Below are 57,671 nucleotides of genomic sequence, written 5' to 3' on the forward strand. Positions count from 1 at the left end.
ACTTTATCTGGGAATACAAAAATGGTTATTGCGATATCACAACAGAAGTCATCAAGGAATTAAACTCAAAAAGCCATTGGAAATGTATAAATTAGCAGCATAAAAACAATTAAGAAACAACTAATTGTGGTCTAAAGAAATGAGGGTAGAATAAGGCGAGAACATTTTTTCCTCTGATAGAAGAATTATTTGGAAGCATAAAGTTAAAGAAGGACATTTTCCAAATACTGGTCTGACTAAAATAAAGTCTATTACTGAATCTTTTCGTAAAAAAAGTGGAAAATGGAAAAAATTTAGAACTTCAATTTCTTCGGGATATAATGGTAACATAACTGATTACTATTCGTGTGCACCTGGAGGCACACTATCAAGTAATAAACAAAAAAATAGAAAAAGGTTAAAGAAAATTGAAACATCATTACCATTTGGGTTTAAACAAAATAGTTTTTTTAGCACTCATAGTCAAGACAGTAATATATTTAATAAAGATATTTTCCAGTAAATAATAATAAAAATTCCTCTTAATATTAAGAGGAATTTTTAAATTGTGTAATACTAAAAACCAATTTTTAAAATATAATATGAAAAAGTTAACATTATTAACTACATCTTTATCAATGTTCGTTGGAACGATATTCAGCGGACAAATTCAAACCGAAAAATATTGGAAGTTTGGGCTTAAAGGTGGTTTAAATCAGTCAAATATTAGAGCATTAGATAATATGGGTGATAAATCTGGATATATTGGGACTGAACTATATGGAGGTTTTGTATCTGAATATCATTTTGATGATTCAAACGCTATACAAGGTTCAACCATTGTTTCATATACGCAAGCTGTTACTATTATAGAAATACCGATATATTACAAATATAAGTTGAAAAAGGACTTTTCTATATTCGCAGGACCAAAACTAAACTATATTCCGGATCCACAAGGAAATTCTTTTTATTTTTTTCCCAATCGCTTAGGAATTTCTGCAGATATTGGTGTAGATTATCAAATCTTAAATAATTTTTTTGTTGAGGGAAGTTTTTCAAAAGGATTTACTGAACAAATAAACCAAAATGCGTTAGAATATTACAATGGAAAAAGAGATGTATTAAGACTTGGCCTTGTCTACTTTCTTAAATAATAGGCATAAAAATATGATAAAAATCTTTTTTTAATCCAATTGCAGAATTGGATAGTTTCCTTATATTTGCACCAAGAAAAATTGAAGCTATGGCAAACGAAATAAAAGGAAAAGTTTCTCAGATTATTGGACCAGTAATTGACGTTATTTTCTCTAGAGTAGAAGATTTACCAAACATCTATGATGCATTGGTAGTAACCAAAGAAAGTGGTGATAAAATTACTTTAGAAGTAGCGCAACATATTGGCGAAGATTCTGTAAGATGTATCGCAATGGATGCTACAGATGGACTACAAAGAGGTGCAAGTGTTGTAGGATACGGACTCCCAATCACAATGCCAGTTGGCGAAGATGTTTATGGAAGATTGTTCAACGTTGTTGGAGATGCTATTGATGGCTTGCCACAAGTATCGAAAGAAGGAGGATTGCCAATACACAGAGATGCACCTGCTTTTGATCAATTAACAACATCTGCGGAAGTACTTTTCACAGGAATTAAAGTTATCGATTTGGTAGAACCTTATTCTAAAGGTGGTAAAATTGGTTTATTTGGTGGAGCGGGAGTTGGTAAAACAGTTTTGATCCAGGAATTAATTAATAATATAGCAAAAGGACATGGTGGACTTTCCGTATTTGCGGGAGTTGGAGAAAGAACAAGAGAAGGAAATGACCTTTTGAGAGAGATGCTAGAATCTGGCATTATAAAATATGGTGATGAATTCATGCATTCTATGGAAAATGGAGGATGGGATTTATCTAAAATTGATTTAGAGGCAATGAAAGAATCGAAAGCAACTTTCGTATTCGGACAGATGAATGAGCCACCTGGAGCAAGAGCAAGAGTAGCACTTTCTGGTCTTACGATTGCAGAAAATTTCCGTGATGGAGATGGAGCAGGACAAGGTAGAGATATTTTATTCTTCGTAGATAATATCTTTAGATTTACACAGGCTGGTTCTGAGGTATCTGCACTTTTGGGTAGAATGCCATCTGCAGTAGGTTATCAACCAACTTTGGCATCAGAAATGGGTGCGATGCAAGAAAGAATTACTTCTACAAAAAATGGATCTATTACATCTGTACAAGCGGTTTACGTACCTGCGGATGATTTAACCGATCCTGCACCAGCAACAACCTTTGCTCACTTAGATGCAACAACGGTATTGGATAGAAAAATTGCTTCATTAGGAATTTATCCAGCGGTAGATCCTTTGGCTTCTACTTCTAGAATTTTGACCCCTGAAATTTTGGGTGATGAGCATTATGATTGTGCACAAAGAGTGAAAGAAATTTTACAAAAATACAAAGCATTACAAGATATTATCGCGATTCTTGGGATGGAAGAACTTTCTGAAGAAGATAAATTATCTGTTTATAGAGCAAGAAAAGTACAACGTTTCTTATCTCAACCGTTCCACGTTGCAGAGCAATTTACAGGTTTGAAAGGATCTTTGGTAGATATAAAAGATACCATCAAAGGATTTAATATGATCATGGATGGAGAGTTAGATCACCTTCCAGAAGCAGCTTTCAACTTGAAAGGAACTATAGAAGAAGCTATAGCAGCAGGTGAAAAAATGGCAGCAGAAAACGCTTAAAAAAGAATATAGACGGATAGATGATAGACTTTTAGACTTTTTAAGAAGTTACAACCTATTATCTATCCATCTTTTATCTATTATCTAAAAAAAAATGAATATAAAAATTTTAACTCCAGAACACGTTATTTTTGAAGGCGAAGTGAAATCAGTTTTGCTTCCTGGTAAAAATGGAGATTTTCAGATAATGAAAGATCACGCTGCTATTGTAGCATCTTTGGTTGGTGGAGATATTAAATTGTACACCAATTCTATCGATGAGCAATTTTCTAAAAATTTCAAAAAAGAAAGTGAAAAAGAAAGTGTTTTTTCTTTCAAAGTAAAAAGCGGAGTTATAGAATTTGCAGGCAATAAAGGAATTATCCTTGCTGAGTAAATTTTAAATTTTCAAAATATATAATTCCCAGACTTTTGTTTGGGATTTTTTTTTGGTAAATAAGTTAAATTCCAAATTTTAGACAAAATTTATCAAAGACGAACTTCCTGTTCTTAATTCCTTTACCAAATTTATTAGTAAAATCACAAACTCAAAATCACCCCATTTTCCTTCAAAGATTGCATCGGTTTAGAAAACCAAAATAATTCAAAATTTTCAAACTGATTTTCAAAATCGGTTTTCAACTGTTGAAGTGTGAGTTTATTTGAATTTTGTAAAGTGTTTGTTTTAAAGCTTTTAATTAGCCAATTTGCTCTTTCTACTTCTAGTTCAATTTCTACAATGTTTGTATTTAGATGAAAAATTAATTTAGATAAATTGATTGAATTTCCTTTTTTTGTTTTAGTGAAATTCTCGCAGATAGGATTTTTAGCAACAAAAAGAATTTTAGAATTTCCTTTGAATTTAAAATCTTCCTCTTCCAAAAGACAATCATGTATATAATCAGGATGTATGCTGGTTTTTGGCGTTTTAAAATCAAACCAATCTTGCAAGCGCAACTCAAAATGAACTCCGTGCATGTAATTAAACAAAGATTTTTTTAATCCATCACTAAATTTATTGTGATCTATACCTGTTTTGTCTATAAAATCTATATCGTTATGCGCGAATTGTATGTCTTGAAGGATTGGCGTCACCCCAAATTCTTCAGGATTTTTTCCAACTGGCGAATGTGCCGTCATTGCAAATTGATGCCAAAAACCACTTTGCAAAATTCCCATTTCAAAAAGTTGACGCACCATTTCTAAAGAATCTACAGTCTCTTGGATTGTTTGAGTAGGGTAGCCATACATCAAATAAGCATGCACCATAATTCCTGCTTCCGTTAAATTTCGGGTCACTTTGGCAACTTGTTCTACGGAAACTCCTTTGTCAATTAGTTTTAAAAGCCGATCGCTTGCCACTTCCAATCCACCAGAAACGGCGATGCAACCAGATAATTTTAGCAAAACACATAAATCTTTGCTGAAACTTTTTTCAAATCGAATATTCGTCCACCAAGAAACTACTAAATTTCTACGTAGAATTTCTAAGGCAACTTCTCGCATCAATGCTGGTGGTGCTGCCTCATCTACAAAATGAAATCCAGATTCTCCAGTTTGAGCCATCAATTCTTCCATTCTATCTACCAAAATCTTGGCAGAAATGGGCTCGTATAATCGGATATAATCCAAAGAAATATCGCAAAAAGTACATTTTCCCCAATAGCAACCATGCGCCATCGTGAGTTTGTTCCATCTACCATCACTCCACAAACTGTGCATGGGATTGGCAATTTCTATAACGGAAATATAATTATTTAAAAGTAAATCTGTATAATCTGGTGTTCCAATTTCTGCCTGTTTGTAATCCTGTTTTGTTGAATTATTTTTATAAATAACTTCTCCATTTTCAAGAATAAATGTGCGTTTTAAAATCCTGTCCTTCGTACAACTCTCCAAAGTTGGAGAATTTAATATAGCAATACAAATTAATTCTAAAGGCAGTTCCCCATCATCTAATGTGATGAAATCAAAAAATTCGAAGACTCTACTATCTTTTAATTCTCGCAGTTCTGTGTTCGGAAAACCTCCTCCCATTGCAATTTTTATGTGGGGATAGTTTAATTTAATAAATTGAGCACATTTAAAAGCAGCATACAAATTCCCTGGAAATGGTACGGAAAAACAAACTAATTTTGGTTGAACTGCGTCAAGTTTTTCATTTAAAATTTTTAAAGTAAATTCATCGATGAAACTTTGCTCATTATTTAGTTTAGTATATAATTCATCAAAAGAATTGGCACTTTGTCCTATTCTTTCCGCGTAACGGCTAAAACCGAAATCTGCATCTACGTTTTCTACAATATAATCTGATATATCTTCTAAATAAAGGGTTGCAAGATGCTTTGCTTTGTCTTGTAAACCCATATTTCCGAAGGCATATTCTATATCGTCCAAATTATTGAACCGAGATGCTTCTGGCAAAAAATTCATACTAGAAATTTGCCTTGCTAAGGTAGGATTTCGGTTTTGAAGAAATAAAATAACTTGATCTATAGTTTTTATATAATCATATTTTAAAGCAAATATCCGTTGAGAATTTTCTGAAACATTTTGTAAATTAATTTCTTTTTCAAAAATTTTTTCTAGACCAGTTTTAGAAAAAATTTTTAAAATAACTTCTATCCCCAAATCCATTTGAAAACTCGAAATATTTTTCGTGTTTAGAAATCCTTTTATATAAGCAGTTGCCGGATAAGGTGTGTTGAGCTGCGTGAAAGGTGGAGTAATAAGAAGGGTATCTTTCAAGAAATATTTTTTGTAAAATTATTTATTTTAAATGAAAAAACCGCTGAAAATTCAACGGTTTAAATTTATTTTAGAGATTAATTTAGCTTTCTTTGTAAACCAAATTCATTTCTTCTTCCATTTTTTTGTAGTGTCCGCTAGAAAGTTTTTCACTAATAGCATCAAATGCCTCCAAAGTTTCATCAATTTCTGCGTCTGTATGCGATGCTGTAGGTATTAATCTTAGCAAGATATTTCCTTTTGGTATTACAGGATAGATAACTACAGATGTGAAAATACCGTAATTTTCTCTTAAATCTTTCACTAAAAGTGTAGCTTCTACGGTTGTTCCTTTCATAAAAACTGGAGTTACACAAGTATTGGTGTTTCCCAAATTATAACCTCTTGCTTTCAATCCGTTTTGTAATTTACCAACGTTTTCCCACAATTTTGCTTTTATTTCTGGCCTTGTTCTTAAAAGTTCTAATCTTTTTCTTCCACCAATTACCATTGGCATCGTGAGAGATTTAGCATAAATTTGAGAACGAAGATTGTATTTTAAAATTCTTATAATATCTGCATCTCCTGCTATGAAAGCACCAAAACCTGCCATAGATTTTGCAAACGTAGAGAAATAAACATCTATTTTGTCTTGGCAACCTTGCTCTTCTCCAGCTCCAGCTCCAGTTTTACCTAGAGTTCCGAAACCATGCGCATCATCTACAAGTAAACGGAAATTATACTTATCTTTTAAATCGGTAATTTCTTTCACTTTTCCTTGCATTCCACTCATCCCGAAAACACCTTCCGTGATTACTAAAATTCCACCGCCACTTGCTTCTGCAACTTTCGTAGCTCTTATCAAGTTTTTTTCTAGACTTTCTAAATCATTATGACGGTACATAAAGCTTTTTCCCACGTGCAAACGTACACCATCTACAATACATGCGTGAGCATCAGAATCATATACGATGACATCGTGACGACTTGTTAGTGCATCCACAGTGGAAACCATTCCTTGGTATCCAAAATTCAATAAATATGCAGCTTCCATCTTTACGAAATCTGCTAATTCTTTTTCTAATAGTTGATGTTGATCTGTTTCTCCAGACATTGCTCTTGCTCCCATTGGATAGAACATACCATATTCTGCAGCAGCTTTTGCATCTGCTTCCAAAACTTCTGGGTGATTACACAAACCTAAGTAATCATTTGCACTCCAAAAAATTACTTCTTTACCTTGAAAAATCATTCTTGGTCCAATTTTACCTTCCAATTTTGGAAAAACAAAGTAACCTTCTGCATAATCTGCGAATTGACCTAATGGGCCAGGATTTTTTCTTAATCTGTCGAATATATCTACCATATTTCTGAAATCGTTTTAAGATGTAAAGTTAAGGAAAAAATCAATAATAAAAAACCCTTTTCAAATTTTGAAAAGGGTAGTATGTTAAAAATCATAAGGTTATTACTTTATGTGCTCAGTTTTAAAAACTTCATCATAGTTATGTACCAGATTATTGGTAAAACCTTGCTCTTTCATCCATTCATCACTGTATACTTTCGTGATATATCTAGAACCATGATCTGGAAATATTAAAACAACTAAATCTGTATCGTTAAATGGATTTTCTGCTGCATATTGTACAAGACCTTGTACTACAGCTCCAGTTGTGTAACCACCCATTATTGCTTCTTTCAAAGCAATTTCTCTGGTTTTGTAGGCTGCCAATTCATCATTTACACGTACAAATTCATCAATTTGATCAAAAAGAAGCGCTTTTGGAATTAAATTTTTGCCCATTCCTTCTATCTGATATGGATGAATGTCTGATTTATCTATCTCGCCAGTCTCATGGAAAGTTTTGAGTATAGAACCATCTGCATCTACTCCGATTACTTTTATATCAGGGTTTTTCTCTTTCAAAAATTTTGCAGAACCACTTAAAGTTCCACCTGTTCCTGTACAAGCAAATAAGTGCGTCACCTTTCCTTCGGTTTGTTTCCAAATTTCTGGTCCTGTAGTTTGGTAGTGCGCTTCTATATTTAATTCATTAAAATACTGATTGATGTATATAGAATTTGGAGTTTCTTCTGCCAATCTTTTTGCAACTTCATAGTAAGATCTTGGATCTTCCGCAGGTACATTTGCAGGGCAAATATAAACTACTGCTCCTAAAGCTTTCAAATAGGCTATTTTTTCAGCCTTAGTTTTATCGCTTACGGATAAAATACATTTGTAACCTTTGATGATACTCACCATCGCGATAGAGTATCCAGTATTACCAGAAGTTGTTTCTATTATCGTTGCGCCAGGTTTCAACAATCCCATCCGTTCTGCTTGCTCTATAATGTGCAAAGCAATTCTATCTTTTGTAGAATGTCCTGGATTAAAAGATTCTAATTTTGCAAGTATGGTTGCTGGTATATCTTTGGTAACTTCGTTGAGTCTTACCATTGGACTTTCTCCAATTAATCCCAGGATGTTATCAAATACGTTATTCATTTGTGTCATTTCTCTCTAAAAATTCCGTTTGCAAAAATACAAAAAAAAAAATTTATAATTATAATTATAAAGTAAAACTTCGTTGTGTATTAGCTTTCAGTTGTTTATACGAAATAAAGAGTGGTTTGGTTGTAATTAACGTTAATATTTAAAATTTGTTAAATTGCCATAAGAATCAACTAAAATCATTATTTTCGCACAATTGATTTAAATTTATGAAAAATTGGACATTTAAAAGATGGAATACCGTCTTAGGTTGGGGAGTTTTTGCAATTGCATTCATTACTTACCTTTCTACCATAGAACCAAATTTTAGCTTTTGGGACTGTGGGGAATACATATCTTCTGCTGTAAAACTGGAAGTTACCCATGCTCCAGGAGCAGCACTTTTTCAATTGGTAGGTGCAGTTGCTGCGATGTTTGCCTTTGGAGATGGCGGAAATTATTCTATCGTTATCAATGGAATGTCTGCACTTTTTAGTGCGCTTACTATTTTATTTTTATTTTGGACAATTACGCATTTAGTAAGACGGCTTTTAAATAAGGAATTCGAAGATGTTAGTTTAAATCAGGAAATTGCAATTTTATTTTCTGGTGTTATTGGTGCATTAGCTTTCACATTTTCAGATACTTTTTGGTTTTCTGCGGTAGAAGGGGAAGTTTATTCTATGACGTCTATGTTTATAGCAATGATTGTTTGGCTCATAACAAAATGGGAAAATGAATATCATGCAATAGATAATGAACGTTGGATTATCCTAATATTCTTCGTTATTGGTCTTTCTGTGGGTGTTCACATGATGTGCATGTTGGCAATTCCGGCGGTTTGTTTTATTTATTATGCAAGAAATTACGAATTTTCTTGGAAAAGTTTTATTCTGGCAAATTTTTTCACATTAATAATTTTAGCAATCGTTTTTAAAGGAATATTTCCTTTTATAATGACACTATTTGGAAAATTAGAAATTCTAGCGGTAAATGAATTGGGAATGCCTTTCCATTCTGGGACTATTATCGCCTTTGTTTTGTTGGTTTCAATTTGTGTTTTAATCATTAAATATGCTCAAAAATACAAGAAAAATTTATTTATCACGATGGCATTGTCCGTTGTTTATATGTTAATAGGATTCTCTTGTTGGATGGTAATTCCTATTCGAGCCAACGCAAATCCACCGATGAACTTGAACAATCCAGATAATGCAATCGGCATGAAAGATTATTATAATCGTGTTCAATATGGAGATTGGCCAACAAGCTACGGGCAAAATTATACAGCATACTTAGATGCAAACGGAATTCAGAAAAATGAAGATGGTAGTTTTAAAACAAATAAAACAGACGATGTTTACGAAAAAGATGAAAAATCTGGATTGTACAGAAAAGTAGGCGAAAGATTTGATTATGTTTACGCACCAGAACATGTAGGTTTTATGCCAAGAATGTTTAATGAAGATAAGGATGTAATGCAGAATTACATTTCTATGTATGGAGCGCCAGATTTTAGTTTCAATTATGAGAATAAAGATATAGCTGAAAGTCCAGAAGCGATGAAAATTTTTGATGAATTGCGTGCAAAATATGAAGACAAAACGATAAAAGCGAGCGATTATCTTCAAGTTCGAGAATATAATTTATTAAAGGTTCAAAAACCAAGTTTATCTCAAAACCTAGATTATTTCTTTAGTTTTCAAAATGGGTATTATTTTGTAAGATATCTAATGTGGAATTTTGTTGGTCGTCAAAATGATTTGGAGGGTCACATGGAAAATACCAACGGAAATTGGATTTCTGGTTTTTCTTTTATAGATGATGCAATGTATGGAAATCAGGATAAAATGCCTGCAAAATTTAAAAACGAAAGTACTGTTGCCTTCTTTTTCTTACCATTATTGCTGGGAATTTTTGGTTTCTTTTTCCAACTAAATAAAGATTTCGGTAGATTTTACGCAATTTTATCCTTGTTTATATTAACCAGTATTGGTATTGTATTTTACACCGGTGTAAAGCCTTTTGAACCACGAGAAAGAGATTACGCAATGGTTGGTTCTTTCTATGTATTCGCCATCTGGATTGGAATTGGAGCAGCTGCAATCTTCATGTTTCTACAACAAAAAGTAAAATCAAGAGTTGCAAGTATTATCACTGGAATTGTACTTCTGGGAATTCCATTGATGATGGGTTTTCAAAATTATAATGCGCATGATAGAAGCAATCATTACACAGCACATGATTATGCACATTCTATGTTGGCTTCTTTGCCAAAGGATAATATTTTGTTTGTATATGGAGACAATGATACCTATCCTGTTTGGGCAATGCAAGAGACAGAAAATTTTCGAGATGATGTGAAAGTTGTGAATTTTACGTTACTTTCTACACCTTGGAATATAGATCAGGTGAAACGCCGAACCTATAATGCACCAGGAATTCCTTCTAGTTTGGTTCACGAAGATTACAGAGAAGGTAGCAATGATCAAATTGTGATTTTTGATACAGAAACTTTAGGTAGAATTATTAAAAATTATACAGAACAAGGTTATCCTGCATCTACATTCGCACCATTTACGAAATATCTTACCCAAGATTCTATGACCGTGCAAGAAGCAATGAAATTCATTAGAACAAAATCACCTGAAAAAGATGAAATGGTGAAGATTTTATTTGGAGAAGATCGTTACGAAAAATTTAATTTTTTACCAGTTTCTAAATTTACAATTCCTGTAAATAAAGCAAACGCTATAAAATCTGGAACTGTAAAACCTGCTGATGCAGATAAAATGGAAGACAATTTGACCATCAATTATACCAGTGGAACAATGTATAAGAACAATTTGATGCTATTGGATATTCTTGCAAATTTTGATTGGAAAAGAACGATCAATTTTTCTTCGGGTGGAGTTTATGATGATGAAAATTTATTCTATCTTCAAAATTATCTACAATTTGATGGTTTTAGTTATCGTTTAGTTCCTATTAAAACAGAACAAAGAGCAGATGGAGAAATGGGTAGAGTAGATGCCGACGAACTGTACAAAGTTGTGAAAAACTTTAAATGGGGGAATTTTAAAAATTTAAAAAATCATTTTGATGAAACTGCAACATCAAATATAATGAGCTACAGAAATACAACAGGTAGAGCAGCAGAAGCACTTTCTTTGGCAGGAAAAAAACAACAAGCTATAGAAATTTTAGATCTTGCATCCAAAGAAATTCCTGTAGAGAAGTACAATGATGCCAGATCTTTAAGCAGTATTGTGTACGCCTACATCGTTTCTGGCCAAGAGCAAAAAGGATTGAAATTAGCAGAAGAATTGAAGAAAGGAATATTTGAGGAGTATGATTATTATGCAACCTTATCAGATGCAGATCAAAGATATGCAAGAAGGCAAATGGGAGCAAAACCAATGGAATACTCTCTTGTGGTTGCTGCAGTATCAGACAGTTATAAAAAAATTGGCCAATCAAATAAAGGTTATGCTTATCTCGTAAAATCTTTGTCTGTGATTGATAAAAGATTAAATAATTTCTTAGGAGATCTAAAAGCAATGGGAAAAGAAAAAGCACGTAATGAAACGGATAAAGTTCAAATTATTACGCCTTTCTACACCTATTTATTTGATGTGATGAAACCCTATGATTCCACTTACGCAGACGAAAAGGAGGCACAAATAACGAAAGCAATAATGGAGGCAAATAATTAATTTTAGCTTTCAATAACAAAAAAACCACGAAATTTTTCGTGGTTTTTTTGTATAAATTAAAAAATTTAGAAATTTAGAAATAGTTTCTACTAATTTTATAAAAAAAGAAAATTAAATATTCTTAATTTTGCCACGTAAATATAATTTATGCGAGATTTATTACCCTATTATCTACAAACCAGACTCTTTACAATCAATCTATGCGCACCGCTGCAGTTAGAAGATTATATACCACAACCTGTAGATTTTGCAAGTCCACCAAAGTGGCATTTAGCTCATTCTACATGGTTCTTTGAAGAAATGATTCTAAAAAAATTCTATCCAGAATATCAAATTTTTCATCCGGATTTTTCTTTTTTATTTAATAGCTATTATCAAACAATTGGCAAAAGAGCGGTAAGAAATCAACGTGGTTTGATCACGAGACCAAGTGTGGAAGAAGTGTATAAATATAGAAAATATGTGGATGCTAAAATAGAAGAATTGCTTACTGACGAAGATAACTTGGAAATCCGAGAGCTTATAATTCTAGGGATCAATCACGAGCAACAACATCAAGAATTACTAATTACAGATCTTAAACATACATTTTCTTTTAATCCAATAAATCCTGTTTATAAAGAAAATTTTGACTTAATTAATCAAGATAATGAGGAAACAGGCTGGCTAGAAATAGAAAAAGGATTGTATCAAATAGGTTTTGAAGGGGAAGGTTTTCATTTTGATAATGAAGTAGGTAGACATCAAGTATATTTAAATGATTTTCAAATCTCGAAAGCATTGGTTACTAATGGAGAATATATTGAATTTATTGAGGCGGGAGGTTATCAAAATTTTAAATTTTGGCTAGACGAAGGTTGGAGTTGGGTAGAAGAAAATAAAATTGATGCACCTTTATATTGGGAAAATATAGATGGAGTTTGGCATCAATACACTTTGGGCGGATTAAAAATTGTAGAAAAAGATAAAATTCTTGCACACATTTCTTTTTATGAAGCTCAAGCTTTTGCAAATTGGAAAGGTTGCAGATTGCCCACAGAATTTGAATGGGAAGCAGCATCTGCAAAATTTAAATGGGGAAAAAGATGGGAGTGGACTTATTCTGCATACCTTCCTTATCCAAAATTTGAAATTGCAGAAGGCGCAGTTGGAGAATACAATGGCAAATTTATGATCAGCCAAATGGTTTTGAGAGGAGCTTCTACAGCTACACCAAAAGGACATGAAAGATCAACATACAGAAACTTTTTCCATCCAAAATATAGATGGCAATTAACAGGAATAAGATTAGCAAAATAAAATATGGAATATAATGCACAGTTTCTAGAAGACACACAAAACGGACTAAGCGATAGTCCAAAAAGATTGCCTTCTAGATATTTTTATGATAAAATTGGTGATAAAATTTTTCAAGAAATAATGGCGATGCCAGAATATTATCTTACAAATAGTGAAACAGAAATTTTCAAAATTCAAGCAAAAGAGATTATAAATTCTTGGAAAATTGACAAAGACATTCCTTTTGAATTGATAGAATTAGGAGCTGGAGATGGCACGAAAACTATATTTCTTTTGGAAGAATTGCTACATCAAAATTATAACTTCAGTTATTTACCGATTGATATTTCTCAAAACGTTTTGGACGATTTGGTGAATAATTTATCTGAGAAACTACCAGATTTAAAAATTGAACCAAAACAAGGTGATTATTTTATGATTTTGGATGAGCTTTCCCAAGATGATAAGCAAAAGATTGTTCTATTTATTGGTTCAAATTTGGGTAACTTAGAAGATAAAATTGCTGCAGAATTTTTGAAGAATGTGACTGCAAGTTTTAGAAATAAAGATAAATTGCTTCTTGGTGTAGATTTAAAAAAAGATTTTAAAACAATTTTGCAAGCTTATAATGATGAGAGCAAAATTACAGCAAGATTTAATCTTAATCTCTTGCAAAGAATGAACAATGAATTAGGCGCAAATTTTATTGTTGAAAATTTTCTGCACGATCCAGAATATGACGAAGAAGAAGGTGCTGCAAAAAGTTACTTGAAAAGTCTAACCAATCAAAGTGTTCATTTTTCCATTAATGATAAAGTATTCCATTTTGAAAAAGATGAAAAGATTCTAATGGAAATTTCTAGGAAATATGATGACGATGTTTTAAATAATCTTTTAATAGATTCAGGAGTTCAAATTAAAGCGAAGTTTGTAGATTCTCGAAGCTATTTTGCAGATTACATTTTAGAAAAGAAGTAAGGTGAAAAAAGGAATTTTAGGTCTGGGAAATGCTTCCACAATTTTTTATATTGATGAAATAAATTCTCAGTACAACAAAATGAATGGTGGTTTTTCTACCTGTCCTTTTCTTTTATATCAAACAAACTTTGACGAAATTAATCCATATTTGCCTAATCAATTCGATATTTTAATTCCAAAAATTGAGAATTATTTTTCAGAAATTAAATCTTTAGGTATTCAAAAACTACTGATTCCAAATATAACTTTGCACGAGACGATTGATAAAATTTCAAGTGATGTGGAAATTATTCATGCAGTAGATTTCACAATAAAGAAATTGAAGAAATATGAAATTGATGAAATCGTAATTTTCGGAACTATTTTCACTATGAATTCACTATATTTAAAAAAGAAATTTGGTGAAGTAGGTATTGCATTTAATCTTCCTAGTAAAGAGCATCAAATTTCTATAGACGATTTTAGGAAAAAAGTGTACGAAAAGAGAGAAACTCCGGAAGAAGTTTCTCAATTTCAAAATTTATGCTATCTTTATTCGCAACATAGCCATGTGATTTTGGCGTGTACTGAATTATCTATTCATGCGGAGAAATCTCCTCATATACTAGATATGGCTCAAATTCAAATTGAAGAATTTTTAAAATAAATAAATGAAAACAATCTTAAAATTACTAGTAACTGCGGGAGTTGCGTTTGGTTTAACGAAAATTTTGACAGGCGTTCATATAGACAATTTTATGACCGCAATTGTATTCGCATTGGTGTTAGGTTTGCTCAATTTTTTTGTAAAACCAGTTCTAAAAATTATTGGTTTGCCATTTACAATTATTACTTTAGGATTATTTACTTTTGTGATAAATGCTGCTATCATACTTATTGCAGCCCATTTTATAGATGAAATGTCTGTAGATGGCTTCTTTTGGGCGTTAATTTTTAGTATCGCATTATCTTTAATATCATCTTTAATTAATGGTATTTTTCTTTCAGACGACAAAGATTAACATTCCATTTTTTATAAAAAACTTGCATCAAAAGTAAAAGGTAAGAGAGATCTTATAGATTTTACCTTGCAAATTTCGTCGTCCATATTTGCGAAATATATTTCTATTTCCGAACTCTGTTTGTTTTCGTATTCAGAAATTACTTGTCTACAAGCTCCACAAGGTGGAGTTGGTACGGCTTTATTTAGATTTTCAAGAGAAGCACCAAGTACAAATAATTTTAGAATCTTCACATCTGGAAAATTTGCAGATGCATAAAATATAGCCGTTCTTTCTGCGCAAATTCCTGATGGATAAGCTGCATTTTCTTGATTGTTTCCGGAGATAATTTCTCCATTTTCTAACAAAATTGCGCATCCTACCAAAAATTTTGAATAAGGCGCATAAGCTTTCAGACGCGAAGATTTTGCAAGATTAAACAATGTTTTTTCAATCTCGGAAAGATTGTTAGAATTTTCAAAATAGTCGTAATCTATACTGATGTTTTTGGTCATAATTTCTGCTTAATACTAAGTAAAGATAAATGTTTTCATCAAATTATCAAAATTGAATTTATGCTAAAAAATAATTATGTTTAATATTTTAAAATCATTTCTATTCATTTATCTTTGTGATAGCAATACCTCTGTCATTATATATAGAAGAAACATTGATAGAGTTTAAATGACAATAACATTTATTTAAGTAAATTAAAAATTTAAAAATGAAAGATAGTATTTTATATTCCCCTATAAAATTTAGAAATTTAGAGCTTAAAAACCGTTGGGTAATGTCGCCAATGTGTATGTATTCTGCAACAGAAGGATTTCCAAATGATTTTCATTTTGTTCACTATGGGAGTAGAGCGCAAGGTGGAACAGGATTGATAATAGTAGAAGCAAGTGGTGTAGTTCCTGAAGGTAGAATTACCAATAAATGCACCGGAATTTGGAATGATGAGCAAGCCAAATTTTTCTCAAAAATAAATAAATTTATACACGATAATTCGGAATCCAAAACTGGAATTCAACTATCTCATGCAGGTAGAAAATCGTCTACTTGGAAAAGTGAACAATTATCATTAGAAAATGGAGGTTGGGAAACTTTTTCTGCATCTAATATACCTTATAATGAAGAGGAAAGATCGCCGACTGCTTTATCTATTTTAGAAATTAAAAATTTAGTTCAAGAATTTAAAAATTCAGCGAAAAGATCTATTGATGCAGGCTTTGATTTAATTGAAATACATGCGGCACATGGCTATTTAATACATCAATTTCTTTCTCCGCTTTCTAATGTAAGAACCGATGAATACGGTGGAAGTTTTGAAAATAGAATACGTTTTCTAGTGGAGATTGTAGATGCTATTAATGAAGTTTTAGACGAAAATCATCCACTTTTTGTTAGGATTTCTGCCACAGAATATTCTGAAAATGGTTGGGATTTGGAAGAGAGTGTAGCTTTGTCTCAAATTTTGAAAACTAAAAACGTAGATTTGGTAGATGTTTCTAGTGGCGGAAACATTCACGGTGCAAAAATTTCTGTTTTTGATGGGTATCAAGTTCCATTTTCTGCAAAGATAAAATCAGAATCTAGCATCAATACTGGAGCCGTAGGTTTAATTACAAATGCTGAACAAGCAGAAGAAATTTTGCAGAAAAACGAAGCAGATCTTATTTTTGTAGCAAGAGAATTACTAAGAAATCCATATCTTGCGATTGAAGCTGCTTTTGAAAACGAAGCATCATGCTTTTTTCCGAAACAATACTCTCGTGCAAAAATTTAATTTAAAATTTAACTAAAATGGTTCTGGAAGAATATATGTTACCTTGTCTAAGCAAATCATTATTTGGTATAGAATGCTTTGGTTGCGGTATGCAACGTTCCGTAGTAATGGTTTTCCAAGGTAGATTTTTAGATGCTTGGAAACTTTTTCCAGCAGTTTATCCTTTTTTTTTCTTTGCAGCATTTTTGGCAATAGATTATTTTGATAAATCTAAAAGTTATGGCAAAATGATTATTATTTCTGCAGTCATAATGTCTTTTACGATGGTCATTTCCTATTTTTTTCGTCATCCATTGTTTTAAATTATTATATTTGCTGTAGAAAAATAAAAAACTATGAACGAACAAAATTTTCAACCACTTGGGCAAAAATTGCCGAATGCAACAGCAAGTTTGGTACTTGGTATACTAGGAATTTTAGGAACCTGCTGCTACGTTGTTCCTGGATTAATAATGGGAATCATCGGCTTGATATTAGCAGGAATGGATACCAAAAAATACAAAGCAAATCCAGCAATGTATGATAACTATAGCACTGTGAAGACTGGAAAAATTCTTTCCATTATTGCAATTGTTATTTCATTTATTTTCATTGCCTTCGTCGTTTGGATGTTCGCTTACATTGGTTGGGAAAATATGCAAAATGAAGAATTAATGAATCAAAGAATAGAGGAATTATTTGGACAATAAAATAATAACTGATAATTAAAAAGACCGCAAATTTTGCGGTCTTTTTCTTTTAATAAATTTAAATGCTATCTTTTTGGAGGAAAGTTCAACATTATTTTTTCTATAATTGCAGGTATTTGTTTTTGTTTTGCTTTTGGTGCATCCACGGAAATTCCACTTCCTACACCTTGCCAAACTAATTTCTGTGTTCTCGCATCTATCAAATCTAAGATCAACGCACCTTGGTTGTAATTAGAAGACCATGTTCTCTGCATTCCCATTCCCCAGCCAAATGATCCTCCCCAACCAAATCCGCCACCAAAATTTCCACCTTGGTTGATGTCTGTTATTTTCTTATGATTCGCTTTCACATTCACGATTAAATCGGGAGTATCGCTCACAGTTAAGCCTTTCATTTGTAGTTGTTTAGAAACCTCGTTCAACACTCTATCTTGGTCCAGATCATTCAACTTCAAATCATCAACTCTTAGTTTGTAGGTTTTGTACATATTAAAATTGGTAGATTCGGCATAATCTGTTCTTACATTAAAAGGACTGCAAGAAGATAATCCTAAAGCAGCACATATTAAAATCGGGAAAATATACTTTGTACTCATATTGTTATTTTTATGTTAAAAATTATTTTTTATAAATTTTACTCCGGACTATTAACTTCCGACTTCGGAATTTTCTTGAAAGAATCCGTATTTTTATCGTATCCAAAGGGACAATGTTTGCATCCACTTTTGCAGCAATAACCACGTTTTAAATGATATTTTTCTGTGAAAACCTTATAGCCTTGCTCATTATAATAGAAATCTACATTTTCTTGTAATAATATTTTTTCCATTAATTGTTTTTTAATAAACTTTTCTACTTTTGTAAAATGATAATTGTGTGCCAAACTCTTCTGAAAAATACAAAAATTAATGGAATTACACTATTTCCTTTTATAATTTTAAGTAATAAGTTGGATAAAGATAATAAAGTATTATTAAATCATGAAAAAATTCACATTCGTCAGCAATTGGAATTGCTGATTATTTTCTTTTATATTTGGTACGTTGTTGAGTATTTCTACCATTTTGTAAAATTAAAAAATGGAAATTTAGCATATAGATCTATTTCTTTCGAAAAAGAAGCTTATGCAAATGAAAATAATTTTGATTATTTAGATCGTAGAAATTTATGGACTTTTTGGAAATATATTTAAAATTTTACTAATCGCGATAATCTGCCTTGTGTCTTTAATAACTAAAAATGAGTTTTAAAGTTTCTTATCAATAATAAAATGATGCGTTAATCTTTACTTTTTAAGAAAAAAATACTTTTTCAAGTCCAAGCGCAAAGTCTTGGAATTAAAAACGAGTATCTACAATTATAAATTTATTTTAAATAAAATGAAATTTCCCCAAAATTCTGCTCCACTTATTCATTTATATTCCAGGAATGGAGTACAAGTCCATATGAAAAGAGAAGATCTTGTACATCCAGAAATTTCTGGAAACAAATTTTGGAAACTTTTTTATACTATTCAAAATTATCAAAATGAAAAGAAGGAAAAACCATTGATAATAACTTTTGGCGGAGCTTTTTCTAATCATATTGCAGCCGTTGCAAAAGTTGGACAATTAGAAAATATTCCAACTTTAGGAATTATAAGAGGAGATGAATTAGAAAAAAATTGGCAAAAAAATCCAACATTGAAATTAGCCCATGAAAATGGCATGAATTTTCGTTTTGTAAATCGTGAAACTTATAGAAATAAAGAAAGTTTAAGTGAAAAATTACTTGCAGAATTTCCACAATCTTGCATCATTCCAGAAGGTGGAACCAATGATTTTGCGGTAAAAGGAATTCAACACATGTTGAATTTTGAAACCGAACAATTTGATTATCTTTGCAGTGCAGTAGGAACTGGTGGAACATTGGCAGGAATTTCAAAGTTTTGCAAAGAAAATCAGCAAGTTTTAGGATTTTCTGTGGTGAAAGATTTAGAGCAAAAAAAATTGATCTCACAACTTTCTGGTAAGCGTAATTTTGAATTAGTAGATGCAACATTTGGAGGATATGGAAAAATAAATGAAGATTTAATTTATTTTATCAATAGCTTTAAAAAAGAATTTAAAATTCAGTTAGACGCCATTTACACAGGAAAAATGATGCAAAAATTGCAAATGATGATCGACGAAAATTATTTTCCTCAGAACACAAAAATTGTAGCTTTTCATACGGGAGGTTTGCAAGGAAATTTTGGCGTAAATCTGCAATTGACAAAGAAAAAGAAAGTATTACTAAACTTAGAGCACTAAATTCGTAATCTGTATTACGCGATATGTAGGCAAAAGTGAACGAAGATTACGTAATAAAATTTAAATAAAAAAATAAATATCTTCATATGAATAGATTTTTTATAATCGCCGGTTTGATTATTATTTCAAATTTTAAAGCACAAGGTTGGAAAACAGACGAGCAATATATCCAAAAATTTGCGCCTTATGCTGTGGAAGAAATGGAAAAATATAAAATTCCAGCTTCTATCACGCTTGCGCAAGGTTTGCTAGAAACTGCAGGTGGACAAAGTAGATTGGCGCAAGAAGGAAACAATCATTTTGGAATTAAATGCAAAGAAGATTGGACAGGCAAGACCATGAAACATACGGATGATGCTCCAAATGAATGTTTTCGAGTATATGATGATCCGAAAGATTCTTACGAAGATCATTCGAAATTTTTAGCTTTTCGTAAATTTTACGTGAAGCTTTTTACTTTAGAAATGAAAGACTACAAAAGTTGGGCACATGGATTGAAAAAGGCTGGATATGCTACAAATCCTAGATATGCTTACATCTTGATAGATAAAATTGAAAAAAATAATTTGCAAGAGTTTGATAACGCCAACTCTAAAGAAGTGATGTACACCATTTTGAAAATGTACCCAGCTTTGAAAGAAGATAAACTTTTCATGGCGAAAGTGATGCAAGAAAAAGCTGTACCAGAACCAAAAACAATAAAAGTACCGTATAAACCAACATCTTATAAAAAACAACAAGAGACGGTAGAAAAAATAAGAACAAAATCTAAATACGAAGTTTTAGCTACAATTTTGGTGAAAAATCATCCTAATGATCAGCTTAAATATTTTGTTGTGCCAGATGATTTGGAATTGAAATTGATTTCTCAGAAATTTGGAATTAGCGAAAAACGATTGGAAAAATACAATGAATTAGACGGTTCTGATTTGAAAAAAAATGAAATCATCTTTCTAGAATCTAAAAATTCTAAAGGAAATGTAGCAATTTACACGGCAGAAGTTGGTGAAAATATGCACGATATTTCTCAGAAATTTGGAATAAAATTGTCCTCGCTTTTATCTAAAAATAGAATGAGTGAAAGTGAAAATCCGAAAGTTGGTCAATTAATTTATTTACAGGATAAGAAACCAAGATAAATGTAAGTTTTTTGCTTTTATTTTTAGGTCTTAGAAATTTTCTTGGTAAAAAAATAATTTCGTAAAACAGCAAAAATCTTCTAGCCCCGATTGTAACGGCATCCTTTTCTGCTGTTCAAAAATTTTTCTACTTCAAAATTGCTTTCTAGCAGAAAAGATATAGTGGAAAGCGGGATTAAGCTTCAAAAAAAAATCATCAAAATTTGAAAAATTAAAAATATATAATGAAATACGAGAGAAGTTCGGCTTTGTTTGAAGAGGCCAAAAAATATATTCCAGGAGGCGTAAATTCACCAGTGAGAGCTTTTAAATCTGTTGGTGGAACTCCAATTTTTGTAAAATCTGCGAAAGGAGCTTACTTGCATGATGAGGACGGAAATTCTTATGTGGAATATATCAATTCTTGGGGACCTGCGATTCTCGGCCATACACATCCAGAAGTTTTGGAAGCGATAAAACTGCAAGCTGAAAAAGGATTTTCTTTTGGCACGCCCACAGAATTGGAATCTGAAATGGCGAAATTTATCATCGATAATGTACCAAATGTAGATCAAATCAGGATGGTTTCTTCGGGTACAGAAGCTTGTATGAGTGCTATTCGCGTTGCGAGAGGTTTTACCAAAAGGGAAAAAATCATCAAATTTGAAGGTTGTTATCATGGTCATTCGGATTCATTTTTGATAAAGGCAGGAAGTGGTGCCGCAACATTTGGTACGCCAAGTTCTGCAGGAGTTACGCAAGGAACTGCGAAAGATACCTTGAATGCAAAGTATAATGATATAGAAGACGTTGTAGAATTATTTGCTAAAAATGAGGGTGAAATTGCTGCCGTAATTATAGAGCCAGTTGCAGGAAATATGGGTTGCGTGTTGCCAGAAAATAATTTTCTACAAAAATTGAGAAAATTGTGCACAGAAAATGGTGCGGTTCTTATTTTTGATGAAGTGATGACGGGTTTTCGTCTTGCTTTTGGTGGTGCACAAGAAATGTATGGAGTAGATGCAGATATGGTTACATATGGTAAAATAATTGGTGGCGGATTGCCTGTTGGCGCTTTTGGTGGAAAGCAGGAAATTATGGATTGTTTGGCACCCAATGGAGATGTATATCAAGCTGGAACTTTGAGTGGAAATCCTTTGGCGATGCGTGCTGGTTTATCGACTTTGCAACTCATAAAAAAAGATGAAAATTTCTACAAAAATTTAGAAAAAAATACAGAAACTCTGGATTTCGAAATTGCTAAGATTTTGAATGAGAAAGATATAGTGCATAGAATTAATAGAAAAGGCTCCATGATGAGTATCTTTTTTCATACGAATGCAGTTTCTAATTTTGATGAAGCAGCAAAAGCCAACCATCCTTTATTCAATAATTTTTTTCATCACTGTTTACGAAATGGTGTTTATTTGCCACCAAGTGGATATGAAAGTTGGTTTATTTCTCAAGATATTAAGGAAATTGAGATTGAGAAAACTTTGGAAGTTGTGAAGAAATTTGAGTATTCTAATAAATAAAATAGAGTAGAAAAGAAATTAAAGTTAAAAATTGTGACAAAACAAAAATCCTTCGAAAATAAATTCGAAGGATTTTTCATTATAAATAAAAAATTATTGAAAAATTAAAATTAATTATAATGTTGTTAAATCTAAACCATTAACTGTAGACCAATTTCCACCTGGGATAGAAACTTTGGTAACTGTAGCAGTTTGAGAAATTGTTTTTGGTGCTGTAGATGTAAATCCTACATAATACCAAGCTAAATCGTTATCAGAATTTACCGTTCTGATTGGTGAAACTGTTACTTTCCCTCCTAAAACCTGAGACACATCTGTTGGAGAGTCTTGAATTACAATTGGATAAGCACTTTTGCCACCTGTATTTTTGTAACCTTCTATATATACATTGCTAAATTTTCCACTACCATGTTTTTTAAATTGTATTGCAGAAATTTCTGTAGAACCTGCAACTTCTGGATTTGTACCGGCTGCTCTAATCAAAGTAATTCCAACAACTTTTGGTGCATTAGCAGAAGCATTATTAGAGGATTCAATTTCCATTCCAAAATTACCTGTTCCTGTTTGATATGCGAACCAATTGCTATTATCTTGTCCGTACCAACCATCTTGCCAGTCAAAAGAATCATCAAAATTTCCGTAAGAAATGAAGTTTTTTGCACTTACAGTTCCTCCAAAAAATTCTACACCATCATCTGTTCCTTTGTAAGATACGATATTTTCTAAGATAGTTCCTGCTCCTACGGCATAAAATGTTAATCCATTAAATTCTGAACTTCCATCTCCAATTTTTTTACCACCATATTCTACTCTTATGTAGCGAAAAATACCAGAGTTAGAGCCGATATCAGATCCACCGTATATTTGGTTCAATCCATCTTCAGATGTTGCAGTAGTTCCGCCACCATTTGCAAGAATTGGTGCATCTCCGTATACTGTAATACCACACCAACCTCCAGGAATTTTGTCTGCAGTAGTAAATACAATTGGTTTTGAAGCTGTACCGTCTAATGCTGCTTTAGATCCTTTTAGAAATATTAAACCACTTGTAGTAGTAGTGCTTGCTGTAAAAGTTGCACCTGGCTCTATAGTTAATTTTACTCCGTCTGCAATTTTCACAAGACCTACCAAATTGTAGTTTCCTTCTTTTATCAATAAATCTTTGGTGATTGTACCAGATAGAGTGCCACTGCCGCTTAATTCATTTCCTACAATAGTAGTTCCAGATTGAGAAGTTGGAGAATCCGAATCTTCACGTATTTCTATGCTACAAGATTGTAAAGCAAAGGCGAAAATTGCCGATAATGAAAGTAATTTTAAAGTTCTTGTTTTCATTTTAATAATTTTTTTGATTTAATTAAATTGTAATTTATATAGATATTTATGTTTTATATTAAAAAGTGTATGCTACACTAAAATTGAAAGAAGTTCCACGTTTATAATCTTCCATTAGCAAAGTATTTGATAGGATATCCACCTTACTATTTTCACCTAATTCTAATCTGTAAGTAGAATCTAGAATATTTAATATTCCCAATTTTGCAGTTACATTTTTAGAAATTTCTGTTTGTAGAACAAGATCTAATTGATGGAAAGGTAATTCTATCACATTGTCCAAATTCCCAAAACCTACACCGTATATTTTTTTACCAGAAACATTATAAACTAAAGATGCTGTACTTTTCAATCTGCTTGCATTTTTAAATTCATACTTCAAATCTGCATTCACAATCCAAGGAGCTGCACCTTGTAGTGTTCTTTTGTCGTTAAAGTTTGTCTCGTTTATCTGATCAATAGAGCGTTCTACATCAGAATATAATACAGTTGCATTGGCGCCTAAAGAAAAATTGCTTAAACTTTCTGAAATTCTATCTAAGCCAACATTTACTTCTGCTTCTGCACCAAATAAGGTTGCCGATTTAGCATTAAAAAATGTAATTACCGTTCCAGTAGAATTTCCAGATGCGATGTAACTTCTTTCTATTGCTTTATCTATTTTTTTACCAAATATATTTAAAGCGATAAGTTCATTATTTTTCGGAAAGTATTCAATCTTCAAATCTACATTGTAGTTTTGGCTATTGTCTATATTTGGATTTCCTACAATATTGTTGTTATCTGGACTGATATATTCTATCGGCAAAGTTTCGATTAATATAGGTCTGGTAATAGTTTTACTTCCTGCAAATCTTAAATTCAATTTAGAATTAAGAGATTTTTTCACCGCTAAAGATGGAAGGAAATAGGTTCTGTTTTTTTCAATATTTCTAAAGCTGCCATTAATATCATCAGAAATAGATTTGTACCTGATAATCGACATATCATTCTCTGCACGCAAACCTGCAAGTACATCCCAAGAATTATCTGGTTTGTAGTTGATGCTTGTGTATCCTGCATTTACAAATTGATATAAAAAGTTCTTATAATTTGGTTGGTCACTTTCTTGAAATGTGAATAAACCAGCATTGTTTTGTTGTTGCAAAAGTGCATCTGGTTGATCTATATTTAAAGTATATGGCGAAGAATTTTGCGTTCTAGAGAAAACAAATCTATAAGACATGTCTCTTTTGTCTGCAAAACCATTGTAGCCAGCTTTTACAGTAATAGGATAGTAATTATCATCTTCATTCTTTTTGCCCAAAGAAAGTTGGTATTCCGCATTTCCAGAGAAATAATTATCACCTTTTAAATCTAGGTATTGACGGATGAAATTGTTTCCACCATAGCTGAAAAGTATCGTGTTGTCGCCATTTGGAACTCCGTAGATTGTTTTTCTATCTGGTTGTGAAAAATAATTGTTCACCCAACTTCCACCTGCTTTTAATAATTGTCTTTCACCAATTTTTTGGCTTACCAATACTTGTATATCTGTCAAGCGAGAAATATCTTGCTGATTGGTGCGAAAAAACTGAATATTATCTTGCAAATTATCCTTAAAACCTAAATTATCTTGAATTTGATTTTCAGAATTTTGTAGAAAAGAACCAATAATATCTACTTTGGTGCTTTTATTTTTAAAATTTAGACCAAGAAGCGCATTAGATTGCAAATTATAATTGTATTCTGTTTTTCTCAATTTATTTTTATACTGCCCACCATTATCAAAAAGGTTGTCATTTCCTTCTCTGTATTGGTACTCGCTGCTTTGGTTTAAATTAAAAAGAAAACCAAATTTATCATTATTCTCTGCACGGAAAGTCCTTGCAACCGTTAAACCTATCGCTGTATTTGGCAAAGATTTTACGCTATTTACATTCCAAGTATCTTGGAAAGATGAGAATGGTATTGTAGTAGAACTTGGTCGGAAACCTTTGATTTCAGCAGGCAGTTGTCTGTCTTCACTATTTAAACCAACGTAACCTTCCATGGTGTAAGCGTTTTCGTTAATTTTAAAATTATTTCGAAAACTGCTTAGCGTATTTACTCCTACAGAAAATTCTATTTTTGTGATGTCTTTTTCTGGTACCAAAGTTTGGATATCAAAAGTTGCACCAGCAAAATCTCCAAACAAATCTGGTTGATATGTTTTGTAAATATCTAGTTTGCTCACAATATCTGTAGGAAATTGATTGAGCGCTATAATTTTTTGGAAAGGATTGTTGGATGGGGTTGCCAAACCATTTAAAAGTAGATTGTTGTATCTTTCTTCCAAACCTCTCACAAATAAACCTCTAGATTCTACAGTATTTATACCTGTAATTTTCGTAAGTCCTTGTTCTAAATTTGAAATCCCTTTACGAGATATTTCTTCAGATCCAATAGATTGTTTTTGAATGATGGCTTTCTTTTGATCTAGCAGAATAGCAGTTTCTGTAGATTTATTTCTGCTGCCTTGTATCAAAACACCTTCTACATTCTGTTCTTTTCTTATGGTATCTTTTTGCGTATTCTGTGCAAATACTACCGTTGTAGCACCAAATAAAAATAAAACGCCTATACTTAATTTCCTTAGTTTCATTGCTTATTATATCTGAATATTTATAAGTGCAAAGAAATAGACTTCAAGATTAAAATAGATTGATACAAGTTTAACAATGTATGAACGTTGTTTGAACAAATCCGTACCAATGTTACATTAAGGTTAATAATCTTAAATTTGTAAAAAGACCATCATTTTTTTGTAATTTTGATAGTTGAAACTAAAACATGGGAAACAAGAAAATTTTGCTGATAGATGATGAACAAGATATCTTGGAGATTCTTTCTTATAATTTGAAAAAAGAAGGATATGATGTGTATACTGCTATCAATGGTACGCAAGGAATTAATATGGCAATAGAAATAGAACCAGATTTAATACTTTTAGATGTCATGATGCCAGAGAAAGATGGCATAGAAACTTGCCAAGAATTAAGACAAATAAAAAAATTGCAAAAAACCTTAATCGTGTTTTTATCTGCAAGAAGCGAAGAATTTTCTCAATTAGCTGGTTTTGATGCAGGCGCGAATGATTATGTCGTAAAACTCATCAAACCAAAAATTTTAATTTCCAAAGTAAATGCACTCTTCCAATTAACGGCGCAAGTGTATGATGATGCTAAAAAAATAGTAATTGGTAATTTAACAATAGATAAGGATAACTTCAAAGTTTTGCAAAATGGAAAAAGTTTTCTTTTGCCCAAAAAAGAATTTGATTTGCTATTTTTACTAGCTTCAAACACAGAAAAAGTTTTCAAAAGAGAGGAGATTTTAGAAAAAGTTTGGGGAAATGATGTTGTAGTTGGAGAGCGAACCATAGATGTTCACATCCGAAGATTACGCGAAAAATTGGGAATACAATCCATTCAAACGCTAAAAGGAATTGGCTACAAATTAATTTCTCAATAATTCTCATCCTTAAATTTTTTATTATTGAAATCTAAAAAATTAACTTTCGCCGCTGCATTTTTCCTAACATTGGTGATGATGTTGGTTGTGTTTACTTTTAGATGGGTTTCGAATTCAATTATATTTTCTGATCAAGATTATTGGTTGACAGTCACTTTTTCTATCAGCATTTTATTTGTCATTAATTATATCGTTCTCAATTTTTTGTTAAATTATTACGGCAATAAACAAATCAACGAAATTTCTACCATTCTTCCTTTTGAACTTTATGAAAATGACAATGAAACTTTAACTTTCAAATCTTTTAATGAAAAAGTTTCCGAATTAAGTGAAAAAAGAGCATCCGAAATGGATACAATGCGAGAAATGGAGACCTACCGAAAAGAATATGTTGGCAATGTATCTCATGAATTAAAAACGCCATTATTTTCTATTCAAGGTTATGTAGAAACATTGATAGAAGGTGGAGTAGAAGATTTAAGTATCAGAGATAAATATTTGGACAGAATTGATAAATCTGTAGAAAGATTATTAAATATTGTGAAAGATTTAGACATGATTAACCAATATGAAGCTGGAGAAATTAATCTGAATATTTCTAATTTTGATATCAATCTGCTTATCAAGGAAATAAAAGAAATGCTAGAATTTGAAGCCGAACAGAGAAATACAATTGTGAAATTGCAGACCACGCAAACGCAAACATTTGTAGAGGCAGATAAGCAGAAAATAGCACAGGTTCTTATTAATTTAATCTCCAATGCAATATACTACAGCAATAGAGAAAAGGCCCAAATTACCATTACAACAAGTATTCTTCGCAACAAAGTCTTTGTAGAAGTGAAAGATAATGGAATGGGAATAAAACAGGAAATTTTGCCGAGAATATTCGAAAGATTTTACAGAGTAGAATCTAGTAGAAGCAGAAGAGAAGGTGGTTCTGGTTTAGGACTTGCCATCGTAAAACATATTTTGGAAGCACACAACCAAAACATTTCTGTGGAAAGTGTCTATTTAGAAGGAGCGAAATTCAGCTTTATGCTAGATAAATCCGTTAATTATTCATAAACTTTCTAAATTTTGAAAAAAAAGTGATAAAATTTTTTTTCAATTTTTCAATTATTCTATATTTGCAAAAGCAAACAATAATCAAATTTTTAAAAATTCAATTTTAAATGGTTTTCAAAATCAGAATAATTTTAGACTCAAAAGAAGATGTTTTCCGAGATGTGGAAATTAAAGGAAAACAAACACTTTGGAATCTACACAACGGAATAAAAAGCGCTTTCAGCTTAAGTGGAGAAGAACTTTCAACTTTTAATCTTTTAGAACCAGATGGTACGATTGTAAAATCTGTGCCTCTAGAAGATATGAGCGATGAAGGAGATGGCGAAATAATGAGCGACATCTACATTAGCGAAGCCTTTGAAAATGTAGGAGATAAAGCTCAATTTCAATACGGTTTTATAGATTTATGGGAGTTTTTCTGCGAATTGATAGAAATAAAAGACGATAAAAATGGAATAAACTATCCAATCACCATTTATCGATTTGGTAGTGTACCCATGAAAGCTCCAGGAAAACCAGCTGCTGGAAAAAAGAAACCTTCGATAATCGCGATAGACGACGATTTTGGAATGGATGAATTTACAGATGGCTACGATGATGAAGAAGACGATTTTGATGATGAAGAAGACTTCGCAGATGATTTTCCAGAAGAGGAAATATAAAATAATTTCAAACCCTGATTTTTTCAGGGTTTTTTTGTACTTTGTCATTGATTTTAAATCTAACATAAAATAGTAATGAACTGGAAACATACCACAAATATCTACGAAGTTAATATTCGTCAATATACTATTGAAGGTACTTTCAAGGCTTTTCAAGCACATCTTCCGAGGTTGAAAAAAATGGGTATAGAAACCATTTGGTTAATGCCGATCACCCCAATTGCCGAAAAAAATAAAAAAGGAACCTTAGGAAGTCCATACGCTTGCAAAGATTACAAAAGCATTAATCCAGAATTTGGGACTTTAGAGGATTTTAAAAATTTAGTAAATGAAATTCATCAATTAGATTTAAAAATAATCATAGACTGGGTTGCAAATCACACCGGTTGGGATCATATCTGGACAAAAACGCACCCAGAATATTATAAAATAGATCCTAAAACAAAAGATTTTCAAATCGCTTCTGGAATGGACGATATTATTGAATTGGATTTTAACAATTCAGCATTGCGAAATTCCATGATTAAAGCGATGAAATTCTGGGTGAAAGAATTCAATATAGATGGTTTTCGCTGTGATTTGGCAACTTGGGTAAAAGTTGATTTCTGGCAAGAAGCTAGACCAAAATTGGAAGAAATTAAGCCGCTTTTTTTCATTGGTGAGTATGATGAATTGGAAAATCCGGAATACGGAAATGTTTTTGATGCCAGTTACTCTTGGAAATGGATGCACAAAACCGAAGATTACTGCAAACAGAATTTGGCGCTGCAAGATTTGAGACATTTGCTAATACAATATTCCGCAATTGGAGACCAATCTATGCGAGCTTGGTTCACGAGCAATCACGACGAAAATTCTTGGAACGGTACAGAATATGAAAAATATGGGGAAATAGCGCTTCCATTAGCGGTTTTTTCTGCAACTTGGAATGGGATTCCATTGTTGTATTCTGGACAAGAATTGCCAAATAATAAGCGTTTAGAGTTTTTTGAAAAAAATGCTATAGAATGGAAAGCTTCCTTTAAATTAGAAAATTTTTATACAATTTTATTCAATTTAAAATCAAAAAATACCGCATTAAAGGGCGGAGATCAAGAAACTAAAACTTACTTTGTGAGTACTTCTGCAGATGATAAAATTCTAGCCTACTTGCGAAAAAATGGAAACGATGAAGTTTTGGTTTTGTTGAATTTTTCTAAAGAAGAGGTGGATTTTAGAATTAATGATGAAATGGTTTCTGGAAAATTCACAGAGATATTTAGCAAAAGTAAAATAGATTCTGACAAAGAGAAGGATTTCAATTTGAAAATTGGTGGATATTTAGTTTTTGAAAAAGAGCAATCAATTTAATAGGAATTGCTTATTTACCATATTTTAAAATATAATTCTTCAAGGGCTTTTGCCGACATCTATTAATTTAACCAATGAAAAAATCTGAAATTTTAAATATTGTACACGAAAAATTAGATTTAAAAATTAAAACTTTAGAAAATCTAATTGCAGAAACGCGTGCTTCCAACAACGAAACTAAATCTTCGATGGGAGATAAGTACGAAACTACGCGTGAAATGGTGCAACAAGAAATAAATAATCTTCAAGTTCAATTGAATGAAAATTTGCGTGCTAAAACTGTTTTAAAAAATGTGTCTACTGATTTACAAACGAAAGTAAAATTGGGTTCTTTGGTAGAAACAGAAAATGGTTTCTTTTACATTGCTATTTCTTTGGGTGATATACTATTTAATGGCAAAAAAATCTATCTAATTTCAGAGGAAAGTCCCTTGGCAAAAGCGATGATTGGCTTTAAATCTGGCGAAATATATGTTTTAAATAATGTGAAGCAGAAAATTTTAAAAATTTGGTAAAATGAAAGTAAACTTGACGCGATAAAAAAAATCTTTTTCTTCCTTTTTTTTCTACATATTTTTTCAAATGCAACAGCACAAAAAATTACTAAGCTAGTTGCAAACGTGAAAGGAAATTCGATTGATTATATTGAAATACATACAGAAGATTATTTATTTGTATTAAGTGGAAACGGTCAGATTTCTTCTATTTCTACCCCTATATTAAATGGGAATTTAGATTATTTTAATGATCCGCATTATCAAAAAGAAAAATTTGGACAATTGCAAAGTATCGACAATCAACAGATAGATTATTGGCTTACTGCTAATGAAGCAGATGCAAGATTTGGTAAAGTAAAGAGAATTGGCAACATTGATGTTGATTATTGGAACAGTTTAAATTACGAAAGAGATAAATTTGGTTAAGTAAAAACCATTGGAAACATTCCAATAGATTATTGGGAAAAGTTTGGAACCGACAGCAATGTCAATGGAAAAATAAAAAGTATTGGGAATATTTTCTTAGAATATTATCTAAATGAACCTTTGAATAGTGGTAAAACTGGTAAATTAAAAACTTTTGGACCAATAGAATTTGATTATTGGAATGATTCTTTTAATCAGCAAGGTAGATTTGGAAAATTAAAATCAATTACGGGAAATAGCGAAAAATTACTTGTGCAATTTAGAGATTTCACTATTTTTCAAAATGGCAAAGTAATATCCTATTAAATTTATTATTTTTACAAACAATATCATTTTTCAAATCATTAATTACAATTTTAATGCAAAATTATTTAGATCTTTTAAAACATATAAAACAAAACGGAACCGATAAAACCGATAGAACCGGAACCGGAACTCGCAGCGTTTTTGGCTATCAACTGCGCTATGATCTTTCCGAAGGTTTCCCGATGGTTACTACCAAAAAAGTGCATTTAAAATCTATTATTTATGAACTGCTTTGGTTTTTAAAAGGTGATACAAACGTAAAATATTTGCAAGATAATGAAGTGAAAATCTGGAACGAATGGGCAGATGAAAATGGAGATTTAGGACCAGTTTACGGTGCGCAATGGCGAAGTTGGGAAGGAGCAAATGGAAAAATGGTGGATCAAATTTCTGAAGTAATAGATCAAATTAAAAAAAATCCAGATTCTCGTAGACTCATCGTTTCTGCTTGGAATGTTGCAGAAATTCCAAACATGGCTTTAGCACCTTGTCACGCTTTATTTCAGTTTTACGTTGCAGATGGAAAATTGTCTTTGCAATTGTATCAAAGAAGTGCAGACGTGTTTCTCGGCGTTCCGTTTAATATTGCTAGTTATGCGCTTTTATTAATGATGGTTGCGCAAGTTTGCGATTTAGAAGTTGGAGATTATGTACATTCTTTTGGCGATGTTCATATTTATAACAATCATTTTGAGCAAGTCAACAAACAACTATCTCGAACGCCAAAATCCTTACCAACCATGAAATTGAATCCAGAAATAAAAGATATTTTCGATTTTGATTTTTCAGATTTTACTTTAGAAAATTACGAACCTTATCCTGGAATTAAAGCGCCAGTTGCAATTTAGAAAATTCATTAAATTATATATATTAATGAAGAATAAAATAAAAAAACCAAGTAAATTAAAGATTGATGGTCATCTAGACATCACCGTTCATAATAGAAAAATAAAATATTAAGGAAAAAAAATTACACAGAATCAAGTATTAATACACGGAGATTCAAAAGGGTTAAAATCTTTCTCTAAACTTTTGTTAAAATTATCAAAATTGAATCAGGAGAGTATTGAAGATAATATTTTACCAATTGGTGCAAGAGAACATCTTCATTTAATTCCAAACTTAGAAATATCAAAAAGTTCTGTAGAAGTGATTTTAGGAAGACTTGATGCAAAAGGAACTGGTAATTTTTATGAAGATTATAATCCAAAAAATAATAAAAAATGAAATCACTAAAAATAAACCTCGAAGAAAATACCGATTTCGGTAAATTAATGGAAGTTTTATACCAAATAAAAGGTATTAAATCAGTAGAAATATTAGATGAAGACAATTCTGAAAGTGATCTAAAAAAAGCCGTCAACAAAAGCAAAGAACAACTAAAAAGCGGAGATTACGAATCTTTTGTGAATGATCTTTTCGAAACTTTTGTTAACAGGGAATCCAATTCTAAACGATAGATTTTAGATACGATTAAAAATATTTATTTAAACGAAAAAACTCCTCATTGCTCTTGGATTCAAAAGATTATCCGGCGTAATATTTTTCCGTAAAAGGTGCTGCTAAAAATCTTGCAACTTTAAAAACTTTAGCTACAGCTTTGAAAAATCTATTTTTTAGAATTAAAAATGAGGCTCTAAATGCTTTAGATTTATCAAATTCAGAAGATGGAAAAATGTTTGACGTCCGAAAAAGGTTTCAATAAGAAACAAGTAGTTTTTACTTTAAGATTATTTATTTTCAAGCTTTGCCAACATTGGAAAGGTTATTTTTAATTAAATTTTCAGAAATTTAAATTTTATTTTAAAATATTTCCTCTTGGCTGGTTGCCTTGTATCAATACTTTTTCAGTATGAAGAAATTCGGCAGCATTTCTAGAATCTTCCACTTTAGTTGCCGATCTTTTTAGCATTTCTTCTTCAAACTGATTTAAAACGGAAGTTCTTATTCCATTTTTTCGCCAATCCGAGTTTTTACAATTTTTAAGTATCAACTTTGCCAAATTCAAAGCATCAAGCAGCGCCTGGTTTGCACCCTGACCTTTAAACGGACTCATTGGATGAGCAGCATCGCCCAAGAAAGTGATTGTTTTATTTTTTTGCAAAATTTCTATGTTTAATAATTCCCGATCATAAACTGGATATCCGGAAATAAGATCTTCCGAAGTTGCAGAAATAATTTCAGGAATTGGTGCGTGCCAATTTTTCACTCTTTCAAAAACATCTTTTTTCAATACTTTAGAACCTTTTTCGCTTAGAATTTTCGCATCTTTTTCAGAAATTTGATAACTGAATTGCCACATAATTTCGTCTTGAGAATAAGGCATCATATACATTCTTTCTATTCCATTTGCAGTTTGAAATACGGTTTCAGAATCTAATAATATATTATCTACATTTTTTATCTTATCTAAAGAGCAAATTCCTAATATTACGATACAATCCAAATATCTCAACGGAAATTCACTTTCATCTATCGTTAAACTACGAACGGTACTACGAATTCCATCTGCTCCAACTATTAAATCTGGCTTGGTAAAAACAGATTTTCCTTCGTTATTAAATTCTATTTCTATACTTCCGTCTTCACAATTTTTTAAATTTAACAATTGATGTCCCCATTTTACAGTATTATTTGCATCTAGTTGATTTAATAATTCTAATCTCAAATTTTGTCTGCCAATGTGAATGTTTTTTCGCCGAGAAATGTAGTTTGTATTTTCTCCCAACCATTTTCGCATTCCCCATTCACCAAGAATTTTACCCTCTTCATTGTGAACAACATGTCTGGTAGAAATTAATCCCTTAGATAATTTTGAAATTCCAAGAGCATTTATTGCTTTGCTGGCTTGCTGTAATGTTAAACCATATCCTTGCTTTCTTGAATCGAAACTTATATCTTTTTCATATAAAATAAATGGTATACCGCGATGCAAACATGCTGCTGCCAAAGCAATTCCACCAATTCCTCCGCCAATAATTGCTATTTTGGGTAGAGTTTCAAAATTTGGAGGTAGATTTTGGTCGGCGCGTAGAATTCCGGTTCCATCGCAAATTTCACATTTTAAAAGTGGGTTTTCTGGAGGAACTGGTTTTGCGCCTTGTTGATCAGAATCTTGGTAAAATTTCAATTGCTTTTCATAGCGCAATTTTATTTTCTTCCTAATACGAAGTCTGTTTTTTCCAATGCCATCGCAGTCTTCACAATATTTCCAGAAATTTTGACTTTCGTTTTTCACTTTTTTAATTGTTTCTACTTTCGTTTTAAAATTAATTATGGAACGGAAGATAACAATTTTGTTAATATATTCTTCTATTAAAATTGAAAATCTTCCTAAATTTCCGTAAATTTGGATAAAACAAAAACTGAGATGGCGTTTATAGATTATTATAAAATTTTAGAAATTGCTAAATCTGCCAAAGCAGACGAGATAAAAAAAGCGTACAGGAAATTAGCACGAAAATATCATCCCGATCTTAATCCCGATAACAAAGAAGCAGAAAGAAAATTTAAAGAAATAAACGAAGCCAACGAAGTGCTCTCAAATGTAGAAAATCGGAAAAAATACGATCAATACGGGGAAAATTGGAAGCATGGTGAAGAATATTCCAAAGCTCAAGAACAACAGAGAAAATACAATCAACAAAATCAACAGCATGATTTTGGACAAGGAGAAGATTTTTCAGATTTTTTCAGCAGCATGTTTGGCGGTAGTGGTGGACAAACTTCTGGTTCTGGTGGAAATTATAGAGGTAGTGCTTCTGGAAAATACAAAGGACAAGATGTTTCTGCAGAACTCAATTTAAGTTTAGAAGAAGCTTCAAAAACACACCAACAAACCTTTGATATCAATGGGAAAAAAGTGAGGATTACCATTCCTGCTGGAGTTGAAAATGGACAGAAAATACGTTTGAAAAACTATGGGAATCCTGGAGTAAACGGAGGTCCAAATGGAGACTTATTAATAACATTCCATATTCTTGCAGATGCGAAATTTACCAGAGTTGGGAATGATTTAAAAATGGAACAAGAGATAGATTTGTATTCTGCAATATTAGGTGGAGAAGTTATTATTAATACTTTTGATGGCGATTTGAAGTTGAAAATAAAACCGGAAACCCAAAATGGAACTGCAGTAAGATTGAAAAATAAAGGTTTTCCAAAATACAAAAAAGACAATGAATTTGGTGATCTATACATCACTTTTCAAGTGAAATTGCCTACTAATTTAACAGAAAAAGAGAAAGAACTTTTTCAACAACTTAAAAATTCTTAATCATGGAAAATAAAATTTCAAGAGAAGAACTCATAAAAATTTATAAGGTAGAAATTACTTTTTTTGATCGTCTAGAAGAGTGCGGCCTTTTGCAAACGATAGAAGAAAATAATACAAAATATTTGCTATTTGAAGAAATAAATAATTTTGAAAAATTTGCAAATTTCCATTATGATTTGGAAATAAATCTTCCAGGTTTAGAAGTGATCCATCAATTGCTGCAACAAATAAAACTTTTGCAATCTGAAAACATTAGCCTTCAAAATAGAGCCAATTTACCAGAATATTTTGAAGATTTCTAAAAATTAGTCATAAAAAAATCCTCAAATTTTGAGGATTTTTTTTTAAATAGTTTCTTATATTAATCTAGCCAACCTTGCTCTTTCATCCAATCATCATTATAGATTTTTGCTACATATCTGGATCCGTGATCGTGTAATAATACGACGATAATATCATCTTTTGTAAACGTGTCTTGCATTTGCTTCAAAGCACTAATAGCGCTACCTGCAGAATATCCACAGAAAATACCTTCTTCTTTTGCCAATTTTCTTGCCCAGATTGCACCGTCTTTATCAGTCACTTTTTCAAAATGATCGATAACAGTCATGTCGTAATTTTCTGGAATGATATCTTCCCCAATTCCTTCTGTGATATAACTATAGGCATTTTCAGGATTCAAAATTCCTGTTTCATGATATTCTTTTAAAATAGAACCGTAAGTGTCTATTGCTATATTTTTGATGTTAGGATTTTTTTCTTTCAAAAACGTTCCAACACCAGTAATGGTACCGCCAGTTCCTGCTCCTGCTACAAAATGCGTTAATTTTCCTTCCGTTTGTTCCCAAATTTCTGGCGCAGTTTGCTCGTAATGTGCAGTTCTGTTGGAGATATTATCATATTGGTTCACATACCAACCATTTTCTGTTTCTGCCGCCAATCTTTTGGAAACAGAATAGTAAGAACGTGGATCTGTAGGTTTAACATCTGTAGGACAAACAATTACTTCTGCACCAACTGCTCGCAAAATATCGCATTTTTCTTTAGATTGTTTCGCATTTGTAACGAAAATACATTTGTAGCCCTTCACAATTCCTGCAAGAGCAAGTCCCATTCCTGTATTTCCAGAAGTTCCTTCTATGATGACACCTCCAGGTTTTAAAATACCGCTTTTTTCCGCATCTTCCACCATTTTCACTGCCATTCTATCTTTTACAGAATTACCAGGATTAAAAGTTTCTACTTTTGCCAAAACTAAGGCTGGAAAGTCTTCTCCCAAAACCTTGTTTAATTTTACAAGTGGCGTGTTTCCAATTGTTTCTAATATATTTTCTGCGTACTTCATGAAATAATTTTTAAAAAAATAATCCCGAAACTATTCAGGATTGCAAATTTACAAAAAATTGATTGGTTTACTATGTAGAATAATATTCTCCTCAATGTTTTATTTTTTGAATTTAGATACTATAAAAATAATTAAACCAACAACTAACGCCATTAGTATAAATGCCCACCACATTCCTGCTTCAAATATAGTTCCAATAGCATCACAACTAGTTAATGTCAATAATAGAAAAATGGACAATGTAATAAAAGTATATTTTTTCATAATAAATTTTTTAATTAATTTTTGTTGATTTGAGTTAACGAAATTCAAACGCTTTTTCAAATGTAAATTAAAAAATTATTTCTGAATAAATATGGTGTAAATTTTATAAGAATTTTGAATAGAATTAAAAAATAGTAGGTTTTTACTCCTAATATTTTTTCCCTTTATTTATATTTTAAGGATTTTACAGGAGAAATTTTACTGATGTAATGGCTTGGTAAAATCATTGCGACCGCGGCAATAATTAGAATTCCTATTGTAATTCCCAAAATCATAAAAATATTTAAGTCTACGGGAACAACGCTTACATAATATTGCTCTGGATTTAAGGTAATGATACCAAAAATTTTCTGAAGACCCAACAAACCAAGACCAATTGCATTGCCAATAAAGATGCCGGGAATCATTATCAATAGCGTGTAATTAATAAAAATTGTTCGTATTTGTCGGTTCGTTGCACCAAGAGTTTTTAAAATTCCAATAGAATTTGTGCGTTCAATAATCATAAAAAACAGAACCATAATAATATTGATAATCACAACGATGACCATTAATAAAATAATAATTCCAATATTATTATCAAAAAGTTGAATCCAATCTACGATTTGCGGATATTTTTCAGTGGCTTTTTCTGCAAAATTTTTGATGCCAGAAAGTTGTTCAATTTTTGGAAAGACTTCGTCAATATCATTAATGTTATTAAGGAAAATATCTACGCCGCCAATTTCATTGTCCTTCATGTCCAAAATCTTACGAGCTTGGTTGATGTCTCCAAGTACATAATTATCATCAATCATCTTGATGTCGGTTTTATAAATACCTACAACCTCAAATTTTCGGTAAATTGGTTGTTGATTTTCTCTAGAAAATATGGAAACGATAGAATCTTTCACTTTCAGATTCAACTCTTTAGCTATCTTTTGAGAGATAGTAACTGTATTATTATAACCTTTTCCCGTCACTTTTGGAGTTGTACCTTCCAATAAAAATTTTTCAAATCTTTCGTGATCAAAATCTTTGTCAATACCTTTGTATACGATGCCTGCAAAATTATTCTCAGTCCGGAAGATACCAATTGCAGCTGTATAATTTTGTATTGTACTTACTTCTGGAAGCGCTTTTATTTTTTGTAAATCCAGACCTTTTACATCCAATACTGAAGAATTGTAAGAGGCATTGGATCTGGTAGATTTTACAGAAATGTGCCCACTAAAGTCTGCCATTCTCTCTTTGATGGCTTTTTTGGAACCCAAACCAACGGAAAACGTAATTAAGGAAACAATGATGCCCAAAGCTACAGAAAGCCTACCAATAAAGATAATAACCCGTGAGAGATTATTTTTATTATCTTTGGAACGTGCTATTTTATTAGAAAAATATAAAGGAAATTTCAAGATGAAGAATTTATCTGTCAAAATTAAATATTTAATGCTGTTCTGCCTAATTTTTTTAGGACTTCCGACCGCTTTTGCCCAAAATTTAGATAAAAATTGTTTTAAAACAGGAGCAGATCGTCCAGAATTGTATCTACCGCTCTTAAAAGGAAAGAAAATAGGAATTGTGACCAATCAAACTGGCTTGTTAAAAGATAAAACACATTTGGTAGATTTTTTGGTGAAAAACAATATTGAAATCACCAGAATTTTTGCTCCAGAGCATGGTTTTCGTGGTGATGCAGATGCAGGAGAGCATGTAAAAAATGGCGTTGATAAAAAGACGGGAATTTCTATTTTTTCTTTGTACGGTGCTAATAAAAAACCTACAGCGCTGCAAATGAAAGGTATAGATATTGTGCTTTTTGATATTCAAGATGTTGGTGTGAGATTCTATACCTATATTTCTACATTAAGTTATGTGATGGAAGCTGCAGCAGAAAATGGAGTAGAAGTGCTTGTATTAGACCGCCCAAATCCGCACGATGGATATATAGATGGACCAATTTTAGAAAAGAAATATACCACTTTTGTAGGTTTGCATCCAGTTCCAATTGTTTATGGATTGACGATTGGAGAATATGGCAATATGGTGAACGGCGAAAAATGGTTAAAAAATGGTATCAAGGCAAAATATTCTGTAATACCAATGCAAAATTATCATAAAAACCAACGCTACGAAACTTTGGAAAGACCATCTCCAAATTTACCAAATGATAAAGCTATAAATCTCTATCCTAGTTTATGTTTTTTTGAAGGAACAGAAGTTTCTGTAGGACGTGGAACAGATTTACCATTTCAGATTTATGGTTCGCCTTTCACAAAAAATCTACCCTATACGTTCATTCCAAAACCTAATTTCGGGGCGAAAGATCCGCCAATGAATGGGCAAATTTGTTTTGGTGAAGATCTGAGCACAAGCAAGGAAAATTTAAAAGAAATAAATTTAACCTATTTAATTAATGCATACAAAAACTACAAAAATCCTGCGAAAAGCTTTTTCTTATCAAATCTTTGGATAGATAAATTGGCAGGAACAGATCAATTGAGAAAGCAAATTATCGCGGGAAAATCTGCTACAGAAATCAAGGAATCTTGGGAACAAGGTTTGCAACAGTTTGAAAAAATTAGAGAAAAATATGTGATGTATGAAGATTAAATTGCGCTTGCAGATCGCAAATTATTAAAATCTTTTAATCAAATTTCTCTGGTGGAAAATCATCATCTTTATTCTTGTACAGAAACCAAACACCAATGGTTAAGCCTACAATTCCTGCGGTGGCATTCATCAAAGCGCTAGATAATTTGTCTTCATTTTCATTACCAATGTAATTCATCAAAAAAACTATCACAAAAGTAATAGCTGCGAAAATCCAATATTTTTTACTTTTTATGCTGATCATTTATCTTAATTTATAACTTATCATTATTCCACCTTTATAAGGCAAAAACTCGCCGCTTTTATTCAGTTTTTCAGCCGCATCATACCTTGTCAAAGTCGTAGGTGTCTCTTCGTATCCGCGGTAAAATGATTGAACTGTGCCGCCACCCAAAAATATATCTATATTCCAATTTTCTCGCCACTGGAATTGATAACCAACCGTAGCTCCAAATGTTAGGGCGATTCCTTTTTGATATCTACTCGTATCAAAATAATTATATTTTGTAACATCAAATAGACCTGAACCTGCATTTAAACCGACATACCAATGTTGGAAAGCTTCTTTAAAATAATATCTGCCTTCTACATTACCAAAATAAATTTGCGCATGATTGCCAGAAATAGATTTCCAAGGTGAAATAAGGAAATCTCCTTGCAGCGTATATTTTGAAGAAAGTTGATATTCCAAACCAACATTGATAACTCCAATAGGAGCCAGTAATAAATTACCTTTTACAAAAATAGAATTTTCTTTTTGTGAAAAACAAAACAAACTCGAAAAAGTGAGTATTAACAGTAATGTTTTTTTCATACATTACTGTATGCTTTGCAGTAGTTTCTCTGCAAGTGAAGAATCTTTTTGGCTAGATTTTGCCAACTGAATAGAATGTTTCGCATATATTTTCGCTTCTTGCTTTTTACCAGCTTTTAAATATAAATTTGCTAGAATATACGTGCTTTCAGAGGTTTCAGATTGCATTAAAATTTTTTCTGTCCACATTGTTGCCATTTTTATAGATTGTGGATCTGTTGCTTTCTCAGAGAAAATCCATGCTGCTTTTAATACTTCTGTTGGTGGAAAACCATCAGGATTTTCATATTGTTTCAATGCAGCTTTTTCATACAAAGGAAAATTATCAGAAAGCTCGTAATAATTTAACTTTAATTGATTTAAAGTTTCCAACGCCGCTTCTCTTCCAATAATTGGTGTGGCTTGAGCAAGAAATTGATCGTCTTTTATTAATTTAGATTTTTCGTCTATGGCTTCAGACGTTATTTTACTCATCAAAATTTGATTTCCAAAATCTGTGTAATCTTTTTCTGGGACAATCTTCAAAATCTCTGACTTATCGCTCACAAAATTTTTATAATTAACGTCCTTTTCATCCTTAATGAAGTATAAAAGAAAACCTACTTCATCTTTGGTATATTCTTTATTTATTTTGTTTTTAAAATACCTTTCCGATGCTCTCTTGGCTAATTCATAATCAGTATTTGCATACGTTTGAATCATTTTTGCAAGAAATTCTAGGTTTTTTTCACCTTTTTCAAATTTAGCTTTTAAAGTTTCACCAATACCAATATTTGCTTGAGCTTCTTGCCCAATTTGCAAAAAATTACTTTCAGATTGATAGCCCATATTTTTTGTAATCACTTGGCCATCTCCGTCTATAAAAAAATAGGAAGGGTAAGATCGCACCGCGTATTTTCTGGCAAATTCAAGACCTTCGCCTTTTTCCATATCCAATTTTGCATTGATGAAATTTGCATTATAGAAATCTCCTACAGATTTAAGTGGAAATATATCTCTATCCATCATTTTACACGGTCCACACCAAGATGCCATTGCATCCACAAAAATTAGTTTTTTTTCTTTTTTAGCTTTAGCTAATAATTCTGTAAAGCTTGAATTTTCAAATTTTAAACCTTCTTGTGCGAAAAAAGATATTGAAAAGAGAAGTGATAGTGCTAAAAATATATTTTTCATTAAAAATTTTTAAGATGGGTAAAGTTAATTATATTAAATTAATTTTTCGATTATCGAGCTTCAAAATTGATACCACAATTTTTTATCATTAATATAAAAACAAAAAACCCGAACTTTCATTCGGGTTTTGTGGTCTCTCCAGGGTTCGAACCAGGGACACATGGATTTTCAGTCCATTGCTCTACCAACTGAGCTAAGAAACCATTGGTTACTTGTTTAGAGTGGTGCAAAAGTAGTATCTTTTTCTATACAAACCAAATCTATCACGCATTTTTTTTAAAAAAAAATAGAACTTATTGATTATCAGAATTATTATTTTCTTCATTCCTTATTTTTTCACTCATTTCTTCCAAAACGGGTTTGATTGTACTCTCCGGAATATCACTAATTCTAATGTACATCAAGCCATCAATGGCATCATTAAAACTAGGGTCTACATTAAAGGCGATCATCTTTGCATTTTGTTTGATGTATTTCTTAATTAGTACAGGCAATCGTAAATGCGGTTCCAGATCATCTATCAATTTATCTAGTTTGTTAAGGTCTGCCTCCACTTCATTCAAGAAAATGCCTCGATCTCTTTCTTTTAGTTGTACTTTAAATTCATTTTTGGGATGCACATATTGTGCAACTGCAGAATCAAAATAATTTGATCTCATAAATTCTATCATCAATGATTTTGAAAAATCAGAAAATTCATTGGATATACTTACTCCGCCCATCAGAAATTTGTGTTCTGGATTTCTAAGGCAAACGTGAACTATACCGCGCCATAGAAGAAATAGTGGTAGTGGTTTTTGCTGATACTCGTTAGAAATATAAGCTCTACCCATCTCGATTACTTTTCGAAAAAATGGTTGCAGCTCTTGGTCAAATTCAAAAAGTGAACTGGTATAGAAGCCTTTAATTCCATGTTCCTTCATCACTTCTACTCCAAGCGCCATTCGGTATGCACCTACAAGTTTTTCTGCTTTATTGTCCCAAAGAAACAGATGTCTGTAATATTGATCATATTCATCCAAATCAAATGGCAAATTGGTACCTTCTCCTACATGTCGAAAAGTAATCTCTCTTTGCCTGCCAATTTCCCTCATTATCGATGGTATTTCGGCATAGTCTGCGAAGAAGATTTCATAATTACCATTAATAAATAAACATTTATCGTTGGTTTTCAAGGTTTCAATTTCTAATAAAATATCTTCTTTCGGAGTTTCATCAATAATATTTTGAATGATATTTTCTCCTTTTTGCGAAGGTAATTTTAAACCAAGGTTGGGCAATTTCAGCAAATCTTGGAGCGATTTTCTTTTTTCATAGTAAGATTTCATCAGATAGACTTTTCTCCTCAAAAATTCTCCCAATTCTGGTATCGTCTCTTGTTCTTCCAGAGATTTTACAGAAATATGTTTTCCTATTCTAATTCTAATTGGATCTTCTCGCTCATTCATCATTTCTGCAGGCAACAATAGCGTTTGCAAACCTGCATGAATTTTGGAAACTCTATAAAAAAAAGCGCTATTTTTCGCATGAAAATACATTGGCACTACTGGAACCTTTGCTTTTTTTATAAGTTTTAAAGCTGTTTTCTCCCATGGTCTGTCAAGAATTTCGCCATATTCGTTATTTTTATTAGAAACTTCGCCCGCAGGAAATATTCCCAAGCAACCTCCATTTTCTAGGTGTTTCAAGGTTTCTCGCATTCCGTTTGCGCTACTGTGTAATTCTTTTTTATCTTCAAATGGGTTCACAGAAATCACGAATGGTTCCATTGGTTTTATTTTTGCCAATAGAAAATTTCCCATCACTTTGAAATCTGGGCGTATCTCCATCAATATTTTTGTCATCAATACGCCATCTAAAGCTCCAAGTGGATGATTGGCAACTACAATAAAAGGCCCCGTTTTTGGAATTTTAGCAAGATCTTCGGCAAAGACGATGTATTTTAAGTTTAATTCGTGTAGGAATTTGTCAAAAAATTCTTTGCCTTCTTTATCTTTAAGCTTCTCATGCAAAGCATTGACTTGATTAATTTTGGTGAATTTCATGACCATCGCTGCAACGGGATTTTTCAGAAATCCAATCTTGCTCAAACCTGTAGCTTGTATTAAGTCTTGTTTAGAAATAAGGCTCATTTAGGATGGTGTTTTTAGTTTTTATTTTGCAACAATTTGCAACGTTCCTCTCGAAATCTGCTCCAAAAGTATATCTTTATTTTTATAAAACTTCTCTATATTCGTAAGATTTGTATTTCTAACCGTAAATAAAGATACATTTTCTATTTTTTCTAGTCTAAATTGTTCTTGCAATTCATCAATCAAAAAATTTTTATTTTTAAAAGGGTCATCAAAACACAGAGCTAAAGAAATTGCAGAATTTTGCATTAAAGAAACTTTAATCTTTAATTTGCTCAATATATTAAAAATCAAACTAATATGGTTTTCCGCGATAAAGGAAAAATCTTTCGTAGAAATATGTATTAAGTGTTGATTTTCTTTTAAGATATAGGTTTCTTCCTTTAAATTTATTTCGCTAACACTTACTTTTGTGCCTTTTTCCGAAGGTTTCAAAAATGATTTTACAAAAAAAGGAATATTTTTCTGTTTTAAAGGTTGCAATGTTTTCGGATGAATAATGGAAGCACCATAATAAGCCATTTCTATCGCTTCCTCGTAGGAAATATTAGAAAGTAGAGTAGTATCTTCAAATTTTCTTGGGTCGCCCGTCATTACACCCGGTACATCTTTCCAAATCGTCAAAGCTTCTGCATTTAAGCAATAAGCGAAAATTGCAGCAGAATAATCAGATCCTTCTCGTCCTAATGTAGTAGTATTTGCATTTAAATCTGAACCGATAAAACCTTGTGTCACAAAGTTTTGAGTTTTATTTAAAGTTGCAATACGCTCTTCTGTCTCAATCCAATTTACAATTCCGTCTCGAAAATTGCTATCAGTTTTTATGAAATTTTTGGCATCTAAATATTCATTTTTAAAACCTGCAACATTTAAATACAAACTTAAAATTTTTGACGAAATTATCTCACCAAAACTTACAATCTGATCGTAAATAAAATTATAGTCTGTTGAATTGTTCTCTCTAAAAAAATGTTCAATTTTATCGAAAATACCATCTAATTCGCTGAATGCTGAATGATTTTTCTCAAAGAGTTCGGAGCAAATTTGCACATGCTTTTCTTTAATTAGTGCAATTTCTACATTGAAATTTTCTTTATTGATGTATTTTTCTATAACTATTTCTAGCTCGTTGGTGGTTTTTCCCATTGCAGAAACGATGAGCATACAACCATCAAATCCTTCAGATTTCAATACTGTAGCTACATTTTTCACGCCATTTGCATCTTTTACGGATGCTCCTCCAAATTTAAAAACCTTCATAATATTTGTACAAAATTTAATTTTTCTGCAATTCTAATCTGTCAAATTTATTAATTCAATTTCACATAAAAAAATATGTGGTTTCATCTATTTTAACGAACTTTGTGAAAACCAAATAAATTTTTGCAAAATGGCAGATCAAACTTTTCAAACGCTGGGAGAATTTTTAATAGAAAAACAAGATGATTTTAAATATTCAAGTGGAGAACTTTCGCGACTTCTAAGTGCGATTCGTTTAGCCTCAAAAGTTGTAAACAGAGAAGTGAATAAAGCCGGAATTGCAGAAATAATAGGACAAGCCGGAATGGAAAACATACAAGGCGAACAGCAGCAGAAATTAGATGTGCTTGCAAACGATATTTTTATTGAAGCGCTTTCTCAACGAGAAGTAGTGTGTGGTATTGCTTCCGAAGAAAATGATGATTATATAGAGATTATTTCTAAAGAGAATGCACATTTAAGTAAATATGTAGTATTGATGGATCCTTTGGATGGTTCTTCAAATATTGATGTAAATGTATCTGTGGGAACTATTTTTTCTGTTTATAGACGCGTATCGGAACCGGGAACTCCAGTAGAATTACGAGATTTTCTGCAAAAAGGAGTAAACCAAGTTGCTGCAGGATATGTGGTGTATGGATCTTCTACAATGATTGTATACAGTACAGGAAATGGAGTAAATGGTTTTACATTAGATCCTTCCATCGGTACTTATTATCTTTCTCATCCGAATATGATGTTTTCAAAATCTGGTAAAATCTATTCTATAAATGAAGGGAATTATGCCAAATTTCCAAAAGGTGTAAAGGAATATTTAAAATATTGCCAAGAAGAAGAAGGTGATAGACCCTATACTTCTAGATATATCGGTAGTTTGGTTTCAGATTTTCATAGAAATATGATCAAAGGTGGAATCTATATTTATCCATCTACTTCGCAATCACCAAAAGGAAAATTGAGGCTTTTGTATGAGTGCAATCCGATGGCATATCTTACAGAACAAGCTGGTGGTAAATGCAGTGATGGTTTCCAAAGAATTATGGAAATTGAGCCAACAGAATTGCACCAACGTGTTCCATTTTTCTGTGGAAGCAGTGATATGGTAGAAAAAGCGGAGGAATTTATGCGTAATGCGCAGTAATTTTAGAGAATTATTTACAAAAAATTAAAATTTTATTTATTTTGCCAAAGCTTAAATCTTTGGCAATTTTTATTAATATCTACGCGTATAAAATATGAAAACGGCAAAATTTTCAAAATATATTCTCAATTTTAAAAACCCAAGTGGAACTTCTCGTGGCATTTTAAAAACAAAAGAAACTTTTTTTTTAGAAATATTTGAAGAAAATAAAAAAGGAGTAGGAGAATGTGCTCTTTTCCGAGGTTTGAGTTTTGATGATGTTCCAGAATATGAAGAAAAACTCCAGTGGTTGTGCAATAATATTAATGAGAATCCTGAAAAATTAAAAAATGAATTACTAAATTTTCCTTCTATTTGGTTTGGATATGAGCAAGCGTTTTTGAACTTAAACCTTCCCGAAAACATTTATTTTCCTAGTGAATTTAATAAAGGGAAATCATCAATAAAAATTAACGGACTGATTTGGATGGGCGATCCAGATTTTATGCAAACTCAAATTGAAGAAAAACTTGCGCAAGGTTTTGATTGTATAAAATTAAAAATTGGTGTTGATTGGAATTCGGAGTATGAAATTTTGAAAAATCTAAGACAAAAATTTCCTGCAAATATTTTGGAATTGCGGGTAGACGCAAATGGTGGCTTTACTTTTGACGAAGCCAAAATTGTATTGCAAGAGTTGGCAGATTTAAAAATTCATTCTATTGAGCAGCCCATCAAAGCAATGCATCCAAAGTCTCAGAATGACAAAGATTGCTTCGTTGCTCGCAATGACGATCGTTCACACATGGCGGAACTTTGTGCAGAAACTCCTACACCTATTGCTTTGGACGAAGAATTAATTGGTGTTGTAAATTTTGAAGAGAAAAAAGCACTTTTAGAAAAAATAAAACCACAATTTATCATCTTAAAACCAGCATTAGTTGGTGGGTTTTCTGGCTGCGATGAATGGATTTTTATAGCAGAAAAAATGAAAATAAAATGGTGGATTACTTCTGCTTTGGAAAGTAATATAGGTTTGAATGCAATTGCACAATATACATTTACCAAAAACAATACAATGCCACAAGGTTTGGGAACTGGCGGACTTTTTACCAATAATCTTAATTCTGCTTTAGATTTGCAAGGAGATCAATTGTCTTTCAAAACCTCTTAATAATTACCAAAAAACAGCCATTAATTTAAAATTAATGGCTGTTTCAATATTTTTATTTCTTAGATTACAATTTAAATTATTGTGCAGGATCTTTGAAATCTACTAATTTAATTTCGAAAATTAGCGTAGCTCCAGGTGGAATTACGGCACCACCACCTTGATCTCCGTATCCCATATCCGAAGGAACGTAAAATTTGTATTTTGCACCTTTACTCATTAATTGTACACCTTCTGTCCAACCTCTGATTACACTATTCAAGGGAATATCTAATGGTTTTCCACCTTGTTTTTCGCTAGAATCAAAAACGGTTCCGTCTAATAAAGTTCCCTTATAAATTACTGTTACTACATCTGTCGCTTTTGGTTTTGCACCAGCACCAGCTTTTAAAACTTCATATTGCAAGCCAGAAGCTGTGGTTTTCACAGAAGCATTGCTTTTGTTTTTAAGCATAAAAGCAGCACCTGCTTTTTTATTATCTTCCGCTTTTAGTTTAGCAGCTCCCATCGTTTTTTCTTGTTGCTTCTGACCAAAAGATTGCATAAAACTTTGCATTTCTTCTTTAGGCAAAAGTGTTTTTCCGCCAGCAATTTCTTCTTTCATTGCTTGGGCAAGTAAATCTACATCTACTGCGAAACCTTGTTGTTTCATATTTTCGGCGATATTGAGACCGATGTAGTAGGATGCTTTTTGATCTTCGGTTAATTTAGTAGCATCTTCCACTTTTTTCTGAGCGCATGTTAGGCTTATAAAGCATATAACAGGTAGTAATAGAATGTTTTTTTTCATTTTAATTTTTTCAAGCGACAAAATTACATTTTTTAAAAATATTTTGGATACCTGTTTTTAAAATTTATATAAAATTGTTTTACGCTAAAATATAGGAATTATTGTTTAACACTTTTCGGTTTGCAATCAAACTTTGATCTGTGCCACCCAAAACGGCGACGATATCTTTTTGAACTTCCGAACTGGATAAATAATTCCAATGATTGCCAAAATTATATTTGGCCGAAGTAAGCAAATTATTTTCAGAACCAGTAACATCAATTATCGAAACCGTTTCATACAATTTAGAAATTTGAGATGGTCCCATTTTTCCTAATCTTGGCGACAATATATTTTTTGAAAATTGCGAAATCCCCAAAATATTATCTTTCTTATTTACATAAATTGATATTCTATTGGCCAAAAGTGGCAGTTTAATGAAAGAATCTTCTGCTTCTTCAAAAACGCGGAAACTTACGTCTGCACTTAGCAATACAACTTGATCTATAACTCTAGAAATATTTTCTGTTTTTAAACTATACAACATGCTCTGCAAAAGTCTATTACCCATAGAATGTGCCATTAGATGTATATGTTGGTTGCAAGGTTTAAGATCTTTATCTGCAAAAATATCCTTCAAAAATTGAGTATAAAAATAAAAAAGTCTGAGCAATGAGTTTCCAGAATTTATGCTTGCCGCACGATCATCAAAATAGGTGAGCGGAAAAATGCTACTAGAAGCTGGCCAACTTATAAATAATATATGATTAATGGGCGAATCCTTATTATCTATGTACAACTTTTTAAGAGTCAAAATCGCTTTCAATTCATCGTCAAAAGTATAGGCAAAACCATGTATGAAAATTAAAACATCATTTTGAGATTTTGTGGTAGACATCTCTTTATACAAATCATAAAACATCTTTTGTGTACCACTCAAATTGCTGCTCGTAAGTTCCGAATCGTTTAATCCTTTTTCCTTTTTTAAAATATCCACCACTTCTTGATATCCAGTTTTATTGGGTTCTCCAAGAATTTTGCAGTCTAAAATGGCTCTTCCTTGGTAGTTTTTTGATTTTTCTTGCGCTTTTGTTGGTTCCTTAAAATTGTCAAAATTGCATTTGGCAATTCTAAAATTTGGGATAGACATTTCATCATTTGAGAAAGAATCTTTATCATCTTTATTTTTCTTCAAAATGATTTTCCTATTGCTTAAAATAAAAACAGCCATAATTTTTTTGATTTTTCGAATTAATAAGGGTAGGTATATTTTAAAAAAAATTAATTTTTCTCAACTGTTTTTGCTTTTTATAAAAACTAAAATTTTTCAGAACTAAAATAATTAATTTGATCGAAATTTTCAGGATATTGATGCAATAATTAAAGAAAATTTATTGATAAAAAAAGGCTTATATTGAGTTGAAATTTGTTTTATAGAAAAATAATCTCAATACATTATGAGATTATTTTCAAAATCTTTATCTTCCAAAAGAATCATATTTATCTTCGGCATATTTGGTAAAACGTGCAAGAAGTGCCACATTTTCTTTTTCCAAAGGTGTAATTTCTGCATCTACATTATCGGAAACGGGTATGTACCAATCTGTTTGCTCAAAGAAATAGCGGAATGTTTCTTTTTTAAAAGAATATCCGTGTCTTGCGAAAACAGAATTTTTTATAATTTCTAGATCAAGTTTTCTTAAATTTTTAAGATCTTTCTCTGTAAGTTTTTGTTTAGAAGCATTTATTTTAAAAACAGCATCAGAAGCAACTCTATTTTTCGAAGTGGTGTAAGATTCAGATTTGCCAGTTTCTTCATCCGTATATTTTTCTTTAAATTCTTTTGGGTTTGTCCAGTCTATGATATCAGAATCTTTGTCTATCATAAAATTTGGGTTGTACACAAACTCTTTTTTTATCAGTTTCAATTTTTTATTTGGTATTTTAACAGCAGATTTATTATAAACATTCCATTTTCCGGTTAGGCTGTCATTTTTTAATTTTAATTCAAATCTACCGTCGCTTTTATTATTTCCGGGTTCATCTAGTACAAAAGATTTGGCACTTTCGTTAAAAACTCCACGAAAAGGACGTTGGTTTCCGTTCACAATGCTTTGGCCGTAAACGCTATCCTGCGTGATTCTATTTATTTTTAATGACAATCTTTTTCTGCCGTAATAATCGTCAAAAATTTCATCTGAAATTTGATCTGCTTGCATTCCGGTTCCAGAAAATTCTCCGGTGTAAATACCATAATATTCCGTGTAAATTTCTGGAATAACTACAGAATCTTTCACCACTACCAAAGAATCATTGGTAGAAATTACTTCTTTTTTTTCGTTTTTTTTACAACTGATAATCAGCGCTGCAAATGCTGCGGCTGCAATTAAATTTTTTGTTTTCATACTTGGTTTTTTTAATGTTCGTGCTAAGGTTTTAAATTTTTACCAATAAATATTTTAGTAACGTGATTGAAAAACTAATAAATTAAACGCTGCAGTCCAAATTAAACTTATAAAATTATATGTCAATCTAACGCATTTGGAAAGATTAAATATACAATAATTACTTTTTACAATTTAAATTAAATTGTCTGTAAACCAAAAGCAAAATTGAGATGCTTTTCGGTATTTTTCAAACTAAATTTTTCGTTTTTAGTTAAATATAAATTGATAACAAGCGGAAAATTTTCTGAAGAAACTTTGGTTAAATTAGCTAAAAAATTCTGAATTATTAACTTCTAAATTTATTTTTGATTCAAATTATTGATTATAGCCAATGCGGCACTTTCTCCACAAAGCATTGCAGCATTTAGAGAGCCATTTGCCAAAGTATCTCCTGCCAAAAATATGGTTTCAGAAAATTGTGTCTCTTCGGGTTTTAAATTAGATTTAATATTTTGTAAATCGGGTAGGGCTTTTGGGATTTCGTAAGTTTTGATATGTCTTGAAACTTCAATTTTGAAATATTTTTTTAACTCTTCTTTTACTTTTTCTATCAAATTTGTGCCTTCCAATTCCTGATGATCTACAATCGTTACAGAAAGTAATTCTTTCCCGCCATTTTGTGTAGTTTCTAAACTGGTGTGGTAAAATATATTATTAATTAGAGCATTTTTCGAAGGTAAAAGTCCGATAATTGCTTTTTCCATCACCCGCTTTTCAGTTTCAAAATAGAGAGTAAAGCAAGATTTCCATTTTAAATTTTCTTGTTTAGAATTAGCAATTAAATTATTTGGGTCGGTAGCAATTATGGTAAAATCTGATTGCAAAATTTTTCCATTTTTTAAAGATATTTCGCCATCTTTTACAGAATCAACCTTTGTGTTAAATAAAATTTTAGTTGATTTTAAATTTTCAAATAGTTGATTTGGAATTGCTTGAATGCCTGCTTTTGGAAGCGCAGCATTTCCTTCGCCAAACATTTTGTACACAAATTCAAACATTCTGCTGGAAGTTTTTAATTGATTTTCCAGAAAAATGCCAGAAAAAAACGGACGAAAAAACTGTGAAATTGTTTTATCAGAAAATCCAAAATCTTTTAAATATTGTAAAGTGGAAATTTCTTTTTCATGGAAAATTTCCTCAATACTTTTAGTTTTCAATTTGAGATTTAATTTAAGAATTTTTATTTTATCTAAAATCGAAATATTATTTGCGAAAATAGTTGGGAATAGTAAAGAAAAATCTCGCAACGGATCTCCGATAGTTTGAGATTTACCATCATTAAAGATACTTGCACCTGGAAGAAAATTCTGTAATTCTAATTTTTTATAATCTAAAAATTTCTGTGCAGCCGGATAATTGGTCAGCAAAACTTGAAAACCGTGATCTAATTGATAACCATCTACTAGATCTGTTTTCACGCGACCACCTACAGAATTTGTAGCTTCTAAAATAATTGGCGAAAATCCGCTGTTTTCTAAAGTTTGCGCAGCAATCAGTCCGGAAACTTCGGCTCCAATGATGTGGATTTTGGGGTTGGTTTTGTTCATTAAATTTTAAATAAAAGATTTCATTAATACTTTTTTTCTATCCTGATATTTTATTTACCACCTTCATTTAAATTAGAAAATTTTTCACTCATTGTGGGATTTCCTTTTGTTAATTTTTTAATAGTTAAATCTTCAGCTTTAATATTTGCAAGTCGTAGATTGTTAACTGAGGATAAAAGCGCATCTTTCGTTTTTTGAAGGTGCAACATTGTTTTATCAATTTCATCGATGGCAGTTTTAAATTGTCTGCTTGCTAAATCGTAATTTTTAGCAAATCCTTCTTTAAAGGTATTGATGTTATCTTCGAAATTAGTGATATCAATATTTTGATTTTTCACCAATGCAAGTTCAGCTTTTGTAGCTAAAGAATTCATTGCTGCATTGCGAAGAAGCGTAATCATCGGCACAAAAAACTGCGGTCTAATCACATACATTTTGTTGAATCTGTGAGAAACATCCACAATTCCGGTATTATAAAGTTCATTATCTTCTTCTAATAAACTAACCAGAATTGCAAATTCACATTTTTTATCGTTTCTATCTTTGTCTAGTTTTGCGAAGAAAGTTTCATTTTTACTTTTCGTGGTAGAATTTTCTTCTTTATTTTTCATTTCAAACATGATGGAAATTATTTCATTCCCAAATTCGTCTGATTCTTTATAAATATAATCGCCTTTATTTCCACCTCTTGCATCATTATCTTTTTCAAAATAGGCATTTCCAAAACCTATGGTTCTTATTTTATTAAATTCAATTTCGCAGTGCTGTTCCAGTGTTTCACCCACTAATTTTGTAGATAATTTCGACCGTAAATCTTTTAACCGATCTATCATTTCATTTTTGGAACTAAGCTCAAAATCGTATTTTTCTTTTAAATTGTTTTTTTCATTTTTAAAATCATCTCTCTCTCTTTCAATTACTCTCACAGCTTTTGATATTGCTAATTCTTTTTCCGTTTCGAAACTTAAAATTTTTGAATTTAGTGCGGAAATGGATAAATTTTGAGAGTTTTTCAAGGCTGATAATTCTTTTTCTTTATCGCTTTTCAATTTTAAAATCTCAAATTCTTTAGTTGCTAATTCATCCTTAAATTTTTGTTGAATTTCTATTTTAGACAAATTAAATTCAGAATTTTTTAAATTATTCAAATTTTCCAGTTTTTCCCTTACGTCTTTATTAAATTCTTCATCACGAACTTGCTTTAGGATATTTGCGAAACCAGCTTCATCTATTTTAAAAGCTGTTTTGCAACTAGGACAAATTATATCATTCATGTTTTTTATTTTTGATTTTGAAACCAAATTTACAAATATTAAATTTCAATACATGAAAAAAAGCCCCAATTTCTTGGAGCTTTACTTTTACTTTTTAAAATAAGATTTAGAAAGGTTTATCTGGACTTGTAGTTCTTATCAATTTGGTATTTACAAATTCTAATAATCCTTCTTTTCCTTGTTCTCTACCATAACCAGAATTTTTTGTTCCGCCAAATGGTAGTTGTGGTGCAACACCAGTTGCATGATTGATGTAGATCATTCCAGAATCAATTTTACGAGCAACTTCCGCTGCTTTTTTTGTATCTGTGCCAAAAACTGTTCCGCCTAAACCAAACTCGGTTCCGTTGGCAATTTCTAGTGCATCTTCAATCGTTTCATAACGGTAAAGCATAAATACAGGGCCGAAAACTTCTTCAAAATACATGTCCATTTTTGGGGTGATATCGGTAATAAATGTTGGTTCTAAGAAAGCACCAGCTCTTTCCATTCTTTTACCGCCCAAAACAATATTTGCTCCTTGTTCTGCAGCTTTTTTAATCTGTGCGGCAACATCTTCTGCAGCTTTCTCTGAACTTAATGGTCCTAATGTAGTTCCTTTCTCCATCGGATCTCCCACAACAATTTTTGCAAAAGCCTCTTTTGTTTTAGCTAAAAATTCATCATAAATTTTTCCAGCAACGATAATTCTTTTTGGTGAAGTACACACTTGTCCACCATTTGCCATTCTACCATTTACTGCAGTGTCTACAGCTAATTGCACATCTGCATCTTCCAAAACAATAAATGGATCACTACCACCTAATTCTAATGTAGATTTTTTCACCACCTTTGCAGCAGCTTCAGCGATGCTTGCACCAGCAGGTTTGCTACCAGTTAAGGTTACTGCTTTAATTTTTGGATTGGCAACAATAGGTGCAATATCTTTTCCGGACACATACAAATTGGTGTAAACCCCTTCTGGTAAACCGGCTTCTTTAAAAATATCTTCCATCATTTGTGCACATTGCGGTACGTTGGATGCATGTTTTAAAACCATAGTATTTCCTGCAGTGATGTGTGCTGCAGCAGATCTTGTCATCTGATAAAAAGGAAAATTCCAAGGTTGAACGCTTAATATGACACCAATTGGTTCGTAAGTTAGGAATGCATCGCCATCTGGAACTTCAATAGGTTGATCTGCTAATAATTTTTCTGCATTCGTTGCATAATATTCGAAAATAGCGGCAGAGATTTTTACTTCTCCAATGGCTTGACCTAAAACTTTACCCATCTCCAAAGTCGCCAGTTTTCCTAAATCTACTTTTCTTTCCAGCATAATTGCTGAAACTTTGTGCATAATTTCTGCCCGGTCTTTTACAGAAGTATTCTTCCAAGTTTTAAAAGCTTCATCTGCATCATCAATTATTTTAGCAACCTGCTCCTCGGACATTGCTTTAAATTCTTTTACGACTTCATTATTAAATGGATTAACCGTTTTTATACTTGATATTTCTTTTGTAGTACTCATAATATTTTATTTAAAAGTGTTGATTCCAAAATTATTCCAATGAGCATTTAACAATTCAATTAAAAACAATCGCAGTGATTAATAAAAATGATGGAATTTTATTTGATACTATCTCGAGTTAATTAAATTGGAAATATTTTATTTTTAAAAATTGCCTAAAGTTTGAGAAGTAACCTTGTCAAGGTTTTAAACCTTGACAAGGTTTTTCATAAGGGAAGTTTAAATTATACAGCCGAGAAATCGGCTTGGTTCGGAAAATACTTGCACTAGAAGGTAAATTCTCTAAATAAAAATTTTTTAACCTAAAATTTCTTTGCAGTCGGTTATTTTCAGCAAAACTTGAAAACCGTGATCTAATTGATAACCATTTACTAGATTTGTTTTCATGCGATCGCCTACAAAATTTGTAGCTTCAAAAATAATTGGCGAAAATTCGTTGTTTTTTAAAGTATGCGCAACGATTAATCTGGAAGCTCCGGTCCGATGATGTGGATTTTGGGGTTGGTGTTTGTCATATCAATTAAAAATCAACAATAGTCTTAAATATTTTACGCAATTTCTAGTTGCATCAATTCTTTACCCAATTCTTTGACACCTGTTAAAATTCTACTAATCTGTTTTTCAGAAGGTTCTTTTTTACCAGTTACATATTGCGAAAGTAAAGATTCATTCATATTAATTCGTCTACTTAAAGCCTTGGCATTAATAACTGAATAAAAATCGAAAAAACTTGGCAAATCAATTTTAAATATAATTTGTTCTGTAGTTGCCAATGTTTCTTTTTTTTCTTTTAGATATAAATTGATAGCATCAAACATATTTATTTTTAATTCTGCTAAATTCTTCCCCGTTGTTGATACCATCAGATTATCATCTTCAGTAAATGCAGAATATCCTGTATTGGTTCTTTCTATAATAAATTTATATTTTTTCATTTTGATCTAATTTCTAATTTTAATATTCTTAAACAAATTTTTGATTAAATTCCCGCAATTTTCTTCTCTAAACCTTTTCCAATCTCTTGTGAACCATGATTTGGAATTACAAATTCTTTTTGCGTTATTGGGCTGTACCAAATTTCATGACTTCCCTTTCCTTGACGAGTTAAATAACAACCAGCTTTTGTAAGTTTTCTAATTAATTCACTGCTCTTCATTTTAGATGTGTTGTGTAACAAAGGTATATTATTATTTACTTCTAGCAAAATATAATGTAAATAATTATTTACCTTTTTCTACGTTTTTATCATTTTATAGTAAATGTTTTTATTAAAAATAAAAGAAAAACGCCCCAATTTCTTGAGGCGTTTAATTTAGTTGAAAAAGATTGCTTTTCCCTTTAGTTATCGGGATCGCAATAAATTTATTAGTATTTCCCTTTCTCTACAAAATGCGCTGCAATTTTTTCTGTCAATGCAACCACATTTGGTAAGTTGGTATATTTTGTAAATCTTCGTAAACCAGAAAGCATCATTCTTTGTTCGTCGCCTTCTGCAAAGGAAACAATGCCTTCTTTTGCGGCTGTATTTATGGCTTCTACAGCTTTATATAAATTAAGTTGTGCCATAGATGCTTCTACAGAATCTTTATCAAAATGCTTTTCTGCTCTCAAAATTGCAGATTCTGCCATGTAGATTTGGTTTAAGATTTCAGATGCATTTAATAATAAATGCTGCTGTTTTTCTATTTCCATCATGTATTTTTGAAGTGCTGCTCCTGCAACCATCAAGAATACTTTTTTCAAATTGTGAAGGATAGATTTTTCTTCAGACATATATTCTGAAAAATCTGGAACATCAAAAGAAGGAATTCCCATCAATTCTTTTCCGATTGCCATGGCTGGTTTTAGCAAATCGAGTTCGCCTTTCATTGTTTTTTTAATGAGCATTCCTACGGCAAGAAGTCGGTTGATTTCGTTGGTTCCTTCGTAGATTCTACCAATTCTGGCATCTCTCCAAGCCGCTTCCATTGGTGCATCTGCAGAGAATCCCATTCCACCATAAATCTGAATTCCTTCATCTGCAATATGTTGCGTCAAATCTGAAACAAAAACTTTTAAAATAGAACATTCTACAGCATATTCGCTGAGTGCTTTCAATTCTGCTTGTTCGTGCGTCATTCCACCTGAAGTCAGTTCCGTAATTTTATCTTCTACATTTTTAGCAGCTCTGTAAGAACCAGCTTCTGATACAAAAATTCCCGTGCTCATTTCTGCGATTTTCTTTCTGATAGCTCCAAAAGTAGAAATAGAAACGCCAAATTGTTTTCTTTCGTTTGCATAATTAATTGCTAACGAAGTGATTCTTCTTTGTCCGTCGATATTTGCTGCGGCCAATTTAATACGACCTGCATTTAAAGCATTAATTGCGATTTTAAATCCATTATTTCTTTCTCCTAAAAGATTTCCAACAGGCACTTTCATGTCATTAAAGAAAACCTGGCGTGTAGAAGAGGCGCGAATTCCCAATTTGTGCTCTTCTTCGCCCATTGTCATGCTTTCTGGGTTTTCCAATTCGGAACGGTTGATTACAAAACCA

The 57,671-nt window shown here is 31.7% G+C and carries 57 protein-coding genes and 1 tRNA gene (1 of these 58 running past the window's edge); 30 read left to right on the top strand and 28 right to left on the bottom strand.

Annotated features, from left to right (window positions below; genetic code table 11):
- The first annotated feature begins 581 nt into the window (after positions 1-581).
- From HNQ03_RS10565 to HNQ03_RS10575, 3 genes are all read left to right on the top strand, one after another.
- Complete coding sequence (locus HNQ03_RS10565) at positions 582-1,136, top strand: PorT family protein (protein WP_173779650.1); 555 nt, start codon at positions 582-584, stop codon at positions 1,134-1,136.
- 89 nt (positions 1,137-1,225) lie between these two features.
- Complete coding sequence (atpD, locus tag HNQ03_RS10570; protein ID WP_173779651.1) at positions 1,226-2,734, top strand: F0F1 ATP synthase subunit beta; 1,509 nt, start codon at positions 1,226-1,228, stop codon at positions 2,732-2,734.
- Positions 2,735-2,828: 94 nt separating this feature from the next.
- Positions 2,829-3,110: a FoF1 ATP synthase subunit delta/epsilon gene (locus HNQ03_RS10575; RefSeq protein ID WP_173779652.1), complete on the top strand. Its 282-nt coding sequence runs from the start codon at positions 2,829-2,831 to the stop codon at positions 3,108-3,110.
- Between the two features lie 143 nt (positions 3,111-3,253).
- Here HNQ03_RS10575 and HNQ03_RS10580 read toward each other — a convergent pair whose 3' ends face one another.
- The 3 genes from HNQ03_RS10580 to HNQ03_RS10590 form a co-directional block, all read right to left on the bottom strand.
- Positions 3,254-5,461, bottom strand: a complete 2,208-nt coding sequence (locus HNQ03_RS10580) for a B12-binding domain-containing radical SAM protein (RefSeq protein WP_173779653.1) — start codon at positions 5,459-5,461, stop codon at positions 3,254-3,256.
- A gap of 82 nt (positions 5,462-5,543) precedes the next feature.
- Positions 5,544-6,806, bottom strand: a complete 1,263-nt coding sequence (locus tag HNQ03_RS10585; protein WP_173779654.1) for an aminotransferase class I/II-fold pyridoxal phosphate-dependent enzyme — start codon at positions 6,804-6,806, stop codon at positions 5,544-5,546.
- Between the two features lie 102 nt (positions 6,807-6,908).
- A complete protein-coding gene (locus tag HNQ03_RS10590; protein ID WP_173779655.1) occupies positions 6,909-7,946 on the bottom strand; it encodes a PLP-dependent cysteine synthase family protein in 1,038 nt (345 codons plus the stop codon).
- A 215-nt stretch (positions 7,947-8,161) separates the two neighbouring features.
- On the opposite strand from HNQ03_RS10590, the gene HNQ03_RS10595 reads away from it, so the two are divergent.
- From HNQ03_RS10595 to HNQ03_RS10615, 5 genes are all read left to right on the top strand, one after another.
- Entirely contained in the window at positions 8,162-11,647 is a 3,486-nt protein-coding gene (locus tag HNQ03_RS10595) for a glycosyltransferase family 117 protein (protein WP_173779656.1), read from the top strand.
- 147 nt (positions 11,648-11,794) lie between these two features.
- Positions 11,795-12,946: an ergothioneine biosynthesis protein EgtB gene (gene egtB / locus HNQ03_RS10600; RefSeq protein WP_173779657.1), complete on the top strand. Its 1,152-nt coding sequence runs from the start codon at positions 11,795-11,797 to the stop codon at positions 12,944-12,946.
- 3 nt (positions 12,947-12,949) lie between these two features.
- Complete coding sequence (locus tag HNQ03_RS10605) at positions 12,950-13,903, top strand: L-histidine N(alpha)-methyltransferase (protein WP_173779658.1); 954 nt, start codon at positions 12,950-12,952, stop codon at positions 13,901-13,903.
- A gap of 1 nt (position 13,904) precedes the next feature.
- Complete coding sequence (locus HNQ03_RS10610; RefSeq protein ID WP_173779659.1) at positions 13,905-14,549, top strand: aspartate/glutamate racemase family protein; 645 nt, start codon at positions 13,905-13,907, stop codon at positions 14,547-14,549.
- Between the two features lie 4 nt (positions 14,550-14,553).
- Positions 14,554-14,904, top strand: coding sequence for a phage holin family protein (locus tag HNQ03_RS10615; RefSeq protein ID WP_173779660.1), 351 nt, complete (start codon positions 14,554-14,556; stop codon positions 14,902-14,904).
- 11 nt (positions 14,905-14,915) lie between these two features.
- Here the strand turns inward: HNQ03_RS10615 and cdd are convergent, their stop codons facing one another.
- Positions 14,916-15,398, bottom strand: a complete 483-nt coding sequence (cdd, locus tag HNQ03_RS10620; protein ID WP_173779661.1) for a cytidine deaminase — start codon at positions 15,396-15,398, stop codon at positions 14,916-14,918.
- A 209-nt stretch (positions 15,399-15,607) separates the two neighbouring features.
- On the opposite strand from cdd, the gene namA reads away from it, so the two are divergent.
- From namA to HNQ03_RS10635, 3 genes are read left to right on the top strand one after another with little or no spacing between them, the layout of a single operon-like run.
- Positions 15,608-16,669 (top strand): NADPH dehydrogenase NamA, encoded by a 1,062-nt coding sequence (gene namA, locus HNQ03_RS10625; RefSeq protein WP_194305185.1) that lies wholly within the window; start codon positions 15,608-15,610, stop codon positions 16,667-16,669.
- Between the two features lie 17 nt (positions 16,670-16,686).
- Positions 16,687-16,971: a DUF2752 domain-containing protein gene (locus HNQ03_RS10630; RefSeq protein WP_173779662.1), complete on the top strand. Its 285-nt coding sequence runs from the start codon at positions 16,687-16,689 to the stop codon at positions 16,969-16,971.
- A 33-nt stretch (positions 16,972-17,004) separates the two neighbouring features.
- Positions 17,005-17,358 carry a CCC motif membrane protein gene (locus tag HNQ03_RS10635; RefSeq protein WP_173779663.1) on the top strand — a complete coding sequence of 118 codons (354 nt, stop codon included), beginning with the start codon at positions 17,005-17,007 and terminating at the stop codon, positions 17,356-17,358.
- Between the two features lie 65 nt (positions 17,359-17,423).
- On the opposite strand, the gene HNQ03_RS10640 is transcribed toward HNQ03_RS10635, so the two are convergent.
- Together HNQ03_RS10640 and HNQ03_RS10645 are read right to left on the bottom strand one after the other, a co-directional pair.
- Positions 17,424-17,954, bottom strand: coding sequence for a DUF4136 domain-containing protein (locus tag HNQ03_RS10640; RefSeq protein ID WP_173779664.1), 531 nt, complete (start codon positions 17,952-17,954; stop codon positions 17,424-17,426).
- A 38-nt stretch (positions 17,955-17,992) separates the two neighbouring features.
- Positions 17,993-18,187, bottom strand: coding sequence for a DUF5522 domain-containing protein (locus HNQ03_RS10645; RefSeq protein ID WP_173779665.1), 195 nt, complete (start codon positions 18,185-18,187; stop codon positions 17,993-17,995).
- Positions 18,188-18,223: 36 nt separating this feature from the next.
- On the opposite strand from HNQ03_RS10645, the gene HNQ03_RS10650 reads away from it, so the two are divergent.
- The 4 genes from HNQ03_RS10650 (at position 18,224) to hemL (ending at position 22,302) form a co-directional block, all read left to right on the top strand.
- Positions 18,224-18,550, top strand: a complete 327-nt coding sequence (locus tag HNQ03_RS10650) for a hypothetical protein (protein WP_173779666.1) — start codon at positions 18,224-18,226, stop codon at positions 18,548-18,550.
- A gap of 187 nt (positions 18,551-18,737) precedes the next feature.
- Entirely contained in the window at positions 18,738-19,649 is a 912-nt protein-coding gene (locus tag HNQ03_RS10655) for a 1-aminocyclopropane-1-carboxylate deaminase/D-cysteine desulfhydrase (RefSeq protein ID WP_173779667.1), read from the top strand.
- Between the two features lie 86 nt (positions 19,650-19,735).
- Entirely contained in the window at positions 19,736-20,788 is a 1,053-nt protein-coding gene (locus HNQ03_RS10660; protein WP_173779668.1) for a glucosaminidase domain-containing protein, read from the top strand.
- A gap of 224 nt (positions 20,789-21,012) precedes the next feature.
- A complete protein-coding gene (gene hemL / locus HNQ03_RS10665; protein WP_173779669.1) occupies positions 21,013-22,302 on the top strand; it encodes a glutamate-1-semialdehyde 2,1-aminomutase in 1,290 nt (429 codons plus the stop codon).
- Positions 22,303-22,416: 114 nt separating this feature from the next.
- Here hemL and HNQ03_RS10670 read toward each other — a convergent pair whose 3' ends face one another.
- The gene (locus tag HNQ03_RS10670; RefSeq protein ID WP_173779670.1) at positions 22,417-23,637 is read right to left on the bottom strand and encodes a hypothetical protein; all 1,221 of its coding nucleotides are present in this window, start codon (positions 23,635-23,637) and stop codon (positions 22,417-22,419) included.
- A gap of 58 nt (positions 23,638-23,695) precedes the next feature.
- The gene (locus HNQ03_RS10675; RefSeq protein WP_173779671.1) at positions 23,696-26,260 is read right to left on the bottom strand and encodes a TonB-dependent receptor plug domain-containing protein; all 2,565 of its coding nucleotides are present in this window, start codon (positions 26,258-26,260) and stop codon (positions 23,696-23,698) included.
- Positions 26,261-26,448: 188 nt separating this feature from the next.
- Here HNQ03_RS10675 and HNQ03_RS10680 point away from each other — a divergent pair, with 188 nt between their 5' ends.
- The 10 genes from HNQ03_RS10680 to HNQ03_RS10725 all read left to right on the top strand — a co-directional run bounded on the left by HNQ03_RS10680 (position 26,449) and on the right by HNQ03_RS10725 (position 32,898).
- Entirely contained in the window at positions 26,449-27,129 is a 681-nt protein-coding gene (locus HNQ03_RS10680) for a response regulator transcription factor (RefSeq protein WP_173779672.1), read from the top strand.
- Positions 27,130-27,153: 24 nt separating this feature from the next.
- A complete protein-coding gene (locus tag HNQ03_RS10685) occupies positions 27,154-28,197 on the top strand; it encodes a sensor histidine kinase (protein WP_173779673.1) in 1,044 nt (347 codons plus the stop codon).
- A 107-nt stretch (positions 28,198-28,304) separates the two neighbouring features.
- Positions 28,305-28,859, top strand: a complete 555-nt coding sequence (locus tag HNQ03_RS10690; protein WP_173779674.1) for an IS1096 element passenger TnpR family protein — start codon at positions 28,305-28,307, stop codon at positions 28,857-28,859.
- Between the two features lie 75 nt (positions 28,860-28,934).
- Complete coding sequence (locus tag HNQ03_RS10695; RefSeq protein WP_173779675.1) at positions 28,935-30,209, top strand: alpha-amylase family glycosyl hydrolase; 1,275 nt, start codon at positions 28,935-28,937, stop codon at positions 30,207-30,209.
- 74 nt (positions 30,210-30,283) lie between these two features.
- Complete coding sequence (locus HNQ03_RS10700; protein WP_173779676.1) at positions 30,284-30,724, top strand: GreA/GreB family elongation factor; 441 nt, start codon at positions 30,284-30,286, stop codon at positions 30,722-30,724.
- A 105-nt stretch (positions 30,725-30,829) separates the two neighbouring features.
- Complete coding sequence (locus HNQ03_RS10705; protein WP_173779677.1) at positions 30,830-31,132, top strand: hypothetical protein; 303 nt, start codon at positions 30,830-30,832, stop codon at positions 31,130-31,132.
- Between the two features lie 120 nt (positions 31,133-31,252).
- Positions 31,253-31,438 carry a hypothetical protein gene (locus HNQ03_RS10710; protein WP_173779678.1) on the top strand — a complete coding sequence of 62 codons (186 nt, stop codon included), beginning with the start codon at positions 31,253-31,255 and terminating at the stop codon, positions 31,436-31,438.
- Positions 31,439-31,491: 53 nt separating this feature from the next.
- A complete protein-coding gene (locus HNQ03_RS10715; protein WP_173779679.1) occupies positions 31,492-32,286 on the top strand; it encodes a thymidylate synthase in 795 nt (264 codons plus the stop codon).
- A 142-nt stretch (positions 32,287-32,428) separates the two neighbouring features.
- Complete coding sequence (locus HNQ03_RS10720; protein ID WP_449528472.1) at positions 32,429-32,665, top strand: Imm32 family immunity protein; 237 nt, start codon at positions 32,429-32,431, stop codon at positions 32,663-32,665.
- Complete coding sequence (locus HNQ03_RS10725) at positions 32,662-32,898, top strand: hypothetical protein (protein ID WP_173779680.1); 237 nt, start codon at positions 32,662-32,664, stop codon at positions 32,896-32,898. Before HNQ03_RS10720 ends, HNQ03_RS10725 begins: the two co-directional genes overlap by 4 nt.
- Before the next feature lie 338 nt (positions 32,899-33,236).
- On the opposite strand, the gene HNQ03_RS10730 is transcribed toward HNQ03_RS10725, so the two are convergent.
- Positions 33,237-34,676 carry an FAD-dependent monooxygenase gene (locus tag HNQ03_RS10730; protein WP_317170372.1) on the bottom strand — a complete coding sequence of 480 codons (1,440 nt, stop codon included), beginning with the start codon at positions 34,674-34,676 and terminating at the stop codon, positions 33,237-33,239.
- Between the two features lie 132 nt (positions 34,677-34,808).
- On the opposite strand from HNQ03_RS10730, the gene HNQ03_RS10735 reads away from it, so the two are divergent.
- Both HNQ03_RS10735 and HNQ03_RS10740 read left to right on the top strand, forming a co-directional pair.
- Positions 34,809-35,714, top strand: a complete 906-nt coding sequence (locus tag HNQ03_RS10735) for a DnaJ C-terminal domain-containing protein (RefSeq protein ID WP_173779681.1) — start codon at positions 34,809-34,811, stop codon at positions 35,712-35,714.
- A gap of 2 nt (positions 35,715-35,716) precedes the next feature.
- On the top strand, positions 35,717-36,016 hold the full coding sequence (locus HNQ03_RS10740) for a chaperone modulator CbpM (RefSeq protein ID WP_173779682.1): 300 nt from the start codon (positions 35,717-35,719) through the stop codon (positions 36,014-36,016).
- 59 nt (positions 36,017-36,075) lie between these two features.
- On the opposite strand, the gene HNQ03_RS10745 is transcribed toward HNQ03_RS10740, so the two are convergent.
- From HNQ03_RS10745 to HNQ03_RS10755, 3 genes are all read right to left on the bottom strand, one after another.
- The gene (locus tag HNQ03_RS10745; RefSeq protein WP_173779683.1) at positions 36,076-37,059 is read right to left on the bottom strand and encodes a PLP-dependent cysteine synthase family protein; all 984 of its coding nucleotides are present in this window, start codon (positions 37,057-37,059) and stop codon (positions 36,076-36,078) included.
- Positions 37,060-37,158: 99 nt separating this feature from the next.
- A complete protein-coding gene (locus HNQ03_RS10750; RefSeq protein WP_173779684.1) occupies positions 37,159-37,323 on the bottom strand; it encodes a phosphatidate cytidylyltransferase in 165 nt (54 codons plus the stop codon).
- A 164-nt stretch (positions 37,324-37,487) separates the two neighbouring features.
- On the bottom strand, positions 37,488-38,717 hold the full coding sequence (locus HNQ03_RS10755; RefSeq protein WP_173779724.1) for an ABC transporter permease: 1,230 nt from the start codon (positions 38,715-38,717) through the stop codon (positions 37,488-37,490).
- A 34-nt stretch (positions 38,718-38,751) separates the two neighbouring features.
- Between HNQ03_RS10755 and HNQ03_RS10760 the strand changes: the two genes are divergently transcribed.
- Positions 38,752-39,915, top strand: a complete 1,164-nt coding sequence (locus HNQ03_RS10760) for an exo-beta-N-acetylmuramidase NamZ family protein (RefSeq protein WP_226927495.1) — start codon at positions 38,752-38,754, stop codon at positions 39,913-39,915.
- Between the two features lie 34 nt (positions 39,916-39,949).
- On the opposite strand, the gene HNQ03_RS10765 is transcribed toward HNQ03_RS10760, so the two are convergent.
- From HNQ03_RS10765 to HNQ03_RS10790, 6 genes are all read right to left on the bottom strand, one after another.
- Positions 39,950-40,159 (bottom strand): hypothetical protein, encoded by a 210-nt coding sequence (locus HNQ03_RS10765; protein WP_173779686.1) that lies wholly within the window; start codon positions 40,157-40,159, stop codon positions 39,950-39,952.
- Positions 40,160-40,729, bottom strand: a complete 570-nt coding sequence (locus HNQ03_RS10770) for a DUF3575 domain-containing protein (protein ID WP_173779687.1) — start codon at positions 40,727-40,729, stop codon at positions 40,160-40,162.
- Between the two features lie 3 nt (positions 40,730-40,732).
- Complete coding sequence (locus HNQ03_RS10775) at positions 40,733-41,905, bottom strand: thioredoxin family protein (RefSeq protein ID WP_173779688.1); 1,173 nt, start codon at positions 41,903-41,905, stop codon at positions 40,733-40,735.
- A gap of 130 nt (positions 41,906-42,035) precedes the next feature.
- Positions 42,036-42,108, bottom strand: a tRNA-Phe gene (locus tag HNQ03_RS10780).
- 90 nt (positions 42,109-42,198) lie between these two features.
- Positions 42,199-44,037, bottom strand: a complete 1,839-nt coding sequence (locus HNQ03_RS10785) for a lysophospholipid acyltransferase family protein (RefSeq protein ID WP_173779689.1) — start codon at positions 44,035-44,037, stop codon at positions 42,199-42,201.
- Between the two features lie 21 nt (positions 44,038-44,058).
- Entirely contained in the window at positions 44,059-45,297 is a 1,239-nt protein-coding gene (locus HNQ03_RS10790; protein ID WP_173779690.1) for an aspartate kinase, read from the bottom strand.
- Positions 45,298-45,427: 130 nt separating this feature from the next.
- On the opposite strand from HNQ03_RS10790, the gene fbp reads away from it, so the two are divergent.
- Complete coding sequence (gene fbp / locus HNQ03_RS10795; RefSeq protein ID WP_173779691.1) at positions 45,428-46,438, top strand: class 1 fructose-bisphosphatase; 1,011 nt, start codon at positions 45,428-45,430, stop codon at positions 46,436-46,438.
- Between the two features lie 94 nt (positions 46,439-46,532).
- Positions 46,533-47,591, top strand: coding sequence for an o-succinylbenzoate synthase (locus HNQ03_RS10800; protein WP_173779692.1), 1,059 nt, complete (start codon positions 46,533-46,535; stop codon positions 47,589-47,591).
- 76 nt (positions 47,592-47,667) lie between these two features.
- On the opposite strand, the gene HNQ03_RS10805 is transcribed toward HNQ03_RS10800, so the two are convergent.
- From HNQ03_RS10805 to HNQ03_RS10850, 10 genes are all read right to left on the bottom strand, one after another.
- Entirely contained in the window at positions 47,668-48,378 is a 711-nt protein-coding gene (locus HNQ03_RS10805; RefSeq protein WP_173779693.1) for an FKBP-type peptidyl-prolyl cis-trans isomerase, read from the bottom strand.
- A gap of 79 nt (positions 48,379-48,457) precedes the next feature.
- A complete protein-coding gene (locus tag HNQ03_RS10810) occupies positions 48,458-49,588 on the bottom strand; it encodes an alpha/beta hydrolase (protein WP_173779694.1) in 1,131 nt (376 codons plus the stop codon).
- A gap of 247 nt (positions 49,589-49,835) precedes the next feature.
- Positions 49,836-50,762 (bottom strand): YARHG domain-containing protein, encoded by a 927-nt coding sequence (locus tag HNQ03_RS10815; protein WP_173779695.1) that lies wholly within the window; start codon positions 50,760-50,762, stop codon positions 49,836-49,838.
- 341 nt (positions 50,763-51,103) lie between these two features.
- Positions 51,104-52,351 (bottom strand): NAD(P)/FAD-dependent oxidoreductase, encoded by a 1,248-nt coding sequence (locus HNQ03_RS10820; RefSeq protein ID WP_173779696.1) that lies wholly within the window; start codon positions 52,349-52,351, stop codon positions 51,104-51,106.
- Between the two features lie 50 nt (positions 52,352-52,401).
- The gene (locus HNQ03_RS10825) at positions 52,402-53,625 is read right to left on the bottom strand and encodes a DUF2130 domain-containing protein (RefSeq protein ID WP_173779697.1); all 1,224 of its coding nucleotides are present in this window, start codon (positions 53,623-53,625) and stop codon (positions 52,402-52,404) included.
- A gap of 106 nt (positions 53,626-53,731) precedes the next feature.
- Entirely contained in the window at positions 53,732-55,135 is a 1,404-nt protein-coding gene (locus HNQ03_RS10830) for an NAD-dependent succinate-semialdehyde dehydrogenase (protein ID WP_173779698.1), read from the bottom strand.
- Between the two features lie 297 nt (positions 55,136-55,432).
- On the bottom strand, positions 55,433-55,597 hold the full coding sequence (locus tag HNQ03_RS16255) for an NAD(P)-binding protein (protein ID WP_382405009.1): 165 nt from the start codon (positions 55,595-55,597) through the stop codon (positions 55,433-55,435).
- A gap of 86 nt (positions 55,598-55,683) precedes the next feature.
- Positions 55,684-56,070 (bottom strand): XRE family transcriptional regulator, encoded by a 387-nt coding sequence (locus HNQ03_RS10840; protein WP_173779699.1) that lies wholly within the window; start codon positions 56,068-56,070, stop codon positions 55,684-55,686.
- Positions 56,071-56,114: 44 nt separating this feature from the next.
- Positions 56,115-56,291 carry a type II toxin-antitoxin system HicA family toxin gene (locus HNQ03_RS10845; RefSeq protein ID WP_173779700.1) on the bottom strand — a complete coding sequence of 59 codons (177 nt, stop codon included), beginning with the start codon at positions 56,289-56,291 and terminating at the stop codon, positions 56,115-56,117.
- A 209-nt stretch (positions 56,292-56,500) separates the two neighbouring features.
- Positions 56,501-57,671, bottom strand: partial view of an acyl-CoA dehydrogenase family protein gene (locus tag HNQ03_RS10850; RefSeq protein WP_173779701.1) — the 3' portion only. 620 nt of this gene lie beyond the right edge of the window; only the last 1,171 of its 1,791 coding nucleotides appear in the window; the start codon falls outside the window, past its right edge — the gene reads right to left on this strand; its stop codon occupies positions 56,501-56,503.

The sequence above is a fragment of the Frigoriflavimonas asaccharolytica genome, assembly GCF_013294015.1.
GTDB lineage: Bacteria > Bacteroidota > Bacteroidia > Flavobacteriales > Weeksellaceae > Frigoriflavimonas > Frigoriflavimonas asaccharolytica.

Bases quoted from the DNA above. Each gene is read 5' to 3' on its own strand.
- HNQ03_RS10565 (WP_173779650.1), top strand. From the start codon at position 582: ATGAAAAAGTTAACATTATTAACTACATCTTTATCAATGTTCGTTGGA.
- atpD (WP_173779651.1), top strand. From the start codon at position 1,226: ATGGCAAACGAAATAAAAGGAAAAGTTTCTCAGATTATTGGACCAGTA.
- HNQ03_RS10575 (WP_173779652.1), top strand. From the start codon at position 2,829: ATGAATATAAAAATTTTAACTCCAGAACACGTTATTTTTGAAGGCGAA.
- HNQ03_RS10585 (WP_173779654.1), bottom strand. From the start codon at position 6,806: ATGGTAGATATATTCGACAGATTAAGAAAAAATCCTGGCCCATTAGGT.
- HNQ03_RS10590 (WP_173779655.1), bottom strand. From the start codon at position 7,946: ATGAATAACGTATTTGATAACATCCTGGGATTAATTGGAGAAAGTCCA.
- HNQ03_RS10595 (WP_173779656.1), top strand. From the start codon at position 8,162: ATGAAAAATTGGACATTTAAAAGATGGAATACCGTCTTAGGTTGGGGA.
- egtB (WP_173779657.1), top strand. From the start codon at position 11,795: ATGCGAGATTTATTACCCTATTATCTACAAACCAGACTCTTTACAATC.
- HNQ03_RS10605 (WP_173779658.1), top strand. From the start codon at position 12,950: ATGGAATATAATGCACAGTTTCTAGAAGACACACAAAACGGACTAAGC.
- HNQ03_RS10615 (WP_173779660.1), top strand. From the start codon at position 14,554: ATGAAAACAATCTTAAAATTACTAGTAACTGCGGGAGTTGCGTTTGGT.
- cdd (WP_173779661.1), bottom strand. From the start codon at position 15,398: ATGACCAAAAACATCAGTATAGATTACGACTATTTTGAAAATTCTAAC.
- namA (WP_194305185.1), top strand. From the start codon at position 15,608: ATGAAAGATAGTATTTTATATTCCCCTATAAAATTTAGAAATTTAGAG.
- HNQ03_RS10630 (WP_173779662.1), top strand. From the start codon at position 16,687: ATGGTTCTGGAAGAATATATGTTACCTTGTCTAAGCAAATCATTATTT.
- HNQ03_RS10635 (WP_173779663.1), top strand. From the start codon at position 17,005: ATGAACGAACAAAATTTTCAACCACTTGGGCAAAAATTGCCGAATGCA.
- HNQ03_RS10640 (WP_173779664.1), bottom strand. From the start codon at position 17,954: ATGAGTACAAAGTATATTTTCCCGATTTTAATATGTGCTGCTTTAGGA.
- HNQ03_RS10645 (WP_173779665.1), bottom strand. From the start codon at position 18,187: ATGGAAAAAATATTATTACAAGAAAATGTAGATTTCTATTATAATGAG.
- HNQ03_RS10650 (WP_173779666.1), top strand. From the start codon at position 18,224: ATGATAATTGTGTGCCAAACTCTTCTGAAAAATACAAAAATTAATGGA.
- HNQ03_RS10655 (WP_173779667.1), top strand. From the start codon at position 18,738: ATGAAATTTCCCCAAAATTCTGCTCCACTTATTCATTTATATTCCAGG.
- HNQ03_RS10660 (WP_173779668.1), top strand. From the start codon at position 19,736: ATGAATAGATTTTTTATAATCGCCGGTTTGATTATTATTTCAAATTTT.
- hemL (WP_173779669.1), top strand. From the start codon at position 21,013: ATGAAATACGAGAGAAGTTCGGCTTTGTTTGAAGAGGCCAAAAAATAT.
- HNQ03_RS10670 (WP_173779670.1), bottom strand. From the start codon at position 23,637: ATGAAAACAAGAACTTTAAAATTACTTTCATTATCGGCAATTTTCGCC.
- HNQ03_RS10675 (WP_173779671.1), bottom strand. From the start codon at position 26,260: ATGAAACTAAGGAAATTAAGTATAGGCGTTTTATTTTTATTTGGTGCT.
- HNQ03_RS10680 (WP_173779672.1), top strand. From the start codon at position 26,449: ATGGGAAACAAGAAAATTTTGCTGATAGATGATGAACAAGATATCTTG.
- HNQ03_RS10690 (WP_173779674.1), top strand. From the start codon at position 28,305: ATGGTTTTCAAAATCAGAATAATTTTAGACTCAAAAGAAGATGTTTTC.
- HNQ03_RS10695 (WP_173779675.1), top strand. From the start codon at position 28,935: ATGAACTGGAAACATACCACAAATATCTACGAAGTTAATATTCGTCAA.
- HNQ03_RS10700 (WP_173779676.1), top strand. From the start codon at position 30,284: ATGAAAAAATCTGAAATTTTAAATATTGTACACGAAAAATTAGATTTA.
- HNQ03_RS10715 (WP_173779679.1), top strand. From the start codon at position 31,492: ATGCAAAATTATTTAGATCTTTTAAAACATATAAAACAAAACGGAACC.
- HNQ03_RS10725 (WP_173779680.1), top strand. From the start codon at position 32,662: ATGAAATCACTAAAAATAAACCTCGAAGAAAATACCGATTTCGGTAAA.
- HNQ03_RS10735 (WP_173779681.1), top strand. From the start codon at position 34,809: ATGGCGTTTATAGATTATTATAAAATTTTAGAAATTGCTAAATCTGCC.
- HNQ03_RS10740 (WP_173779682.1), top strand. From the start codon at position 35,717: ATGGAAAATAAAATTTCAAGAGAAGAACTCATAAAAATTTATAAGGTA.
- HNQ03_RS10745 (WP_173779683.1), bottom strand. From the start codon at position 37,059: ATGAAGTACGCAGAAAATATATTAGAAACAATTGGAAACACGCCACTT.
- HNQ03_RS10750 (WP_173779684.1), bottom strand. From the start codon at position 37,323: ATGAAAAAATATACTTTTATTACATTGTCCATTTTTCTATTATTGACA.
- HNQ03_RS10760 (WP_226927495.1), top strand. From the start codon at position 38,752: ATGCTGTTCTGCCTAATTTTTTTAGGACTTCCGACCGCTTTTGCCCAA.
- HNQ03_RS10765 (WP_173779686.1), bottom strand. From the start codon at position 40,159: ATGATCAGCATAAAAAGTAAAAAATATTGGATTTTCGCAGCTATTACT.
- HNQ03_RS10770 (WP_173779687.1), bottom strand. From the start codon at position 40,729: ATGAAAAAAACATTACTGTTAATACTCACTTTTTCGAGTTTGTTTTGT.
- HNQ03_RS10775 (WP_173779688.1), bottom strand. From the start codon at position 41,905: ATGAAAAATATATTTTTAGCACTATCACTTCTCTTTTCAATATCTTTT.
- HNQ03_RS10785 (WP_173779689.1), bottom strand. From the start codon at position 44,037: ATGAGCCTTATTTCTAAACAAGACTTAATACAAGCTACAGGTTTGAGC.
- HNQ03_RS10790 (WP_173779690.1), bottom strand. From the start codon at position 45,297: ATGAAGGTTTTTAAATTTGGAGGAGCATCCGTAAAAGATGCAAATGGC.
- fbp (WP_173779691.1), top strand. From the start codon at position 45,428: ATGGCAGATCAAACTTTTCAAACGCTGGGAGAATTTTTAATAGAAAAA.
- HNQ03_RS10800 (WP_173779692.1), top strand. From the start codon at position 46,533: ATGAAAACGGCAAAATTTTCAAAATATATTCTCAATTTTAAAAACCCA.
- HNQ03_RS10805 (WP_173779693.1), bottom strand. From the start codon at position 48,378: ATGAAAAAAAACATTCTATTACTACCTGTTATATGCTTTATAAGCCTA.
- HNQ03_RS10810 (WP_173779694.1), bottom strand. From the start codon at position 49,588: ATGGCTGTTTTTATTTTAAGCAATAGGAAAATCATTTTGAAGAAAAAT.
- HNQ03_RS10815 (WP_173779695.1), bottom strand. From the start codon at position 50,762: ATGAAAACAAAAAATTTAATTGCAGCCGCAGCATTTGCAGCGCTGATT.
- HNQ03_RS10820 (WP_173779696.1), bottom strand. From the start codon at position 52,351: ATGAACAAAACCAACCCCAAAATCCACATCATTGGAGCCGAAGTTTCC.
- HNQ03_RS10825 (WP_173779697.1), bottom strand. From the start codon at position 53,625: ATGAATGATATAATTTGTCCTAGTTGCAAAACAGCTTTTAAAATAGAT.
- HNQ03_RS10830 (WP_173779698.1), bottom strand. From the start codon at position 55,135: ATGAGTACTACAAAAGAAATATCAAGTATAAAAACGGTTAATCCATTT.
- HNQ03_RS10840 (WP_173779699.1), bottom strand. From the start codon at position 56,070: ATGAAAAAATATAAATTTATTATAGAAAGAACCAATACAGGATATTCT.
- HNQ03_RS10845 (WP_173779700.1), bottom strand. From the start codon at position 56,291: ATGAAGAGCAGTGAATTAATTAGAAAACTTACAAAAGCTGGTTGTTAT.